Genomic DNA, 57,671 nt, shown 5'->3' on the forward strand with positions numbered 1-57,671 from the left:
ACAACATTCAACAGAGTACCCTGCTGACCCCTGTCAGCCAGGCACCGTCGGAATTACAGCAACCCGGGCAGAGTTCTCCGGAGCTGAAGGAAGCGTTCCAGAAGTTCGTTGCGGGTACGTTCTATCAGCAGATGTTCAAAGCGCTGCGTTCTGCCCAGGGAAAGCCGGCTTATTTTCATGGTGGCCAGGCGGAAGAGATGTTTCAGTCTCAACTGGACCAGCAGATTTCTGAAGACCTGGCTTCACAGGAAGGAAATGCGTTTTCCGACACGTTGTTCTCGTCATTTTCACGCCAGTTGAATGCGCAGTCGATGAAATCGATCAATGCGGCATCGAGCGTAACACTATAAAAGAACTGTCTTTATACCTGACGAGGGGATTCTGAATAAAACAGACGCGAGAGATAGAGCGATTGTGCCGATTATAACGATAGGCGATTTTCACCGTCCGAGGGGCGGATTATGTAAACCGGGAGAAAGGGGGCTCCCATGCATGCAGCACCAACTGCGCCGGTACCGGCGCAACATCAACAGTTATTGGGTAAACTGACCGGGATCCTGAATGATCTCGAACCCATTCAAAAGAAACTGCTCGAACTCTATGAGCAGAAGTCACAGGCGCTGAAACAGGTCGATCCGGAACGGATTGAACAGCTGGCCGTGATCGAGGAGCAGCTCACTAATACGCTGCAGTTCATTCTGCTCAGACGACAGCAACTACTGCAGACCGCGGAGCAACTCGGTCTGCCCGCCGGTTCCCTGCAGGAACTGCTGCCTGGTCTGGGACTGGGCATTGAGGTCTCTGAACCGATCGCGGAACGAATTGAAGTCGTGCAGCAGCGATCGCAGAAGCTCAGGCATGAAAGCTGGGTCCAGTGGATTGTGGCCCAACGTTCGTTTCAGCATTACTCACAGATCCTGGAGCTGATTGCGCACGCAGGGAAAAAGACGCCGACGTACTCAGGCGGCCAGAATGAAAATGGTTCAGGGGGGGCGATCTTCGACGCATCGGCCTGATTGCGGTTGCCCGTCACGGGCGGAGCAGGGCGATGGTTTAAGAACGCATATATCATTACGGACACACTGCCATGGGACTTAATGCAGCATTATCAATGGCCAAGCAATCGATGGAGGTATTCAGTACCGGCATCCAGGTTGCGGGTCAGAATATCGCCAATGCGGGCACTCCAGGCTACATCCGTGAGAATCTGGTTCTCAATCCGTCCGATCCCTATCGACAGGGGGCGTTGATCACCGGGACGGGAGTGGAGATCTCCGGGATTCAGCAGCAGATCGATCTGTTTCTGGAAACCCGCATCCATTCAGCAAACACCGAATACTCTTCCATCAACGAGCGCGATACGATTTTCAAACAGCTGGAGAGCGAGCTGCGCGAGCTCTCAGGCGGAGACCTGTCGACCGGTCTGAATGATTTTCTGGCCAAGTTGAACAACGCGGTGAATCAGCCTGGCTCAATTCCGGACCGGGAGTTTGTGCTCAGTGAAGCTCAGAAGTTTGCCTCCGAGATCAGTTCACTGAGACTGCGAATCAACGATCTGCGCGAGACCCAGTCGGTCAACGTGGAAAACCTCGTGAAAGAGGCCAACGAGCTGATCGACAAGATCGTGGACCTGAACCCGAAGATTTCGAAGCTCGAAGCATCCGGACTGTTGCAGAGTGATGCGGGCGCTCTGCGAACCGAGCGGTATAACGCGCTCAATCGACTTTCCGAACTGATCCCTGTGCGGTTTCGTGAACGCGCGGATGGTGCCATCGATGTGTTTACCGGTTCCGATTATCTGGTTCTGGCCGGCTCCTCCCAGAAGCTGACTGTCGAGACCGACACCGATAAAGGGGTTGTTGTCCAGGAAGTGTTTTTATCCCGGACCCATAGTAACATTTCCCGAACCGGGGGTGAGCTTAAAGGAATTATCGAAGGCCGCGATGACATCCTGGGGGGCTTTGTGGATCAGCTGGATACATATGCGTCCAACCTGATCTTTGAGTTCAACAAGATCCATTCTTCCGGAGAAGGGACAGCAGGCTTTGAGCAGTTGACCTCTGCGTCCGCGGCGCTGGATCCTTCGGCTAATCTGAGTTCGGCGCTTTCGGGGCTGCCGTTCCAGGCGAGTCATGGCAGTTTCCAGATTAAAGTCACGAATAAGACGACGGGAATTACTAATACCACAACGATCAATGTCGATCTGGACGGCATCGGGGCAGACACCACGTTAAACAGTCTGGCCAGTGCGCTGAATGGCGTGGCGAATCTGAATTCGAGTGTGTCGACCGATGGTCGGCTGAATCTCAGTGCCGACTCCGATTATGAGTTCCGTTTCTCGAATGATACCAGTGGCGCCCTGGCGGCCATCGGCATCAATACGCTGTTCACGGGATCCGATTCCAGTGATATCGGAATCAACTCCGTCGTGCGAGATAACCAGCAGTTCCTGGCTCTGGGGCAGGGGGGCGGCCCTTCAGATGGCAGCAACGCTGTGGCGCTGGCTGCCTTTTCGCAGCAGCCGATTGAGTCACTTGGGGGCATCACCCTCGACGAGTATTACGATAAAGTGGTATCGAGCATCGCCCAGTCATCCGCTTCTGAGGGCGCGCTGGCGGAAGGCGCTCAGACATTCCGGGATTCACTCAAGAATCAGCGCGAACAGTTCTCCGGAGTGAGTATCGATGAAGAGACGATCAACGTCATGAAGTTCCAGCGTGCGTTTCAGTCTGCCGCCCGACTGGTCAGCACCATCGACGAGCTCTTTACCATTTTATTACAGATTTAAACAGACACTATACCCGTGGCGGATTGTCAGAATTGCGTCTCGGAAATGAATGACGGATGCCGTGAATTATGAATATCGGTCCTTTATTACCAGGTCGACTGCCTTCGACGATGCTCTCTGAGCGGTTGAAGTCATCGTTAAACAGCAACGCCCGGGAACTGTCGAATCTCCAGCAGCAGGTGGCCACGGGACAGAAGTTTTCCCTGCTCAGTGAATCTCCTGCAGCGGCGCTGCGAACGATCATTCTCCAGTCCACACTCGAACGTCAGCTGCAGTACCAGACCAACATCAGTACTAACCAGAGTCTGCTCGCCATGAGTGAGACGGCGATGAACAGTGTGGGCGATGCACTCAATACCGCCAAGACACTGGCACTCTCGGGAGTAGGTTCAACGGTCTCCGACGCCGAACGCGTGGCACTTGCCGATCAGGTGGCAGCGCTGCGGACACAGGCCATCAACGCGGGCAATACTACGTTTCGCGGCCAATACCTTTTTTCCGGCAGCCTGACCAATGTCCCTCCCTTTCAGGAACTGGCTGACGGGCAGGTGGTCTATAATGGGGACGGTCATCAGGTTCAGTCCTATATCGATACACAGACCCTGCTCGCCAACAACTTCGATGGCATTTCGGCTTTTGCCGCCAGTAGTCCGGAAATCGGGAGTGATATCGATCCCGCTTTAACGTTACAGACCCGCATTGCAGACCTGCACAGTGGGCGGGGGGCCAAACTGGGGTCGATCTCAGTGACGCTGGATAACGGGACGCCCGAAACTCAGACCATTGATCTTTCCAGGGTAGAGACCATCCAGGATCTCAAAACCGTGCTGGAGAATGCGTTTTCCGGTAGTCCGGTCACGCTGACGGTCGACATCGATCCATCCAGTCAGAACGGACTGCGGTTAACTCCCTCTGCGGGAACCGTGGCGGTTTCCAACGTCTCTGGTTCGAATCTGGCGACGCAACTGGGGATTGCCAGTACCGCGGTAGCACAAATCAACGGAGGCGACCTCGATCCGGGGATCACCCTGCAGACCACGCTGGCTTCTCTGAACGGCGGTACCGGAATCGGTTCGACTGTCGGAACCGGACTTGTCATCAATAATGGAGGCGAGACTCACACTGTCGACCTGTCGACGGCGACCACGATTGAAGATGTCTTCAATCTGATTCGTACGGCTGATCCTAATCTCAATCTGGGAATCAATGAGGCCCGGAATGGACTGGCGATCTCGAGTCGTATCAGTGGTGCGGACTTCTCGATTGGTGAGAACAACGGCGGATCCAATGCTGCGGGACTGGGGATTGCTACCTTTTCTGCCAGTACGCCTCTCTCGGAACTGAATTACGGGCGGGGCGTCGATGTTAATTCTTCGAACAAGCTGCAGATCAACCGGCGTGATGGAAGTACCATCAACATCGATCTGAGCGGTGCGACGACCGTGCAGGACGTGCTGGATAAGATCAACGATTTTGAGACTTTCGACGGTACCACGCCGCTGGCGGATTTGAATCTGGGACAGGGCGTTCCAGTCGGGGCGACCACTCTGGATATTACCCGGCGAGACGGTTCCGTGGTGAATGTGAGTCTGGCCGGCGATGCGACCGTGCAGGATGTGCTGGATTCGATCAACGCCGTGGATCCGGGCAATCTGGTCGCGAGCATCGACCCGGATACGAATGCGATTCGCATTACCGATAATTCGGGGACCGGGCCGTTGAGTGTCGCCAGTAATGCGGTTTCCGATGCCCTGGGACTGGCGGTCAGTGAGACCGGGACCGATAACAGTGTGCCGCTACAGGGGAATTTCATTCCCATCAAGCTGCAGGCTACTCTGAATACGACGGGGAACGGCATTACCATTTACGATGCTTCAGGCACCGGACCGTTGGAGATTCCGCCGATTGAGCTCGCGTATGCATTGGGGATCGATGGTACCGAATCAGGCAGTGACCCGCTGGTGGGACTGCAGGGGAAAGAACCCAATCCGAAAGAAGCGACGGGAGTGCTAAATCTTCTGTCCCGCCTGGAAACGGCATTGCGGAACAATGACAATCAGGGAATTGAGCGGATCGGGGTGAAACTGGATGCCGAAATCAATCGCGTGAATGGCGTGCGATCGGAAATCGGGAACCGGTTGAGTATTCTCGAGGACGCCAGTGGTCGACTGCAGGATCAGGAATTGCAGATCAGGGAAGCCATTTCCCGGGATTTTGATACCGACCTGACGGAAGTGATTGTTGAGATCACCCAGCGTCAGACGGCCTTTCAGGCAAATCTCCAGGTAACCTCTCAGGCATTGCAGCTGACGCTGCTCTCCTTCCTTTGATCAGGACTGACAGGACGCATTTTCGCCACCTGATGCCAGCCGGTAGCGGTTTTCTCTCCTTTTTTGCCTTCTGGCTCGGATTTTCCTCCTCGCTGAAGTTGAAGATCGCCTGCAAAAAGGTTACTGTTACCCGCTCCCTTGAGGTTGGTATGCGCTCTCTTTACCGGCGTAAACCGGCCTGCTACAGACTTTTTGAAGTCAATCTGAAGACGCCCTGATGTTGGGCGTTTTGATATAAGTCTATAATATTGTATCGTTTACGTTTGAGGAATAACCGGTGTCTACTACAAAATCTTTTATGGCGAATGCAAAGACTGTCGACCCTCAGTGGCTCGTTGTTGATGCAGATAACATGATTGTGGGACGGCTGGCTACCAAAATTGCTACCGTACTGATGGGCAAACACAAGCCAACTTATACTGCCCACGTTGATACCGGTGACTATGTCGTCGTCGTAAACTGTGATAAGATCAAGTTTACCGGCAAAGAGCTGGCCCACGATTCGCATCCCTACTTCTCCCGCAAAATGCAGGAAAAGAGCTACGCGAAGTACAGTGGTTATCCCAGCGGTCTGAAAAACGTGACTGCGGAGCAGAAACTGGAACGCGGACAGGCTACACAGGTTCTGTCAGAAGCCGTTCGTCGCATGCTGCCTAAAAACAAGCTGGGGCGTCAGATGCTGAAAAAGCTGAAGCTGTATTCCGGCCCGACTCACGATCATCAGGCCCAGCAGCCCCAGGAATGGCCTGAGTACCTGCTCCCGTAAGACACTGAGAGTAAAGACTCGATCTTCCCTTTATCCCTTTTCAGTAAAACAAGATAAGAGTAGTTGACCGTTATGGAAAATGAGACTCCAGAATCAGAAGTAACAGAAGAAACCACAGAACAGCAGACCCCGGTTGAAGCAGAAACAGCGACATCAGAGGATGCGACTGCCGAATCGATGACAGTCTCGTCTGGTGTTCCTGAGTTGACTCTGGGATCAGGTCTGGCCACTGAAACGGAAGAGGAAGATGTCGTCAAACCAGAGCCCGTCATCCGTGGCAAACTGGACAAACATGGCGTCGCCATGGGAACCGGCCGTCGTAAGACCGCTGTCGCCCGCGTCCGCATCAAAGCTGGTTCCGGTAACCTGACCATCAACGGCGTTGGTCTGAATGATCACCTCAAGGTCGAACGTGACCGCCAGATGGTGGAAGCCCCCCTCAAAGCGACCGACACCTACGGTAAGGTTGATGTCTGGGTTCGCGTCAGCGGTGGTGGAACAACTGGTCAGACCGGTGCGATCGTTCTGGGTATCGCCCGTGCTCTGGAAGCTTACAACAACCAGCTGCACGAAGCTCTGAGTGCAGGACGCTTCCTGACTCGTGACAGCCGTATGGTTGAACGTAAGAAATTCGGATTCAAGAAAGCCCGCAAAAGCTTCCAGTTCTCAAAACGCTAAGCGACCTGCGAGCAACCAGGCAACGTTCCACTTACTTGCCTGTTAGAAGTCATCAACACCCTGACTGGCGTTCTCCGGTTAGGGTGTTTTTTTACAGAAAATGGACCGGCCGGCAGACAGGCAGGCGCTCTCATCCTGTCGCGGATCATCTTCGTAACCGGTGCGGGCGTCTGATCAACATCACAATCAAAAGGAGCGTTCAGCATGTATGGGCGGTTATTGCTACCTGAGCTCCAGGTGATGCTGGATGAAAATGATAACGCAGGCATCAGGGAATTCTGTGAAGCCCTCTATCCGGCTGTGACTGCCGAAATTCTGGCCGAACTGGACAGCCGGGAAGTCTGGCGGGTCATCTCCTGTTGTGATTCTCAGAAGCAGGCTGAGATCTTTCAGTTCCTGTCTCTGCCTCAGCAGATTGAAATCGTGGCGGTCATTGATCGGGGACCGCTGTCCAAGTTGATTGAGGAGATGGCGCCCGACGACCGTGTCGACCTGCTCTCGAGGATGGACGAAGAACACGTCGAAGAGCTGCTGCCACTGATTGCCCAGGCCGAACGCAGCGATATTCGCAAGCTGCTTTCCTATCCGGAAGACAGTGCCGGCGCGATCATGACGACCGAGTATGCGTATTTGCCTGCGAATATCACTGTGGCACAGGCTCTGGAGAAACTGAGGCAGCAGGCACCGGACAGTGAAATCATCTCCTACATTTACGTGGTCGATGAAGGACGCAGACTGCAGGGGATTGTCTCGCTGCGGGAGCTGATCTTTGCCCGTCCAACCCGGCCCCTCTCGGAATTAATCAACCGGGATGTGATTTCGGTCCGCGTTGATGATGACCAGGAATTTGTCGCACAACAGATGGCGAAGTTCGACTTCGTGGCGATCCCCGTGGTCGATAACCAGAACCAACTGGTCGGGATCGTAACACACGACGACGCGATCGATATTATGCAGGAAGAGGCGACCGAGGATGCCTACCGTCTGGCTGCGGTCGAGCCACTCGAAGACAGTTACCTGTCAACGTCTCTGCTCACAGTGATTCGTAAGCGGATCGGCTGGCTGATCTTCCTGCTGGTCCCCTCGTTCCTGGCTGCCAAGGTACTGGAACATTACGAGGCGGTGTCCGACAAGTTCGAATGGCTGGTGTTGTTTATTCCCCTGATCCTGGCCAGTGGTGGAAATGCGGGATCGCAGTCTGCCACTCTGATCATCCGGGCGATGGCACTGGAAACGAATATCCAGCGCGAGGAGTTAAATGCGCTGTTAATGAAAGAGTTTAAGCTGGGCCTGCTACTGGGAAGCATGCTGTCGCTGATCAGCTTCGGTATCTCGTGGGCTTTTACTGGCGCGCTGATGCAGGCAACGGTCGTCGGCCTGGCGGTCTTCCTGGTGGTGCTGATGGGAATCTCAGCTGGGGGAATGCTGCCCATGGGCTTTCGCAAACTGGGTATGGATCCGGCGCTGATGTCGAATCCGTTTATTACCGCCCTGGTGGATATTCTGGGGCTGATTATCTATTTCCAGGTGGCGATGTACATCGTCAGTTGAGTGGCTGCGGTCTGCGGTTTGCAGCTCAGGATTCGGGGTCGATTTCGACTTCTTTCAGCTGAATGCCCATCATCTTCATCAATTCCAGGGCATTGCTGTGCTCGACGACACCGGGGCGCATGCGGTAGTCGAACGTCATTTTGCCGTCCACCAGCTGGTCCTCAAAGTGCACGTTGCGGGCCTTGTCACCGAACAGGTCCGTGATTTCGGTTAAGGCCAGGTCGTGAGTTGTTACGATTCCGATTCCGCCCCGTTCGATGAGCGTTTCAATCACGCTCTGGGCGCCGATCCGGCGGTCATGGGAGTTGGTTCCCTGCAGGATTTCGTCGAGCAGAAACAGCACGGGTTCGGGAGCGTCCGCCAGGTGCACCACGGCTGACAGACGGGCGACCGACTGGTAAAACAGCGAGGCTCCCTGCTGCAGTGAGTCCTGTACCCGCATCGCGGTTCCCGCCTGCATGGGTGAGACGCGAAGTGAGACGGCCCGCACCGGCGCTCCCGCCAGGGCGAGCACGAAGTTCGTGCCCACGGTTCGCATCAGTGTGCTTTTGCCGGACATGTTCGAACCGCTGATCATCAGCAGGCGGTCCTGTGAATTCAGTGTGACATCGTTGCGAACGACCTGATGTTCGGGAATCAGGGGGTGCCCCAGGCTGGTGCCTTCGAAACAGGGGCCAGTTGTCGGTTCCACGATTTCGGGGAAGGGATCTGTAGGGTGTTCATAGGCGTGGCCGGCCAGGGAGCAGAGGGCCTCAAATTCGCCGACCGCTGCCAGCCATTCGGGGCAGTGTGGTCCCACACGTTTGAGCCAGCGTTCGATGGCGCTCAGGTAGTGAAACGGGATTCCCAGCAGAATCGTCAATGGGGCAGAAAACTGATTGCGGAAGCAGTTGTTCAAGCCCTGAATGTATCGTCTGAGCTGGGCGATGCTCTTTGAAGGAGGGACGCCGTCAGTCTGCAGGGCCGCGATAATTGCCTGGAGGTGCGGCGAGTTAAATTCGCGCTGTTCAATCAAAGACAGAACATCGGAGAGCACCGGCAGTCCGTCGCGGACTTCATCGGTCTGGCTCAGCAGTTCGCGGATCTGCGGACCCACAAAGAAGAGCAGGCAGACCTGAATGATGATGGCGACCACGATCGGGGCGATTCCGGTCCAGGAGAACAGCCAGCTGATGACTGACAGGGCGGCGAAGATCCCCGTGATCATCGAGGCCCACTGCAGGGGAGCGGGAATGGAGATCAGGGGTTGCCCGACCCAGTCGGCCAGGTGAGTCTGTTCGATTTCACTATGGGTTTCCGCTTCGAGCAGTTCTAACGTCTCGCGAAAATCGAGTTCGTTGCGGAGCTCTTCGACGGATTGCTGACGCGCGCGGATGACACTGGTCTCAGCCGGGCCAAGCAGCCAGCGGGCCAGCGTCTCTTCTCCCAGCTTCGTACGGGCGGCACAGATCAGCTGGAACAGAGAGCCTCTCCCTAACAGGTCCAGGTCGCCGGCGTACATGTGTTGCGGGTCGTAATATTCTTCACCGGTGGGCCGGACGTCAATCCACTTGTCGTCCAGGCGATCCAGGGCGGTTCGATAGTAGGCTTCCGCGAGCCGGGCCCGTTTAAGGCGGCGGATACAGCGGGCGTGCAGAATCACCAGTACAATGAAGGCGATCGCAGGCACAAAGAGCCACTGGGCGCTCAGGATTTCGGCCAGCGTGGAGGCCAGCAGGATTCCGACTGCTGCCAGAAAGACAAAGCCCCGCCATGTCGAAAAGCGGTCGCTTTCCTTCACAAATGCCTGTACGTCCGACGCACGACTGGCGAGCCGCTGTTCGTATTCGGTCCGGGGGTTCTGCTGATTCTGGGGGGCTTGCATCGAGTTCGTAATCTTCTGAGAACGCTCTTCTGGTAAAGCTCACTTCTAACGGATTGACGGGTTCATTGCCAGCGTAAACAACGGTGAATTCTGATTTGCAATGAGTCTTCGTACAGGGTAAAACAACCATGCATCTCAGTTATTTTCAGGAGAAACCGGGCATGGATCAAGTACCTGTTATCGACACGCATCAGCACCTCTGGGACCTGGATCTATTCGAGTTGCCCTGGCTGCAACTGCCTGGAATGGATGTCCTGCGCCGCAGCTTTAGGATGTCCGACTACCTGGAGGCGACACGAAATTGCCCGGTCGCCAAAACGGTTTACATGGAAGTAAATGTTCACCCGGATCTGCATGCGAAAGAAGCCCGCTACGTACTTGAGTTGTGCGCTCAGTCTGATAATCCAATGTCAGGAGCCGTCATTGGAGGGCAGCCGGGCGAAGCCGGTTTTGAATCGTACCTGGCAGAGTTCCTTGGGAATCCGTTCCTGAAGGGCGTGCGGAGTATTTTGCACGATCCGGATCGGCCTCGGGGCATGTGCCTGACGCCTCAATTCAAACAGAATATCCAGCTGCTCGGTCAGCATGATCTGAGTTTCGATTTGTGCATGCGACCGGTGGAGTATCTGGATGCGGTGGAGCTGGTTGATGCCTGTCCGGAGACGCGGTTCATTGTTGATCATTGCGGCAATATGAGTGTGCAGCCCGATCAGCAGGAGGCCCGTGCGGAATGGGAATCGGGTCTGCGACAACTGGCTGAGCGGGAGCAGGTGATGTGTAAGATTTCGGGAATCGTGGCGACTGCGACTCCCGCAACATGGAAACCGGCAGACCTCAAACAGAACATCGACTTCTGCCTGGACACGTTTGGCGAGGACCGCGTCTTCTTCGGAGGGGACTGGCCCGTCTGTACGCTGACGGCGACGTTTGAAACATGGTACGAGGCACTGCAGTGGATTGTGCAGGATCGCTCCGAGGCTTTTCAGCGAAAGCTGTTCCACGACAATGCGGAAGCGTTCTATCGACTTTAAGCTTGAAGTCGTTTTAATCTAACAGCTGATTCTCAAACAGGGAGGCAGGAATATGAGGCACCTGGTTTTTACGGTTCTGATCTTGATGGTGCTGCCGCAGGTGGCTTACTCGGAAGGACCGGATGCCGCTGCAGGAGACGCACTGCTGAAGCTGAATGGGGACTTCATCGAAGCGCATGCGGCTGCGAGAAAACTGGACCTCGCCTCTGGCGGACCGATCATTCTGCTGAAAGATGGTCAGCTCGTATTGATCCGTGGCGGGAAGGAAACGACTTCGGAAATTCTGTTTCCCCGGTACGACACGGTGAAAGTCTTTGCCCACATGCCGGTCGCGATCTACCTCATGCTGGGGCCAGCTGGTGCAGGAGAACTGGATACGGAACGCCTGCAGCAACTGGCCGAGTATCATGGTCAGATTGACCGGGTCGAGAAGCAACTGGATCACATTGGCCTGGAGGGAGAACAGTTGAAGCGGCAGAAACAGTTACTGGCCGGTTCGAAACAGTTCCTGGAACACGTGATTCAACAGCAACGCTTTAGTACTGAAGAGCTTTATACGTTCACGCGCAGTATGCTGCCGATGATTCAGGCGAATATTGCGGAGGCGGCTGCCAGTCAGCTGGATGCCATGCATCAGCAGGTCATGGCGTGGAAAAAAGAGATGACGCCTGAAGAATGGCAGAAACTCCGGGTGTCGGTGAAGGGGGCTGTACTGGCCCGCGAGGGGAATCTGGCGATGCAGTATTTTGAGCGCCTGCTGAATCTTGAGGGGCCCGGCATGCGGCTGATTTACATGGAACGCTATGTGCCACCCACGCCGATGCAGACCCTGCTGGCGACCCGTTCCGTGGATCGCGGAATCAGCATCGCCTTTTTCGACAATCCGGACCGCATGTTCCGCGACGTCCTGGCAGACGCGGCGGCGGCACACATTAAGCAGATGAACTTTGACTAGAGTGTCGAGGGTGAATCAGTGTCTGCAGGTGAATCAGGTAAAAATACAACATGAAATCACAGTTTCAGGAAATAAAAACATGAATGATCAGGCCCCCGACGCTCCCAATACTGATGATCCTTTTGCTGAGAGAAGGCGTATACGAGAGGAGATGTACGCTGCTGCTCCAGTTGTCGATGTCTTGGGGGTATATGTCAGCGGTAAAGGGGGATGGAACGAGAGTGATGGGCAGGCAACACTCTCTTTTGAATTTCCTGTTTGGAAAGCTGCATCCAACAGCCCAGTTCATGAAGAATTGTCAGTGTTTTATACTACGACTCGAGAGGAGTACGAATCACTTATATCATTATTAATCCCTTATCAAGTTTATCAGATTCGTGCACGAGTTCTGTTGCCCACTGATGAATTTGATTTGAGTGAAGCCCGACTTGTTGAATTTATCGGTGCAGATACTTCCGATGCGGAATTAAACGAGTATCTGAGTGAATTACAGAAACCGGTTACTTATCAGGATCGTGAGTTAGGGGTATTTACACTCAATCGCGATTATGAGCTGTTCCAGTCGAAGACGCAGTGGAACGGACGGGAGATAGAATTAACGCTGAATGTGAAAGAGCTGGATGAAAACAATGCTGCTTTGAAAACGGCACATCAACTCTGGGACCAGCAAGCCGAATGGGACCAGCGTGTTCGTCAATATCTGGAGCAGGAAATGTTGCCCGTCAAAAATGACAGCTGGCGGGATGATGGCGAAGCAGAGGTGGGCGCAGCGGAATTCCGCGCGAAAACCGAGCTGGAATCGATCCTGGTCAACGATGATGATTCGTTCGAGTTCTGGTTCGATGACGGCGAAATGTTTGGTTATCACATGCTGTACTGCAGGGGCGAGCTGACCACAGGCTTTTTCCAGGCGAGCCTGGGTTAATCCTGCTCGAATTCTTCTTCGAGTTCGTCGCGCATATCCAGGCTGGGGCCGATGTCTTCCTTGAGGTCCTTGGAGCGGTAGTAGATCTTGATGGGGATCTCGTTGAAGGGAAGTTCTTCCCGCAGCACGCCGCTGAGGTAACGTTTCCAGGACTCGCTGAACAGTTTCGAATCGTTGCACTTCAGAACGATGGTCGGCGGTTCGGTGGCGACCTGGGTGGCGTAGAAGATTTTCGGACGCCGGTTCTTGGAGTAGGGGGGCTGATTATTTTGAATCGCCGCCCGCACGACCTTGTTGAGCCGTCCGGTGGAAACCCGCTTGCGGGACTGCTTGTAGATTGTCTGTGCCAGGTTGACGACCTGCTTGATGTTCTTCGAATCGCGGGCGGTCACCAGGGCGACCGGGGCGTGCCGCATGGTGCGGAACTGGCTGGTCAGGTATTCGTCCCACTTCTCCGATGTCATTTTGCTTTCGCGGGCCAGGTCCCATTTATTCACGACGAAAATACAGGGCTTGTGGTTCTCTTCAATTTCCGCGACCAGCTGTTTGTCGACCTTGGAGATGGTCTGCTGGGAATCGAAGAACATCAGTACCACATTGGCGCGGCGGATACTGCGTTTCGCACGGGTCAGGCCGTAGAATTCGATGTCATTCGCCAGACTCTTGCGTTTCCGCACCCCCGGTGTGTCGATGGCCAGGAATGATTTGTCGTCGAATTCAAACCGGATGTCGACGCTGTCCCGCGTGGTGCCGGCGACTTCGCTGACGATCATGCGTTCTGACTCGGCCAGGGCGTTGATGAAGGTACTTTTCCCCACGTTCCGCCGACCGACGATGGCGATTTTGAGTTCGGGTGGATTGGAGAGATGTTCGCCTTCCGATTCTTCAAACTCTTCAGCCGGGGGGAGGTTATCCAGAATTGTGTTGATCAGTTCATTCCGGTTGCGGTTCCCTTTGACACTGGTGAGCACGACGGGGGCTTTGGTCAGACCAAAAAACTGGGCTGCTTCGTCATCGGTGCGGGTGGAATCGCATTTGTTGACGCAGAGGATCTTGGGCTTTTCGATGGAACGGAGCCGCTGGGCGACTTCTTCGTCCAGGTGGGCCAGGCCCATGGAACCATCTACCACAAACAGGATCAGGTCTGCTTCGTCGATGCCGACCTGGATCTGGCGTTCAATGTCTTCCGACAGATCGTCGCTGTCGGTAATGCCGATGCCCCCCGTATCGACGAGTTCGAAGTAGCGTTCTTTTTCATGTACGAGATACGTGACGCGATCGCGGGTCACGCCGGCGGTCGGATCGACAATCGCGATCCGGTGTCCGGCGATCCAGTTAAAGATCGAACTTTTGCCTACATTCGGGCGGCCGACGATGGCAATTTTGGGTATGGCCATGATGAATCTATATTATCCAAAGGAATCGTTTTCAGTTTGAATTCGACGGGAGCCGGTTCACTCGCTTGATTTCCCGCTGTCGGGGCTGTATCCCTGAAAGCTGGCAGGGGGAAACGGTGAAGCGCCTGTCAAATCGGAGCTGATTGCTGCTGACATTCAAGCCGGTGAGGGGACCGGGCGGTCACAAACAGTGCTCGGCGAACCACAGCCTGCGGTTCGCATATTATAGCGGCTGAGTCATATTTCTACAGGTTATCCAGTTGACCGGCGATTGTTAATCAACTGGAGCCCTGCGTTTGGGAACTTCCGGCTAAATGACGGTATTTGAGCACGAATTAGCAGCCTGGGGACCGGATTCGGCCTATTTCGAGGGGACGGATGCTCCTGTTTCCCTGTCGGAGGCACAGGCCTACTGTCGGCGGGTCGCGCTGGGGCATTACGAGAATTTCCCCGTCGTCTCCTGGGTGCTGCCGCGTGAGTTACGCACGCACTTCTTCAACGTGTATGCCTTCTGCCGCTGGGCCGATGACCTGGGGGATGAAATCGAAGGTGCAGAGCAATCGCTGGCGCTGCTCAGCTGGTGGCGGTCGCAGCTTGAAGCCTGTTACGCCGGACTGCCTCAGGCAGGACAACAGCATGGCTCAGAGACGGTCAAACTGCACCCGGTCTTCATTGCGTTGACGCCGACGATTGTTGAGTTCGGTCTGCCGCAGCAGGCCTTTGATGATCTGATTCAGGCGTTCGAACAGGATCAGCGGGTACAGGAATACGAGACCTTCGCACAACTGCTGGAGTACTGCCAGCGAAGTGCCAATCCGGTGGGACGACTGGTCCTGCATCTGTGCCGATCGGTGACCGAGGAGAACCTGGCGTGGTCCGATTCGATCTGCACTGGCCTGCAACTCGCAAATTTCTGGCAGGATGTGGCCCGGGATTATGAGATCGGCCGCATCTATCTGCCCGCGGAGGATCGACGTCAGTTCGGTTATAGCCAGGAGCAGTTAGAGAACCGTGAATTTAACCCAGCATTTCAGTGTCTGCTGGCGTTTGAGGTCGAACGGGCGCGTAAATATCTGCGGGATGGATTACCTTTGGTGCCCCGCCTGCCGGGCCGTCTGCAGGTGGATATCGATCTGTTTGCGCGGGGAGGCTTGAGGATCCTGGATCATGTGGAAGGCGTGCAGTTCAACGTCTGGAAAACGCGGCCGGTGGTCTCCAAGGGAGAGTTCTTTGGCCTGTTGATGCAGAGTCTCGCCCGGCGGTGGGGGCTGTTGGGACGTTAGGTCCCTGATTCGGCCGTCCCGTTCCTGCAAATTCAGTGGGGATTAATTTCTGATGAAGAATGGTGAGTTCGCCCCGTTTGCCCTCTTTTAAGCTGGTCTCATTTTGCAAGATGCAAGGGGATCGGTGAGTTTGACGATGGGCTGATTCGGAAAAGATTCTTTTGATTTTTTTCGTGTGTTCGGGGTTGGATTTGAATGAAATTTGTGTGTAATTTCTACAAATACAGGCTTTTGATGAGTCTGGTTAATGATTCTTGACATCTTTGGACGATGTCCAACATTTAGTATTGACTACTGAAATATACACACTATATTGGGTGTTATGAGTGAGTGACACAGACGAAACAGTACACGGCTGTTCCGTTCTGGGTCAAAAAGAAGTTGGTTTTCACAAGCCTTGGGATGGTAAATCTCCGGATCGTTGCGGGCCGCGTTTTTGTCGCTTTTCAGAGTGCTCAACGTGTCTGCTGATGACTCGAAAAACCTGTCTGACAGAGACTTGCTGGAGCCTCGACTCTCACATGCGGTTATTGTTCAGAAATTGAATTTCAGATCAGTGAGGGTTCTGTAAGAGCAAACGGAGTTGCCAGTTCATGCAATGCGTAAATGCTGCCTGCCTGCTCCATTCTCTTTACGTTTCCTGTCTTGTCTGTTGTGCCTTTTCTGGCATTCGGAAGCGAGAGCACTTCATGTAGTGTCACTGGGGGTGTCACTACAGATCATCTCACCACACATCTTTTGGATACACCTAAGCTGCTGTCGGCATGGACACAGCCGGATTTTTAGCATTCCATTTTAAGGAGGCAATCGAATGATTCGAGCGCAAACAGAATGGATCGTCAGGAAGCGCGGGGGGCGCAAAGCTCCGTTTGATGCTTCGTTGATCGGTCGAGCAATCTCCAACGCTTTTCGTGCAGAACTGAATCTCGCGGAAAATCAGCCACTCGATGATGAAATCCGGATGGAAATTCCGGAGATGGTCGAGACAGTGGCCAACGAAATTTCTTCAGCAGCCAGCAGTGATGAAGGCATTGAAGTCGAAAAGATTCAGGACGTCGTCGAGATGATGCTGATGCGTCGCGGGCACTACCGGATCGCCCGTCGCTACATCGTCTATCGTGCTGAACGCGCCAAACTGCGGGCCCTGCGTGGTTCCTCAGAGCTGCAAGACGATGCAGATACCGTCAAGTCTTCCGCCCCTCGTTTCCACGTGGTCCTCAAAGACGGCACGAAAGTTCCCTTTGACGAATCACGAATTCTGGCCCGCCTGTCGGAAGCCTGTCGCGGCCTGGAAGGGGACTGCTCAGCAGAAGACCTGCTGGAAGAAGTCATGCGTTCCATCTTCGATGGTATCTCCGTAGAAGAACTGTATCGCGCCATGATTCTGGCAGCCCGGACCCGTATCGAACGGGATCCCGCTTACGATACCGTTGCTTCACGCCTGATGCTGAAGATCATCTACAACGACGCTCTGGGTAATGCTCCCGCAGACGTAAATGAGCTGAATCAGCTGTACGTCGATCGGTTCCAGCAGTTCCTGAATGATGGTATCGAAGCCAAACGTCTGAGCCCCGATCTGCTCAGCTTTGACCTGAATCGTATCGCTCTGGCCCTCGAACCCAAGCGGGATCACCTGTTCCAGTACCTGGGTCTGCAGGCGATCTTCGACCGTTATCTGCTGCACATTGGCGGCCGTCGTATTGAAACACCTCAGTATTTCTGGATGCGTGTTTCCATGGGGCTGGCAATCCAGGAGCAGGACGATCCGACCGGACGGGCGATTGAGTTCTACAATATTCTTTCCACCTTCCGCTTCACCTCTGCGACGCCGACCCTGTTCAACTCAGCCACACTGCATCCGCAGTTGAGCTCCTGTTACCTGTCGACCGTCGATGACGACCTGGATCATATCTTCAAGTGTGTTTCCGACAACGCCAAGCTCTCCAAGTGGGCCGGCGGACTGGGGAACGACTGGACTCAGATCCGGGCGACCAACTCGCACATCAGTGGTACCAATGGCCAGAGCCAGGGCGTCATTCCGTTCCTGAAAGTGGTCAACGATACGGCTGTGGCTGTAAACCAGGGTGGCAAGCGGAAAGGGGCTGTCTGCTCCTACCTCGAAACCTGGCACCTGGATGTCGAAGAGTTCCTTGATCTGCGGAAGAACACCGGCGATGATCGTCGTCGTACTCACGACATGCACACCGCCAACTGGATTCCCGACCTGTTTATGCGTCGCGTTCGCGAAGACGCCGAATGGACCCTGTTCAGCCCGGACAGTGTACCCGATCTGCATGACCTCTACGGTCACGATTTCGAAAAGCGGTACGTCGAATACGAACAGATGACCGAAACCGGCGAGATCAAACTGTTCCGGAAGGTTTCTGCCGTCGAACTGTGGCGGAAGATGCTGACCCGTCTGTTCGAAACCGGTCACCCCTGGATTACCTGGAAAGATCCGTCCAACATCCGTTCTCCGCAGGATCATACCGGCGTGGTTCACAGCAGTAACCTCTGTACCGAGATTCTGCTCAACACCTCCCGTGATGAGACCGCGGTCTGCAACCTGGGTTCCGTCAACCTCAAGCTGCACATCGTCGATGGTCAGCTCGACCTGGGCATGCTGGAAGAAACGGTTCGCACTGCGATGCGGATGCTCGACAACGTGATCGACATCAACTACTACCCGACTGCCGAAGCACGCAACTCCAACACCCGTCATCGTCCCGTCGGTCTGGGCGTGATGGGCTTCCAGGACGCATTGCTTGCCCAGGGAATCAGCTATGCCAGCATGCAGGCGGTTGAATTCGCCGATGCCAGCATGGAAGCCATTTCCTACTTCGCGATTCTGGCTTCGTCCGAACTCGCCGGAGAACGGGGTCGCTACGGTTCCTATCACGGTTCCAAGTGGGAACGGGGACTGTTGCCGATCGATACCCTCGACCTCTATGAGAAAGAGCGGGGCGTGCCGATTGACGTGGATCGTCAGACCCGTCTGGACTGGCAGCGTGTTCGCGATTCGATCGCGGCGAACGGCATGCGTAACAGTAACGTGATGGCAATCGCACCTACGGCAACCATCTCCACAATTATCGGTGTGTCTCAGTCAATTGAGCCTTCCTACAAGCACCTGTATGTGAAGAGCAACCTGTCGGGTGAGTTCACCCAGGTCAACCGTCAGCTGGTGGACGACCTGAAAGCCCTCGACCTGTGGGATGCGGACATGCTGGAAGCTCTCAAGTACTACGATGGTTCGGTCGTCGAAATTGAGCGGATTCCCGATGATGTGAAGGCCCGTTATCTGACGTCATTCGAAGTGGAACCCAAGTGGATTATCGAATGTGCGGCCCATCGCCAGAAATGGATCGACATGGGGCAGTCACTGAACCTGTACCTCTCAGAACCGTCCGGGAAGAAGCTGCATGAAATGTACATGCTGGCCTGGGAACGCGGTCTGAAAACAACGTACTACCTGCGAACCCTGGCAGCCACCCAGGTTGAGAAATCAACCGTGGACGTCAACAAGTTCGGCATTCAGCCTCGCTGGATGAAGAACGCCAGTGCTTCTGGCGACATCCAGGTGGAACGGTCGGTTCAGCCCGCTACCGTGGTGGCTCCCGGTCAATCCTGTAATCTGGATGGTGATTGCGAAGCCTGCCAGTAATCTGGCGGGCTGCGTCCCACGATCCGTATTTGTGCTTACGTTACTTTTCCAAATGGATTTTAATGAGGTGTTATGATGACAATTCTCAATTCCAATACATCCGGTTCTCCTTCACTGACTCCCGTAGGAGATACCCCCACGGGCCGCTTCAAGGCGGATAAAAAACGACTGATTAACTGCTCGCAGGTTGATGTCAACCAGTTGATGCCGCTGAAGTATCACTGGGCCTGGGAACATTATCTGAATGGCTGTGCGAACCACTGGATGCCCACCGAAGTCGGAATGACCAAGGACATCGAAATGTGGCGTTCCAGCAAGCTCAGCGAAGGCGAGCGGTTTGTGATCATGCGGAACCTGGGTTTCTTTGCGACTGCAGAGAGCCTGGTGGCCAACAACATCGTGCTGGCGATCTTCAAGCATGTGACCAACGCCGAGTGCCGTCAGTACCTGCTGCGTCAGGCGTTTGAAGAAGCCGTCCATTCCCATACCTTCCTGTACATCGTGGAAAGCCTGGGACTCAATGAGTCTGAGGTCTTCAACATGTACCACGAAGTGCCTGCGATCGCCAAAAAAGATCAGCTGGAGATGGAACTGACTTCCGAAATTCTGGATCCTGATTTCTCCACCGATTCCTTCGAAGGAACTCAGGCATTTCTGAAGAACCTGATCGGCTACTACCTGATCATGGAAGGCCTGTTCTTCTACACCGGTTTCGTGATGGTGCTCTCGTTCCATCGCCGCAACATGATGACCGGAATCGGGGAACAGTTCCAGTACATCCTGCGGGACGAAACCATTCACCTGAACTTCGGGATCGACCTGATCAACGGCATCAAGCAGGAAAACCCCGAAGTCTGGACTTCCGAGTTCCAGCAGACCATCATCGATCGCGTCAAGTACGCAGCTGAACTCGAAATCGAGTACGCTAAAGACTGTCTGCCCACCGGGATTCTGGGACTGAACGGCGATCTGTTCCGCGAATACGTGCAGCACATTGCTGACCGTCGTCTGGAACGTATCGGTCTGCCCGCCCAGTACGGTTCTTCGAATCCGTTCCCCTGGATGAGCGAAACCATGGACCTTTCGAAGGAAAAGAACTTCTTCGAAACCCGCGTGACCGAATACCAGAGCTCAGGTTCACTGAGCTGGGACTGATTCGTCCGCGACAAAATGGAATGCACCCTCGAAGGGACCACCAGCCGGTGGTCCCTTTTTTGATGCGCGTGCAGTGTTGGGGGAAACGGAAGGCGGGGCTTTCAACTAAGCGTTTTATCTGTGGCTGTTGGAAAGAGATAAACCAACGCAGCTGGCGATAAGGGCCTGTATTAGAGAGTTCAACGTCCTATGATTCTGTTGATCTCTGGTGCGAAATTAATTGGCAATCATCAAAAAGTTATGGCACTCACGAAGTTCTCCTCCGATGTCTCCATGTCTGCCCATTCTGAGGCGACGAAATACAAGTTCCCCTAAGTAAAGCATGGATAACAGTTTGTGACTCGATGTCTGGTGTCCGGTAATCTGAGGATTTTAACTGCCCCTTTTGATACCCGCGACGGCACATGCTTTGCATTACTGTGTGCTGGAACACGGTGCTCTGTCCCTCCTGCTGAAGACCTCTCTTCGAGCCTCACGTTGAATGTCCTCTTGCTATATCTCATCCACTACAACATCAGGACACGAACAAGAGTTACTTATTGGAAAACAATTCCTTGTGCCATTCTACAAATCCCCTTTTCATTCCTGGAAACGGTGATTCAGAAGGCGGGGCAGGACTCAGCAGAGTTTTGTTGGCGACTCCCTTTTAATTCGGGGAACTTATGTTCATTTTAGGATTTAGTATTGAATCAATGGCTTAACCATAGTTTAATAAATAATTAAAATAAACGATCTGTTTTCCCTCCAATAAGTGACCCTCCAATACGCTATAGACCTCCGTTTGTGAGAATCCTTCTCATTATCATCATCACTAAACTAATCCAGCACACATATTAAGCTTCTGTACTTTCTAATCCTGTGGATTTATTTCTAAACCTATGAATTTTAAGAGGGAGTTATTTGATGTTGAGGACCATACACAACAAGAAGGGTTTTACTCTGATTGAACTGCTGGTGGTAATTGCAATTATCGCTATTTTGATTGCATTGCTGCTTCCTGCCGTACAGCAGGCGCGCGAAGCCGCCCGCCGTTCCACCTGCAAGAACAATATGAAGCAGCTTGGACTGGCGTTGCACAACTATCACGATGCTCACAGCAAGTTTCCCTACTCAAGTGCCAACAATGCCATGGTCTGGACGCAGGCCGGAGATGCGATCCTGAATCAAACAGGCTGGACGCTGCTGCTACCCTACATCGAACAGACTGCACTCTATAATCAGTTCAACTTCAGTGCCGCTCAGCGCAACAGTACGTTTAGCGGGTGGTCTTCAAATAGTGCGGGAACCGTGATGGGCGCGTCTGCAGACATCACCGCGAATATGGAGCTGACGAAAAAGGTCATCGCTGTTTTCAATTGTCCGAGTGATGACAACAACCAGACCTACAATGCCGTGTCTCCCAACTACGGCTGTGGTGTCTCGGGAAGTGCCATGACCAACTACGGGTTCAGTGTCACCTCCGGTACGGGGCCCTGGGCGTTGTGGCGAAATGAAGGAGCTACCACAAGAGCTCTCTTCGGGGAGAATTCCGATTCTGATATCTCGAAGATCAAAGATGGTACCAGTAATACCGTCATGGTCTGCGAAACGACTCGTCAGGTGCGGGATGGAACCGGCAACTACTGGGGCTGTAGCGTCTATGCAGGAAATGGCGTCAACCTGGGTCACAGCCGCGGAATCAACTACTGGCTCTGTTGCTCCTGGACTCCTCCGATGACGGAACGGCCCGGCGTACTGGGATCTTACAGTATGCCCGGAAGCGCCCATGTCGGCGGTTGCATGATTCTGCTTGCCGATGGTGCAGTGCGTTTTCTCAGCGAGAACGTCGATGCCTCTATCCGCACGAATCTCTCCAGAATCAAAGACGGCCAGGTGCTTGGTGAATTCTGATCAGGGAATTTACTTTCCGATATGTCTGATGCTTACGAATGAGGAAATCCGTGAGCGTCGGACTCTTTTCTCTTAATCAATCCTGCTTCTTCTTACTCTGGTGGAACAACATGAGCGCGTGCTTAGATACGATGCGTCAATTGACTCGAGGAACCGCGATCCTTTTCGCGGTAATGTTTACTACTCTTTCCGGTTGCGGCGGTTCGGCTTCCGGTCCCGACATTGATATGATTCCTGTTACGGGATCCGTGACGATGGATGGAGAACCGCTTGTCGGTGCGATGGTTGAATTTCATCCCACGGGCGGAACCAAAGGGAATGGCGCTTTTGGCCTGACCGATGAGGCGGGCAAGTTTACTTTGACGGACTACCATTCGAATCCGGGATGCCCTCCCGGGGAGTACGGGGTGACCTTCTCGAAGATCACACTCCCGGACGGATCTCCGATTCCTCCTGATTCTCAACAAGGTGGAGTCGGGATGAAAGAACAGATTCCCCCGGGCTATAACCTGTTCAAGCCACATGCGATTATCCAGGCAGCCTCAGTCAAAGCGCCGGAATCGACATTCGAATTTCAACTCGACTCAAAATTCAAACCCCCGCAGTCGTTTTATCATGAATAGTCAGCGGGTCTCAAGTGTGACCCGGGACTGATTCGTCTGCAACAAAATGGAATTTACCCTCAAAGGGGCCACCAGCCGGTGGTCCCTTTTTTTGATGCGCGACAGGGTTTAAGAAAATAACGGACTTGAGTTAATTGTTGCTGCGGTTGTTGAGGATGGGTGGTATACTAATGGGCGGTTGTTTTGGGAAGTAGTGTTGGCAGGTGAGGTGAGAGAGTGAATTGAATTACGCGCCACCTCGCTCAATTGAAAAAAGGTTGCTCAATCACCATGCGATATCTTCTGCTTAACCTGCTGCTGATCATCTTTATTACTAACGTGCAAACTTCGTTCGCACAGAATGTTTTGCCTGAACAGGATGATGATGCAGCAGAGATTGAATTTTGTTTGAGTGGAATTCGAGAGCATTGTCAAAGTCTGAAATCAGGACTGGCGACTTATCAGGGTTCTCTCAACATGGAGGTCAGGGGGGAGCCTGAAAATAATCTGTCCGGAGCGGTCTCTGGGACACTCGCCTTCGATGGCACTAGAGTGCGATTTGATGTGACTCGTCCCGGGTGGACTGTGAACTCGAAAACGATCGAGCATCCCACGGACGATCATACGGTGGGGAACGCGACCGCAAAGATGAAACAGGGAACGCTGACCAAGATGTTCAGTGACAATGGTTCAAAAATCGCCATTTGGCAGTCCTTCCAACCGTTGATCGTAATTGGTAAAGCCAGCAGCTTTCCGGACCGCCGCGTAACTGAGTATATCGACTACAGATGTCCCACGCTGATTGATATCTATTCGGTGAATATGGGCTACTCACTGGACCAGATACTGGATAAGCTTGACCCCGATCATGCACTGTCAGTCGTTTCTGTGGAGAAAAAATCAGAGTCGATCTGGGATCTGATCTGGACCTACACGGACACAGAACACGACGAAGTCACGCGATGGATTCTAACGGTTGATGTTCAAAAAGATTTCAGTCCCACGAAATTTCTTTGCGAATCAACCAGGCTGAAGAATGTGAAAGATGATTCCAGTTGGATTCCAGAGTGGGAAAATACCACAACCTGGAAAAAAGAGTCGGAGGTGTGGGTTCCCGTCCATGTGGAGCGGAAACTTTTCATGGGACCCTATTCAGGTACGAACGAAGTCTTCACTGTTGATCTGGAATGGCAGTCCGTCAACGAGCCCCTTTCCGATGACGTGTTTACCTACGCAGACTTCGATGTCCCTGACAACATCGCCATCCAGGACACTTCATCAGGAGAGGCTGTCTGGATCAAGCCCCTTCCTGCAAATCTACCGCAGCCTGAGCGTGGACTCAGCAGTAACTCAACAACAATGGCAATTCTGATTGGATTGAATCTATTGGTCTTACTGCTGATTGGGATATGGTATCTTCGTAAAAGAATGTTGCACGCTTGATTTTTGGGGTTGGGATAAAAGCGGAACCGCCTTATATGTCTGCAGGGTGACCCCGAATGTAATTCGGAGTTGCCGGAGATAACGGGAAACTGTCAGTACACTCTGAAAAATGGGAAAGCAGAAACCGATTCGACTTTGGTCCGCAGAGGAATTGTGCTCTGAAAACGTGAGTCCTCACTGTCGGTTTCCTGCTCGCTGTGCTCGGCCCGAATTATATTCGGACCTACCCCCTCTTCGGTGTTGAAATCAAATCGGTTTGCTAGTAAAGAGGGCGAGACTCTTAAAATATAAGACCTGACACCTCCAGGGCCTATTAATCACCGGAGAAAACTGTTGAGAAATGCCATTCAGGATTTAATGAAATTAGTTCCCCCTTCAACAGGAAAAACCAGGTTTAGCTATGAGGATCAACTAAATGTTGAATATGGTGATCCTGTTCTTTTGCCGCGGGATTATATCGATTTTCTAAATCAATATTCCGTGGGGGCATTTACCGAAGATGGTTATCCAAGCTGGGATATTCTGGATTTGATTTCTGACGGGGGGACATCATTCTCAATGGAATACATCGCATTAGCCAGGGAAAAATGCGCAGAGGAACCTGAAATAAATCCTGCTGTCTACCCAACTCTTCCGGGCTTATTGCCATGGGGTGCGTACAACCAGGGTTGCACATTTTACTGGTGGGTCGCAGGAGATCCCGATACCTGGGAGGTTGTTGCCGATCGAGGTGATCAAGCATTTCATGTTCAATTATCAATGACCGAATTTTTATTGAAATTGTTTTCAGATCAGTTACATGAGTTGTATCCGCAGGGCTTTATGAGCGACCTTGATATTGGTTACATGCCCCGGTATGAGGGGTAATCAAACACGAAACAGCCGGAAAGTAGTGAAGGGGGGCCTGAATTTTTTATCTGCCGTTCAAAATTTCCGTGATCTAAAGGTGGTCCGCTTGCGTTCAACTTCAGTCGGCCTGTTTACCAACATGACTTTCTGGAGATTCTAATGAGTACCATACCACGCTGCCCTGACTGCGAAACGGAGATGGAAAAAGGATTTGTCCCGGATAATACCTTTCTGGGAGCCCTGCAAACGGTGTGGCATCCAGGTGATCCTGAAAGTGCTGACCGCTCTGTTTTCGGAATGAAGTTAAAGAACAGAACTCAGACGGTGCATGTCGACGAATCCGGAACGAGAAAGATTACAACCTATCGCTGCCCGACGTGTGGTCTGCTGCGGTCGTATGCGGAGTGAGTGGATTTCTAAACGGTTGAATAAAGAGGCGATACAGATTTGTTCTGTCCCCTTTATTGGCGATTATATATTACGTTGTGTTGAAGCGTATGAAGACATAAAAGGGTGAAGAGAAAAGGGGGCTTTGAAAATTATTCTATAAGTTATGAGGTCGGTAATGCGGACATATGGTCTGGGTCGAATGAGAAGTTTGCAAGTGGACGTCTTGGATTTGGGAGGTGCGCTTTGTGGAGTACCAAGTGACATAGCTAAGGAAGAAGATCGAATTGATGCAATGAGACAAGCATTACAGAGCCTTAAAGAAGTAACGGGGGAGGACTTTGGGTACAATATAGAAAAATGGCATAACTATCTTCAGTCATCAGATGAATTTAAAAAAGCTTATACTTTTAGGAGCGGTTGGGATGAAGTATGCGCTGGAGTAAAAGAATTAGTTGCTGACAAAGACCACTCACGGCGAGTTGAATTGGCCCAGCAAACAATGGATGAAGAGATGTAAAAGTAATACAAAGACATAGAAGAGTTTTTCGTGTCGTTCGTGGTTCATCAAATGATCAATCAAAATACAGAAAACGCCGGGTGCCCCCGAATGGAACTCGGGGTTGTCGGCGACAACAGGAAACTTTCAGAGCACTCTGGCAATGAAGGAAGCAGAAACCGATTTGACTTTGGTCAGCAGCGGAGTGGTGCTCTGAAAACATGAGACATCACTGTCAGTTTCCTGCTCGCTGCGCTCGGCCCGAAGTGCATTCGGGCCTACCCATTTGGGGTGGCTGAAAAAACCTTGTTCACTCGCATTCCAACTGGTACAGAGTTGGGGGCAAGGTCATGGGAATGACGACAAATGTATGATGATGGAACAGAAAAGGGGGCCGGTCTTTTGTGTTTTCCTGCACAAAATCAATGCAGCTTATGTTCCATCCTCTAACAGGCTTGCCTGTAGCGTTTGGCATAATCCAGGGGCCAGGATATCAAAACGAATATCGTGATAGCTGTAGTCGTCAATAAACTGATCAAGTTTGACAGTATCCATATACTCGACTTCTCTCCCTTGTGTCATTATTTCCAGCAGATATTTTGATAATGGAGCTCTGATGATTGTCACTTGGCTTTTGGGGAAACAATCTACATCAAAATCATATAAATCATCTGAAATGATATAAAACCATTCATTTTCCTGGGTTCTTATCAGATAGCCTTTTACGGGCTCTCCTTCTTCTTCAATTGGCCAATATTGGATAATATTGGTGATCGTAAATATTTCTGCATAAGCTCCTGCTACTTCCTTTTCATGCAATTCTTTCTCTTCCAACCAACTTTCGTACTGATCGCTACGGTTTTTAAGTATTTTTTTGAATCCAAAGATCATCGTGACAAGAATAGTAATAAGTCCCAGTACTCTGATAATAAAAATACTATTATTAACTACCACCAGACGTATCAGTAGTTGAACAGGCATGATCAGCACCAGGCCAACAATCGGAAACCCTATGAGCCAGACAAAGATATCTAAAACTAAGAAGTGATATTCAGGCTTTTCGAACGGCCATTCCTGATATTCATATCTAATGTTTGATGTTTGAATCATGACATGGAGTTCCCCGGAAATCGAATGACGATTAATATGACTTGCTCACTTTATACTCCCGATCTGATTCAAGTGATACTCTGAATGCCGTACCATGCGTCAATGTAATCCACGACCAAAGGATCAACGTAAAGTTCCGATTCCAGACGAACTCCGCGAATCGATGCGCGAGGTACGAGAAGTCATCGACGAAGCCGAGCGCGATCCCGATGACATGCCGATCGACTTCGAGGATGCAATTCAAGTGGGTGCAATTTGCGGCGGGCGGGTTGGCGGGGATAACCGACCGTTTGAATTCACATACTTCCCCGCAGGAGACAGGAAATACGGCCGCTGGTTCTTGGCGCTCCATGAGACCGAGATCGAGGATATTGCAGATGGGGTGATATCGGAGCTCACTATGTATTGTTGCACATCACCCGACTGTCACTGCAAATTCCGTGATGAGTCCGAGACGTGCGTCTTCTGCGACTATGAAGATGACGCTGAGACTGTCTCACTGAACCAGCAACTCGCTGCGCTTGCCCAAACCGTGAACTCAAAAAAAGAATGGGTGGCGGGCTACCTGCGCATCAAGCCCGACGCAAGTGGTGTATCACTCATCGGCGACTATAACCCAATTGATGGTCTTGGTGACCGGCTGGGATGGTTTTCAACTCCCGAAGCCCAGGAACTGATTGATCAGCTTCGATCGGAATCCGGATCATAAAAATGTGTCAAGAACCAGTTTCTGATTCGCGTGTCATGATGTCAGAATTCCCTCATCACACCGACTGATCGTTTTGGCTGATTTTCAAGTTGACGAATCTTGTGTCGACTGTTAAGCTCGCTGTCCGTTGGAATTGATGAAACGATGAACGCTTCGTTTCACTTCCTGCCTTTGTTTCGTTTTCACAGGAAAACAGCTATGACTCTTTACATGCAGCGTGTCCACTGGTGTGACCGACTGTATGTCTCGCCCGAATACAGACGGGTTGGAGACGCAGATGATGCAGAGTCTGACATGCGCCTGGTCTAAGACTGGCACTGCTGTTGCGCGCACCGCGAGTTGAGTGCGCGGCCCTCGTTCTCGATTGTGTGTTCGATCCTGCGCGAGTGTTAATGCCTGTAAACCCCGTCAGATCCCTGTTCGGTTTCTGCCTGCGCGCCTTGAGGTTGCGCCGGTAATCGTGCCGGCGCGGTTCCTGTCTGCAGTGCTCCGTCAAAGATCAGCGCGCTGTGTCTGATCTCGATCGCTTTTTGTTTTTTCACGGTCTGTGAACTCAGGGAAGGTCTGCGCACAACGTGCGCGCTGCTTTCCAAACTTTCACAGACACGTCGCCGCTGCCGGTACGCACCGATGTCACGTGCGCTCGCGGTACGCGCGGTGGCGGAATGCCTACCAACACAATAATTATCAATACACTTTGAAAGGAGCCAGCAGATGGCTATTGCTACCAATCTTGGATTTCCCCGTATCGGCGCACAACGAGAACTGAAACGGGCCGTTGAAAAATTCTGGTCCGGAAAAATTTCGGAAGCGGAATTACACAATGTCTGTCGTGAACTGCGTGAAACCAACTGGAAACGACAACAGCAGGCGGGGATCGCGCACATTCCCTCCAACGATTTTTCCCTTTACGACCAGGTACTGGATACCGCGGCGCTGGTCGGGGCGATTCCCCGGCGGTTTGACTGGTCAGGGGATGAAGTTGACCTGGCGACTTACTTCGCGATGGCGCGGGGTGGCAAAGGGGGACAGTCGGTGACCGCCTCAACCGAAGGTGTCGCGGCACTGGAGATGACCAAATGGTTTGATACGAACTACCATTACCTGGTCCCTGAGTTTGAGGGGGATCTGCAGTTCCAGCTCGCTTCGCGGAAGCCGATCACGGAGTACCTGGAAGCGAAAGCCCTGGGAATCGAGACGCGTCCCGTACTGCTGGGGCCGGTTTCGTTTCTGCTGTTGGGGAAGACCTGGGAGGCGGATATCGATCCCTTAAGCCTGCTCGATGCACTGTTGCCCGTGTATGCGGAAGTGCTTGCGGAACTGGCGGCAGCCGGGGCGGAGTGGGTGCAGATTGACGAACCCTGCCTGGTGCTCGATCTGACGGAGGCCCAGCAGGCGGCCTTTCAACGGGCCTACGATCGCCTGTCGATCAACGGGAGTCAGCTCAAAGTTGTGCTGGCCACATATTTTGGTGATCTGAAAGAGAACCTGTCGACGGCGGTGTCGCTGCCGGTGGAAGCGCTGCACATCGATCTGGTGCGGGCACCGGAACAGCTGGAAGACGTGCTGGCCCAGCTGCCGGAAGAGCTTTCGCTTTCATTGGGAGTCGTCGACGGGCGGAATATCTGGAAGAACGATGTCAGCCGCTCGATTTCACTGGTGGAAACCGTCGTGGAACGGCTGGGGACAGATCGCGTTTTGATCGGGCCTTCCTGTTCGCTGCTGCATACGCCCGTCGATCTGTCGCTGGAGTCGGGGCTGGATCCCGAGGTTCGCCAGTGGCTGGCTTACGCGCAGCAGAAGCTGGAGGAGATCAACCTGATCACGCGAGCTATCAATGGCGGACGGAAATCAGTGGCTGCGGAACTGGCCTGGTACGATGAAAAGATGGAATCCCGACGGAAGTCGGAGCGCGTGCATCGTGCGGAGGTGAAGGAACGCTGTGCCGGGGTGACGGAAGAGATGCTGCGACGGCAGTCTCCTTATCCGGCGCGGCAGACGATCCAGACGCACGAACTGCAGCTGCCTTTGTTTCCGACGACGACCATCGGTTCGTTTCCGCAGACGGATGACATCCGCAAAGCGCGGGCCGCGTTCAAGAAAGGGGAACTGCAGGAAGCGGCGTATGAGGAGTTTCTCAAGAACTGCATTGCCAGTGATATTCGCTGCCAGGAAGAGATTGGCCTGGATGTGCTCGTGCATGGCGAAGCGGAGCGGAACGACATGGTCGAATACTTCGGCGAACAGCTGGAAGGCTTCATCGCGACGAAGCATGGCTGGGTGCAGAGTTATGGCTCACGCTGTGTGAAGCCGCCCGTGATCTTTGGTGATGTGCTGCGCAAGGAGCCGATGACCGTGAAGTGGACTGCTTATGCGCAGTCCTGTACCGAGAAGCTGATGAAGGGAATGCTCACCGGTCCGGTGACGATTCTGCAATGGTCGTTTGTCAGAGACGATCAGCCACGGAGCGTGACCTGCCAGCAGATCGGGCTGGCGATCCGGGATGAAGTACTCGATCTCGAAGCGAGCGGCATCCGGGTGATTCAGATCGATGAACCGGCGATCCGCGAAGGTCTGCCGCTCAGGCAGGCCGACTGGGACGCATATCTGCAGTGGGCAGTGGACTGTTTCCGGCTGGCTTCGGCGGGAGTGGAAGACGAAACGCAGATCCACACGCACATGTGCTATTCGGAATTCAACGATATCATCGAAGCGATCGGGGCTCTGGACGCGGATGTGATTTCGATTGAGACTTCACGGAGTAACATGGAGCTGCTGGACGCGTTCGTCCAGTATCAGTATCCGAATGAAATCGGACCCGGGGTATATGACATTCATTCGCCCCGGGTGCCAACGGTGAAGTCGATCGAGTATCTGCTGGAGAAAGCTCTCGAAGTCTTGCAGCCCCGCCAGTTGTGGGTGAATCCGGATTGCGGCCTGAAAACCCGCAAATGGGAGGAAGTCAAACCTTCGCTGGAGAATATGGTCGCGGCGGCGCAACAGCTGCGGGCCCGGTGGCTGTCACGCGTCTGAACGTGTGATTCATAGGAAAAGATGACTGAAAACGTAGTCAGCTGCGGAATGTTCGTTGTCGGACATTCCGGGCTGATCTACGATAGGGATTAATGGGGCTGTTCCCCGCGAAAAGAAATAGAAACAGACACTGATATGAAACATCAATTCGAATTGAAACTGATCCTGTTATTACTGACGCTGACCTGGTTGGCGGGCTGTGGCACGCAGGAAGCGGGTTCGGTTGCATCACAGACAGAGCAGGGGACGCAGGCACCTGTGTCTGAGCTGCCGGCTGCTCCGGAAGAGGCTGCGGTCGACGTCGTTGCGGACGCGCAGTCGTTCCCGGTGACGGTGAAAGATTACCAGGGGCGGGATGTCACGCTGGCGAAACAGCCGCGGCGGATTATTTCGCTGCTTCCCTCGCATACGGAGACGCTGTTTGCGCTGGGGGCGGGAGAGCAGATGGTGGGCTGTACGTCGCTGTGCAATTATCCGCCGGAGACAGAGGAACTGAGACAGATAGCGCTGGCAAACCCGGGCAGCATCAGCCTGGAAGCGCTGGTGGAGTTACAACCTGATCTGATTGTGACCGGCGGGGATTATCATCGGCAACTGGCGGCGCAACTGGAGACACTCAAGATTCCGGTGCTGGCCCTGGAGTCACAGTCGGTAGCTGATATCGAAAAAGCGATGCTGGGAATCGGGCAGGCGACCGGCCATCAGCAACAGGGACAAAAGTTGATCGCCCGGTTGAAGCAGGAGATCGCTGGAGTACAGAAACAGATCAAAGCGTTTCAGAAAGAGGAGCGGCCTAAAGTTTTTTACCGGGTCTGGGATCAGCCGTTGATGACTGCCGGCCCGCATTCGTTTATCGGCGAGTTAATCACGCTGGCCGGGGGAGAGAATGTCTTCGCAGATGTGGAGCCTGCGTATCCCCAGGTGAGTGAAGAGACTCTGATTCTGCGCGACCCGGACGTGATTGTACTACCACGCATGAAAGCGGGGCCCAGCGACGCGCGTGAGGTGCTTGAGAAGCTGCGTCAACGTCCGGGGTGGTCGGACATGGCTGCAGTGAAAGAGGGACGCGTGTATCTGATTGAAGACGATGTGATTTCCCGGCCCGGCCCGCGGGTGGTGCAGGGACTTCAAAAACTGGCACAGGCGTTGTACCCTGAGGCATTTCCCGATCCTTAAGCTTGAGAGTGGATTCTGCAGGTGAGACCCACGCAACCCCGTTTTGCTGTCTGGCGGATACTCCCGTTCCTGGGAGGGCTGCTGCTGGCGCTGCTGGTGGGAATTCATTTTGGTGCGGTGCAGTTGTCGCTGTCCGAGATCTGGCAGGGTCTGACAGGGGCCGCAGCCGGCGCGCAGATCGAGACGATTCTATGGCAGATCCGACTGCCGCGGGTGGTGCTGGCGGCTTGTGTCGGTGCCGGGCTGGCGATTGCGGGCGCTGCGTTTCAGGGAGTGTTTCGAAATCCGCTGGCCGATCCGTTTGTGATTGGTGCTTCGAGCGGTGCCGCTTTGGGGGCGACACTGGCTCTGCTTTGTCTGGCAGGAAGTGTGACGGTCATCACGAGTACCGGCCAGGTGCCCTGGCTGATCCTGGCGGCGTTTGGCGGGGCTATGCTGATTGTCGGGGCTGTGTTTGTGATTGCCTCGCTCAGTAACCTGGGACGAAGTGCGCCGCTGTTGACGTTAATTCTGGCGGGGATGGCACTCAGCAGTTTTACCGGAGCGCTGGTTTCGCTGATCATGTTTCTGAATCATGAGATGCTGAATACGATTTTCAACTGGCTGCTGGGGAGTTTTTCCGGCAGGCACTGGAATGAAATTGCGATTGCCGGTCCGGTGATCCTGGTGAGCGGCGGTCTGATCTGGATGTTGTCACGACCACTGGACCTGTTGTCGTTCGGGGATGAGACGGCGATGTCACTGGGGCTGCCGAGCGGTAAAGTGCGGTTGTTGATTTTAGCGGCGGCCACGTTGTGTACGGCGGCCTGTGTGTCGGTGTCGGGGGTGATCGGATTTCTGGGACTGATGGCACCGCACATGACGCGGATTCTTTTGGGCCCGCGACATGGACTGTTGATTCCGGGCAGTGCGTTACTGGGGGCGACACTACTGGTGATTGCCGACACGCTGGCGCGGACTGTGATTGCGCCGACGGAGATCCCGGTGGGTGTGGTGACTGCCTTGATGGGCTGTCCGTTTTTTCTGTTCCTGCTGATCAGCCGCGGCCGACAGACGATGTGAAAGGTTTCCCATGTCTGAAATTCAACTGGAGAATGTGACCTGCGGCTATCCCAACCAGGAAGTTTTGCACCAGGTTTCACTGGCAGTGGAGCCGGGTAAGGTGCTGGTGCTGCTGGGACCCAATGGATCGGGGAAGACGACGCTGCTGCGCGCACTGTTTCAGTTGATCGCGGTGCAGCAGGGGACGATCCTGGTGGAAGGTCAGGATGTGCAGCGACTGTCTCGACGGGAGATGGCCCAGAAACTGGCACTGGCACCACAGCTGGAGATGCCTCAATGGCCGATGACAATTGAAGAGACCGTGCAACTGGGACGCTCGGCGCATCGGGGCTGGGTGCAGCCGTTTAGCGGAGAAGATGCGGAGCATGTGGAGACGGCGCTGGTGCAGACCGGATTGACAGAACTGCGGGCGAAGAAGATTACGGAGATCTCCGGCGGGGAATGGCGGCGGACCCTGATTGCCCGGGCGCTGGTGCAGCAGACCAAGGTGCTTTGTCTGGATGAGCCGACAACGGGCCTCGATCTGAAATACCAGGTGGAGGTGCTGTCATTGATTCGCGATCTGGCTCATGAGCGGGAGCTGACGGTGCTGCTGACAATTCACGATCTGAACCTGGCCAGCTGTTTCGCCGATCAGATTGTGTTACTGGCCGGGGGCGAGATCGCGGCGTTGGGAACTGCGGCGGAGGTATTAACGGAAGCGCGTTTGAGCGAGGTCTATCAGACCCGGGTCAAAGTGGTGCCCCATCCGGAATACCAGACGCCGCTGGTGGTTCCCCTGCTGTGAGCGAGATGCGCGTCACAGATCAACTGGTGACGTAGCTGTCACAGACCTGGACTTTGGCCCAGGAGGCTTTGTTCTCTTCGATGAATTTCAGGTGATCGGGAGCGGTCTGGTAGATATCGTGTGATTCCTTGCTGTCGAAAACCACGTTCAGAGCGACGTGAAATTCCTGATTATTCACTTCCCGCTGGAACTCGGGGCCCCGCTGGCCGGCGGAAAAATAGACGACGCCGGGATGGTCTTTGAGATATATGTGACAGGCGTTCACCATGGTCTGGATTGCTTCCGGAGAGCCGTCATTGAGGGTGAAATAGACCATATGAGCCAGTTGTGTGTCTGCCATGGGGGTTCCTTCGGGGGTGTTCTAGTGTGTTAAGTGTATAAATAGAATGATGTTAGGTGCGGGCAAGGCGGTGCTGCCCGGATTCAATCTCCCTATCTTCTCAAAAACGGGGGTAAATGTCACCGGTACCGGGAGTGAATGAATTTTGGAATTCCGGAAATTTAAAATAAAGCGACTTTAACGATTATGCCGATAAAGAAGAACGGTGGGTTATTCGTTCGGGAACCTCATTCGGGGAACCCAGGTTTCAGTGAGTCTGAAACAGGAACGAAATCAAGGAGTGCCTTTCAGCACACTTAGTCAAAAAAGGAGTTTTTCGATGTCCCCCTGGATTCGAAATGTCATTGTAGTCGCATCACTGTTTCTGATTTTTGCTGATAGTAACGAAGCCGACGCGCATCTGTTTCGCAGATTGTTCAACCGTGGTGGCATGGGTTGTTATTATCCGCAGCACAGCCGTTGTGGACATCGTTGTCGCAAACTGGCCCGGCGTTATTTCCGTCGTTGTGCTCCTGTCACTTCCTGCTGCCCGGGCGTGTGTACTCCGCCTCCGCCGCAGATCTGTTACCAGGATATAATCTGTACCGAATACCGTATGATTCCTCAGACACGGAACGTGCCTGTAACGACTTATCGTCAGGTGACCGTGGATGAAGGTGGCTGGCAGCGAGTCTGGGTTCCCAAAATGGTGACCAAGCAGATTCCTCAGACCTGCTATCGTCAGGAAACCACTTACGTGCGTCAGCCTTACCAGGTTCGCAAACGGGTTCAGGTGATGGCTCCTCAGTCAACCTGCACGGATTGCGTGAATGGTATGAACGGACTGCCTTCGATGATCAGTCCTTCGCCAACCGTGATTCCTTCCACACCGACACCTGCACCTTCGACCGTGCCGACACCGACTCCGATGTCTTCTACATCGCTGGATCTGGGAGCCTATCCGACTCTGGCACCTACTGTGACTGCACAGCCGGCTGCTTCCTGGGGAACGGGTGCCACAACTTCATACGCGAGTACTGCCAGTGTGGGAACTTATCCGATCTCTGGTCCGGCTCTGCCTCCCAATCCTGCCATGCTGCAGGTACCACAGCTGACATCTAATACCGGTTCCGACTGGCAGACGATTCCTTCGCTGAATGCGACTCCGGCGACATCCGCCTATGATGATTCTGCTTCACGGAGTGCTGCCGCGAAAGGGGCTTTCCGTCCTGCACCATCGGCCGCGACCGTCTGGAATACTCCGCGTCGCCAGCCTTTGAACTAATCGCGCGAGCGATCTGAATCCATTATCGAATTCGAACCGGGATCTGCGGCAGACTACTGCGGGTCCCGGTTGTTTTCGTAATTGTGGAGTGCATCCTGTTCGCGGCGGTTCATCTTGTAGAAGGCAACGCCGAATCCGCTGAAGATCATGGCGGGCATGGCAAGCATGAAAGCGATGCTGTACATGTAGGCCCGGGGTTTGCGATCATCGGTTTCGTTCAACTCTTTGCACATCGGGCAGGCTTGAGCCGGACGAATCAGCGCAGGACTGGAGAACAGGCCGAGCAGGGCTGTGGCCAGTAAACAGGATCGCAGGAATCGAAATCGTTTGCACATGATGATGAAACTCGGTTAACGGGTACGTCTTCAATACTATCAGGATAACAGACCGGCGGGGCTGTGCCAAATGATTACTGGTTCGATCAGGCAGCTCCGGGCAGATGGTAAAGCATGAAATAGATCACCACGCCGGTGATGGAGACATACAGCCAGATCGGAAAGGTGATTTTGGCGATGCGGCGGTGTGCTTCCCACTGTTGTTTGAGTCCGCGACGGATGGTCATCCAGGCGAGGACAGGCACCGCGGCGGCCAGGACCACGTGGGTGATCAGGATGAAATAGTACACGGGACGGATCAGGCCTTCTCCCTGAAATTTACGGGAGGCATCGCCGGTGTAACTCTGCAGGGCAAAGTGGTAGATCAGATAGAAGACCAGGAACAGGACCGATGTACCAAATGCGGTGAGCATGGTCTTCTTGTGTTTCTCCCGTTCCCCTTTGCGGATGAATCCGTAGCCGACCATCAGCAGAATCGTGGCCAGTCCGTTCAGGGCCGCGTTGACGGTGGGGAGTTGCATGACCCAGTCGGGAGCCTGACCTGCTGGGGCTTCTGCGATGACGGTCTCGACGGTTTCCGTTTCGACTTCAACCGGTTCCGTAGGGGCAGCGGGGGCGGATTCGGTTTCAGACTGTGCCAGCAGCAGGGGGAGCAGTAAGGTGCTCAAAGAGATCATACCCGCTTTGGCCGGAGGCTTTGCGACTGGCTTGGGCTCTTCTTTGGCGGGTGCTTCTGCTTTCTTCTTTGAGTCTGTTTTGTCTTTCGATTCTGCTTTGACGAGCTTGCGGACTTCGCGGCGGAGCTCGGCCATTTCGGCGTCGTTGACGGCGTTGAACTTCTGGAGTACGCGGCCATCGGGGCCGACGAGCATCACGTTGGTGGTATGAATGACTTCAAAGCCAGGCTTGCGGGCAGGGCCGACATTTTCCTCCACAGGCATCAGAAAACTTTTTTCGATGAGGTGGAAGATCTCTTTCTGGTCGCCGGTGAGGAAGAGCCATTTCTCGGGATCGGCGCCCATCAGCTCGGCGTACTGAGAGAGGACTTCGGGAGTGTCATGCTTGGGGTCGACCGTAATCGTGACCAGACGGAAGTCGAGGTCTTTGAGATCTTTCTGCAGCTGGTAGAACTGGCCGGAGACGCGGGGGCAGGGACCGGCGCAGCGGGTGAAGACGAAGCAGGCGACCCAGGGTTTCCCCAGCAGGTCTTTCTTCGTGATGGTTTTGCCACTGCGTTCGGTGAGCGTGAAATCTTCGATACCTTCCTTGGGCCAGATGGGACCTTTGACGCTGATTTCTTCGGTCTCTTCTGTATTTTCTTCCGCCTCAGCCTGGGCTGCCTGTTCGGCTTTGCGCTGTTCGAGGGCCAGGTCGCTCTGCTTCTTTAACTGCCAGGTGGCGAAGGCACTGACGGCGACGAGAACCCAGAGTGAAATCGTCAGGATCAGGGGAATGCGGCGGGGAGGTTTGTTTGGTGTTTCAGTCATTTTGAATACTTCAAATCTCGTTTGATGGTCGGTGTTATTCAACGGGCGTTACGGGTGGCTCGTTTCCCGGTCATCCAGATGGCAAGAACTACATAGATTATACACACGACGGCGGTGACGGTCAGGCAGACAATCATTGACGGATTGCCGGGCGCTGTCGGGAGCGTTTCTGCAGACGACAGAATCCGGCGGAGACCGGTGACGCCGTAGGTTAAGGGGTTGGCGCGAATGATCCACGAAAGCCAGCCCGAATCGCCCGCGGGGAAAAAGGAGCCCGAGAGCAGCCACATGGGCATCAGGAAGACCGACATGATGGCGTGAAAGCCCTGAGTCGATTCCATGGGCCAGGCGATGAGGTAGCCTAAAGCGGTCAGGCTGAAGCCGAGCAGGAACAGAAACAGAATCAACGGAATCAGCCCGGCGAGGGTGACACCTGTTTCAAAGTCGGGAGCCAGTCCGACGAGATTCAGCAGTGGTCCCAGGAAAAGGAACAGGACAGCTTGTAAAACGGCCAGAATCGTGCCGCCCAGCAGCTTGCCCAACACGATCGAGGCGCGGGGAACCGGTGCGACGAGGACGCCCTGCAGGAAGCCTTCCTTACGGTCTTCGATAATCGAGATCGTGGAGAAGATGGCGGTGAACATCAAAATCATCACGGCGACGCCGGGGAAGAAGTATTCCTGGTAGGTCATGCCGGCGGGCGCCCAGGCGGGGGCTTGAAACGATCCGCGGAGTCCGGCTCCGAAGAGGATCCAGAACAGGACCGGTTGGATCAGGGCTCCGATGACGCGGGTACGCTGTCTGACAAAGCGGACGACCTCGCGGTGGGCGAGTGTCAGGATCGGCAGGACGAACGCGGGCTTGTGGACGGCGGGCATGTTCTGATTCATTCCGATTCCTCCGCCTGCCAGAACTGATGACCGGTTTCGTGGATGAAGACATCTTCCAGTGTCGGCTTGCCCAGGGAAACGGAAGTGACCTGGTCGGGAAAGGCGTCGATCAGGTCTTTGAGGAATTCGTGTCCGCGGGTGTGTTCCAGACGGAGGCTGGCGTTGATGCGCTGCGGAGTAACGCCGAACTTCTCAGTGATAAGTCGGGCGAGTTCATCGGGATGCTCGGCCTGGATGGTCAGACAGTCGCCGCCGACCGAGGCCCGCAGTTCATCGGGAGTACCACAGGTGACGAGTTCGCCCCGGTTTAAAATTCCCAGGCGGTCACAGTGTTCTGCTTCTTCCATGAGGTGTGTTGTGATCAGGATGGTGACGCCGTTCTCCTGCTGGAGTTGTTTGAGGTATTTCCAGAGGTCGTGCCGGGCACCGGGGTCGAGGCCGGTACTCGGTTCGTCGAGCAGGAGCACGCGGGGCGAGTGCAGCAGGCCCTTGGCGATTTCCACGCGCCGCTTGAGGCCGCCCGATAGGGATTCCGCCAGGTCCCCTTTGCGGTCGGTCAGACCCAGGTGGGACAAGGCATTGGCGATGCGGTCCCGCATGAGGGCTCCGGAGATGCCATACAGGTGGGCCTGGTGTTTGAGGTTTTCCTGGACCGTGAGTTTGCCGTCCAGACTGGGTGACTGAAAAGTGACGCCGATCAGGTTACGGATTTCCTGCGACCGGGTGGCCAGGTCGAATCCCGCGATTTCCGCGGATCCGGCCTGCAGGGGGAGCAGAGTCGAGAGCAGGCGAAAGAGTGTGGTTTTTCCGCCGCCGTTCGGACCGAGCAGACCGAAGATTTCACCGGAGTGGACTTCGAAACTGAGCTGGTTCAGGGCGAGGCGTTGCCCGTAATGGTGCGAGATGTCCTGCACGACGATCCGCGACGCGCGGGCGGTTTGCTGCGGTAGCGTATTACTCAACATGACTCGTTTCGGGCTGGTCGGGCGTAGTGTCGGCTGAGGCCTGCTGTGCCTGTTCCAGGTAATCAATCTGGGGAGCTTCACTGGTGTAGTAATGAATGCCGATATCGGGGGTCATGGCAATGGTCAGTCCCATGGCGAGGATGATCGTCGGGCTGAGCAGAACGTATTTCCATTTGCCTTCAAACTTGAGGTGCATGAAGTAGATCAGCACGAACAGCGCTTTGGCACAGGCGACGGCGAGCACGAGGAACGCCAGCAGGATGACACCCTTGATGCCGACCACGTCTTTCTCACGCAGGTCGATGATGTCGAAAACGATCGAGAGCACGGTGCAGAAGCAGAGGGCGTAGAAGATCTTCGTGTAAACGTTGTAGGCGGGATGAGCTGGTTCTTGGGACATCTTACTTCGGTCTTTCCGAACTTGAAGGAGATCGCGGGATGATCAAAGGATGTAAATCAACGGGAACAGGAAGATCCAGACCAGGTCGACGAAGTGCCAGTAGAGGCCGATGTTTTCGACATAGTCATTCCATTTTTCGCAGAGTCGTTTTCCCTGGACGAGGACAATCGCGAACAGGAGCATGCCGATGATGACGTGCAGTGCGTGAAAGCCGGTGAGCAGGAAATAGACGGAGGCGAAAAGGTTGCCATAAATAATGGGTTGCAGATGATGCACGGGGGCCAGGAGAGAACCGTATTCGGGGTTTTCTCTCAGGGTATCCAGGGCTTTGTTCATTTCAGGAACGGTGATCGATTCTTCGAGTGCCTGGTTATTCAGTTTGCGGTATTCACTCTCGAGATCGAAGTAGGCCTGGAGTTCTTTTTTACGGGCTGCCGGAGTGTCTTCGGCTGAGAGTTCCGTCTGCAGTTGTTGGCGGAGCTCTTCGACCGGGGGCACGATGGCTTCGGTTTTTTCATCGGTGACGCCGGCTTCTTCGACCGATTCGGCGTCTTCGGTGGGTTCGGTTTTTTCCGGGTCCATCACGCCGGACAGGGCGATGGCGCGGTTGTCGACGACCTGCTTCATTTCCCGCATCGATTTGTCGATGGCCATCTGGGGCGTTTCGGGAATGTGTCCGGGGAGAATATCGTATTTGAATTTGCCTGAGTACTCATAGGATTTGATGCCCAGGAAGAGACAACCCAGGACGAAGGTCAGCAGCAGGTATTTACGCGCCTTGGAGAAGTTTTGGGCCTTCATCCCTTCGAGGGCCATGACGACGAAGTAACTGGAGAGAATCAGGACGAAGGTATTCAGACCGCCGGCCCAGATCCGCAGGTGGGTCACGTCGGGATCGGTGGGCCAGCCGGGAGAACCGGCACGCAGGACGATGTAGGCTCCGATGAAGGCGGAAAAGAACATGATCTCGGTCGCCAGAAAGAGCCACATTCCCAGTTTGGAATGTGGAATGGGGAGTCCCATGCGATATTGTGGCGAATTACTTTCGTGACTCATTGTCGTCTTTCACTTTGCTTCGCAGGCAGTTAAACGGTCGTGGTCTTCAAGACAGGGATGCTGGACGTTCTCAGTTAAACAGCTGCAGGCGATCCCAGGTGAGGGTGATCAGCAGCACGGGGAGATAGATCAGCGAACACCAGATCAACTCCCGGGCGGTCTTACGGGTTTCATTGCCCAGGAAGCGGATCGAGAAGATCAGGTAAGCGATTCCCAGCACCAGGGCGACGCCGGAATAGACGCTGCCGGCCAGAGAGACGTACTGTGGCAGGAGGCTGACGGGAATCAGGAGGGTGGCATAAATCACGCACATCCAGCCGATCATGCGTGGTCGGGGATCAGCGGCGGGCAGCATTTTGAGCCCGGCCTGGTGATACTGATGGCGGTACAGCCAGGCGATCGCCAGGAAGTGCGGGAACTGCCAGAGGAACATGATGGCGAAAATGGAGAAGGATGCGGTATTCAGATTTCCGCCGGCAGCGGTCCAGCCCAGAATGGGGGGCATGGCGCCGGGGATGGCTCCGATGGTGGTGCAGAACGAGGTGCAGCGTTTGAGCGGTGTGTAAACCACGACGTAAAGTACCAGCGTCAGCATGGACAGAAACGCGGTCAGCAGATTGACCATCAAAGCGAGATAGAAGATACCGGTCAGGGCACAGAGGATGCCGAACACCAGAACTTCGGAGACGGAGAGTCGTCCAGAAGGAAGCGGGCGGCCTGTGGTGCGGGGCATCAGTTGATCGCTTTTGATTTCCAGCAGCTGATTCAGTGAGTTACAGCCTACGGCGACCAGTCCGATGCCGAACAGGGCGTGGATCAGCGGGAGCAGCGACCAGGAATGGGCGCTCCCCAGGGTGTAACCCAGGGCAACGGAAATCAACGCCATTGTCGAAATGCGGGGCTTCGTCAGTTCGAGGTAATCGGCGAGCCGTGCCAGGCTGATGGGCCGGGCTGCGGCTTTCGGTTCTTCAACGGCGATATAAGATTGTTGAGTCGTAGACATTTTCAGGCATTACCTTCAGTCTCAGGTAAGGAATCAGTAGCAGAGAGAGTTTGCTCTGACGAACGATTTTTATTTAACTGGTGCAGCCGGAAGACCCGGACTGAATACAGGGTGGTGGTCATCAGGAACAGAATCCCCGTGATCAGGTGCGCGGTGCGGAACAGCGACTGTTGCAGGGAGCCGGGTTCACCAATAATTCCGGCAGCGGGGAGTCCGAACCGGGTCAGCCAGGCGCCGATGCCGAGCATGATCTGGAAGATTCCCAGATGCAGCATACCCATTGCAGGGCGTTTCAGCCATTTAATTCCTGTCTTGCGGGCCGTGCGGAATTCGATAATCACAAAAACCAGGACCACAAAAGCAAAGCTGATGTGGGGATGCAGGCCGACTTTGAAGTGGCTCAGGAAGCCTCCCAGGAAATACTGAAAGAGGACGACCAGCGGAACGGTGATCGCCAGACGGCGTCCGTAGCCTGGAGCAAGCTCGGGAGGATCGTTGCTGTTTTCGATCCAGCGTTTGCCGGTTGCCATGGTGAGGAATGCCATCAGGGTGAAGACGCAGGCAGCGAACAGTCCGTGTGTCATCGCCAGCCCGACGCTGTTTTCTGTCACGCGTGTACCGCCCAGAATGCCTTGAATGATCACGCAGATCAGGACGGCGATCGCAACCTTGCGAATCCATTTTTGCGGCTGCACTTTGAAGGCGACGATCACCAGGACGATGGACAGGAAGCCCACCAGTGTTCCCAGGAGTCGGTGCACGTGCTCAAAAAACTTATCCGTGGGGAGCCCGAAGACGGGGTACGTAAACATGTTCTGTCCGTCGGATCCGGGCCAGCCATCGACTGCCATGCCATATCCTTCGGTAGTAACGTGTCCGCCCATAATCATCAGTGGCAGCGTAGCGACGGTGGTCGCCAGTGCGATGCGAAAGAGCCACGGATGGTATTGTTGCTGGTTCATAAAACTGTTTAACACTTCGTTAACGGGTTAACTGGAAGTTTCCTGATCGTTGTCGGTGTTGTTCTCTGTTTCTGAGTCAGACGGTTTGGGTGGTTCACACTCTTTTTCGGTCTGCATCAGGAAATCTTTGTCGCCGTTATGCACGGCGTATTCATTGGGCCCATGGAAGACGATGGGCGGTTCGTCGAAGTTGCCGTGCGGCGGTGGTGACGGCGCGGTCCATTCGAGGGTGGTTGCATTCCAGGGGTTCCGACCGGCTTTAGGACCGAAGAACATGCTGTAGAAAATATTGATGAACAGCAGGATCTGGGCCGATCCCATGAGGATGGCCGAGATGGTCATGAACTGGTTCATGGGGAGCAGGTGTTCGAGGTAGCCGTGCAGATAGGGATCGGCATAGCGGCGGGGCATGCCCTGCATTCCCAGGAAGTGCATCGGGAAGAAGGTTCCGTTGGCACCGATGAAGGTCAGCAGGAAGTGCGTTTTGCCCAGTTTTTCGTTCATCATGCGTCCGAACATTTTGGGGAACCAGAATTGGATTCCCGCAAAGACGCCGAACAGCGTGGCACCAAAGAGCACATAGTGGAAGTGGGCCACGATGAAGTAGGTATCGTGGAAGTAGACGTCCACGGGGATTGCCGCCATGAAGATTCCGCTGAGTCCGCCGACCACGAACATCGACAGGAAGCCGATGCAGTTGAGGGTGACGGTATTGAATTCGACTTTGCCGCCCCAGACGGTGGCGGTCCAGTTGAAGGTTTTCACGGCAGAGGGGAGGGCGATCATCATGGTGGCGACCATGAAGGCCATCCCGACGGCGGGGTTCATACCACTGGTAAACATGTGGTGTCCCCAGACGATGAAGCCCAGACTGGCGATCGCGGACATGGAGAAAATCATCGGTCGGTAACCGAAGATCGGCTTACGGACCATACAGCTGAGCATGTCCGAAATCATGCCCATCACGGGGAGCAGCATGATGTAAACGGCGGGGTGCGAGTAGAACCAGAACAGATGCTGCCAGAGCAGGGGCTGTCCCCCGCCGATGGTCGGATCAGCGTTGTTGATGATCAGCCCCGAGGGGTAGAAGAAACAGGTGCCCAGCAGACGGTCGGTGACCTGCATGAAACCGCCCGCGGTCAATACGGGCAGAGCGAAGGCCTGCAGAATCGCGGTGATGAACAGACCCCAGATGGTCAGAGGCAGACGGAAGAACGTCATGCCGGGGGCCCGCATGTTGATGATGGTGGTCATGTAGTTGATCGACCCCATCATGGATGAGAAGCCGACAAAGGTGACACCCAGCAGCCAGAGGGTCTGAGCGGTTCCCGATCCGGGAGCTGCCTGAGCCAGGTCGGCCAGAACCGGGTAAGCAGTCCAGCCTGCTGCCGGGCCGCCTGCGTAGGCGAAGCTCATACCGAAACAGATAATGGCTGGCCAGATGAACCAGTAGCTGAGCATATTGAGTTTGGGGAACGCCATATCGTCGGCACCGATCATCAGCGGGATGAGCAGGTTGCCGAAGGTTCCAGCGAGGATCGGGATAATGACGAGGAAGATCATCACGGTGGCATGCATCGTGAAGAGCATGGTATAGAACTCAGGCGAGATCTGTCCTGCTTCGGCGGAGAAGAGCCAGGGGCCGACGATGGGCATCGATTCCCAGGGGAAGGCGAGCTGCCAGCGGACGGCCAGCGCGAGGGCACCCCCGACGATCAGCATCAGCAGTGTTGTGAACAGGAACTGGATGGCGATGATCTTGTGATCGGTGGAGAAGATATACTTCGTGAAGAAATTACCGGGCGCATGATGTGCCTGAGGCTTCAGGATCGGTTGCAGGCCGGTGGGGGATGGATGCACAACGCTCATTTCTCGGTTGCCTCACTCTCAGAATCATTCTCGTTGGCGGCAATCTTGCCCAGCCCGTCGTAAAACTGCTGTTGGGTGAGATTTTTCAGATAGTTCTGGTAGTCTGCTTCTGATTCCACGATCACGTGGGCTTTCATCTTGTAGTGCCCCCAGCCACAGAGTTCGGCACAGACCAGGTCGTAGACGCCTTCTTTGTTGGCTTCAAACCAGACCGGGATCTGCAGGCCGGGCAGGGCGTCCTGTTTGATTCGCAGGGCGGGCAGAAAGAACGAGTGCTGAACGTCTTCGCTGCGGAGCTGAATCATGACCGGCTTGCCGAAGGGGACGTGCAGTTCGTTGACGGAATAGAGATCGTCGGACTGCGGTTTTGGTTGCAGTTTCTTGCCGATAGCGGGGTAACGGAAACGCCATTCGAACTGACGTGCGGTGACTTCCGCGATCGGTGCTTTGACGGCTGCTTCGGGGAAGTATTTCTTGATACGGAAATCGGCCCAGAGGTTCATCTGATACAGGGCGAGGAACAACAGGATCACGCCGGGAATGATGGACCAGATCAGTTCCAGTTTGTGGTTGCCGTGGGTGTAAGTGGCCCGTTCGTCGCGATTATTGGAACCACGCCAGAGAGCATAAACGAGTACCGCCTGTGTACCGACGAAAACGACCGCGGTTACGAACAGGATCAGGTAGAACAGCCCGTCGATGCGGATTCCGAGGTTACTGGCTGCCTGGGCGTTATCGTAGGGAAACGACCAGCCCACCATGGGAGCCATCGCACAAGATACGACAGCCGCCACTGGCCAGAACAGAAAAAATAAACACCATCCTTTACCCACTACAGGTCTCCCCTCTGGTTTTCTGGTTGAGGATATGATTCGTTTTCATTATCAGTCGCTGAAACAGTTGATCCGGTCAGGTTGGGACCTGAACTTATTTGCTGGAATAAGGCAGGCTCATCACGTAGTTGACCAGGTCCCACAATTCTTCATCCGAAAGCGGACCACCGAAGGCCGGCATCGGTGTTCCCTTAATACCGGAGTACATCCGGCGGTAGACGTCGATCGGGCGACGTCCGCCCCGGTAGATACCCCGGTGCAGATCGCGGGGCGGTAACTGGTTGCCCCAGATGTCGTGCAGTCCGCGGTTGGGATATTTTTCATTCGTGGCCGGATTGGTCCAGAAGTCTTGAGTCGCCGTTCCGTTGCCGCGTCCCTGGGGACCGTGACAGGTGGCACACTTGGTTTTATCGCCGAGGTAGAGTTTGCGGCCCCGTTCGCGTGATTCGGGGGTATCGGGAACCCGTGGGGTTTCAGGCACGACCACGGCGTCTTCCATGTTGGCTTCTTCCCAGGCTTCCGCAACGCTGGATGTCGCGAATTCGAGAGTGTCCGGGAAGTCGAGTTCCATGTATTCTTTGAGCTCTTCCATGACGTCTTCGCGAGATTCGCCGCCGTCCTCACTGGTTCGTTCGGCGACCACTTCCTTGGAATAGTCGAAGAAAAGTTCATCGACGATTTTCTTTTCGGTCTCTCCGCGGATGGAAAGCCAGACGACGTAGTTTACGATGGCGGAGACTTCATCTTCGGTGAGCAGTTTGAAGGAGGGCATATAGGTGCCCGCGATGCCTTCTTTGACGGTGCGTTCCAGGTCGGCATTCTGTGCTTTGGCCGTTGGTTTGGTCGACGTGTATTTGTAGATGCCCTGGCGGAAATCGCGGGGCGGAGGATTCAGGTAGCGCGAAGTCGGCCCGGTGCCTTCACCGCTCATACCGTGACAGTGCATGCAGTGGCGGTTGTAGAGATCGCGACCGAACTGCAGCCGCGTGCATTCCACCAGGAAGGTGTCGCCGGGCTGGGGATCGATGTCTGCGGTCTTGTCCACGGCAATGGTGCCGGTTTCGTAGTTGTATTCTTTGATGCGGGAGATCTGTCCCTGTCCCTTGCCCGAGGTCCATTCGAGGGGGAGTCCGAGCAGCTTGGGGTAGGCGTCCTGCAGGCCTTCGACCTGAAAGCGGATTAACTTCTCTTCGCCGGAGCTGGCCTGGACGGTTTTGACGGAGCCTTCAACGTCGCCGAAGTCAGTGGGGAGCCCTTCAAACTGAGTGAGTTCAAAGGGATTGCCAAACTGTCTGACCAATGCTTCTTTCACCGGTTTGGCGGCTTCCGGAACGAGTTCGTTGGTCTTTTCGGAAAAGACGAAGTTGACCTGAGGCTGTTCGCACCCGGTCAGACTGAACAACGGAAAGAGGAGCAACAAGCTTAGACGACTTAACCCAAATCTCACAGAAGTGAATCCTCACTTTATATTATAAGACTGATTTCTGATCGGGTAACACTCGGGGGTAATCCCGTCTGCTCACGGATCCCGATAATCCGCTTGCGAAGCAGCCACACTGATGGTCTTCAAGTTCTATGAAAATACCCGGTTGAGCGGCTAAAACCGCCATCATATCTCAGACAGGTTTGCTTGCGCGGGGTGGGAGGTCTTACGACCCTGGTTACTTAAGTAATTCTGGCGATGCCCAGACGTTCTGACAACCAGCGAATCCCTGTAGAGGGTCTTTTCTCACAAGCAGGAAGGTCATTTCGTCGCTGGTCCCAATCGCGGGAATCACAGCTGTAATATGGTATTTTCTTTGCCTGGCTTTTTCAATCGGCACGGCCTGTCGTTTCCTGAGGAACCAGTGTAAACTGTCGGATCGGCGGTCTCGGGCGAGACTTCCGCTGATTCCTGCATGCATAGAGTTTGACTGAGTTTAAGTGATGCGTTCTCTCTCCCTGTTGTCCACATATCAGTGGAAGTAGATGGGCCGGAATGGGCAACCCGCAAACGGAACTGATTCGAGAATTTGATCGCCTGATCCGCCGGGATCCGGGCAAACGGGGGCTCATTGATTCGGAAGCCCGGTTTGGGCCTTTGTGCACTGATCATTTACTCCATGCCGCCGAGGACCTGGTGCAGGCAGGCACCCATGTGGCGATTACCACTGGTTTTTATATTCCCGCTGCGGAAATCCCGTCTGCAGAGACGGATGGCCCGCCGGGATCGATTCTGCTGGCGATGGTACTGCAGGAGTGTGGCACCCAGACATCGATTGTGACCGATGCGTTGTGTGCACCCGTGGTGGCAGCGACGGCGCGGGCATTTTCTTATCCGGAGAGCCAGATCGATGTGATTGAGGGGGATGACCCCGACTGGGTGACCCGGTTTTATGCGACCCGGAAGGTCAGCCATCTGGTAGCAGTGGAACGGGTCGGCCCCAGCCATACCCCGGACTCCTGGGGCCGACAGGAGCGGGTGGCTGGTTTGGAGCCGACCGCATTTCACGAAAAAGTCCCCTGCGACCACCATGATCGCTGTCACAACATGCGGGGAGAGATCATTGATTCTCATACGGCGCCTCTGCACCAGTTGTTTGAACGTCTGCCCGACTTTTTTCCGGAAGCGAAGTCGATTGGGGTCGGGGATGGCGGAAATGAGATCGGCATGGGGGCGATTGCCTGGGAAGAGCTGGCACGGCGAATCGCTTCGGCGCATGCGGGACTGATTCCGTGCCGGGTGGCTACGGACTGGAACATCGTAGCGGGAACAAGTAACTGGGGGGCGTTGGCCCTGGCGGCGTCGGTCGCGCTGTTGAAAGATCAGAGTGAGACCCTGTTCCGCTGGCAGCGGGAGGAACAGTTGCGGATTCTGGAAGTGATGGTCCGTGAAGCGAACGCCGTCGATGGTGTGACCCGCCAGCGGGAAGCGACGGTGGACGGGCTTCCCTTTCTGACTTACATGCAGCCTTGGGAGGGGATTCTCTCATTTCTGGCCCGCTGATTTCTGCTTTTCTGCGTAAGACAACCAGCGAAAGTCGGCCCGGAAACGGGAAATGGCTTGCATTTCGACAGTGAAACCGGGTTAAAATGGGTTGATTCTCAATCTGATTTTGCTCGCATTCCCTACGCTTAGACTTCAAGACGAACAGTGATTATCTCCATGAACGCTCTCCGCAATCTGTCCGCCCGGCTCCTGGTGACTTCCCGTTTCTTACTGCTGACCCTGTTGCTCCTCTCAGGATCGACGCTCTATGGGCAGGCCGTCAGTAACGATAAATTCAAGCAGGAAGACAAATTCCGACAGCTGGATGAAGTACTGCCTACGCCGAACGGGTTTCGGAATGCATCCGGCGCACCGGGAGAAAAGTACTGGCAGCAGCAGGCGGATTATGAGATCGATGTGGAGCTGGACGACAAGCTGCAGAAGATCATCGGTTCGGAAAAGATCACTTACACGAACAACTCGCCCGATACGCTGAGCTATCTCTGGCTGCAGCTCGATACGAACATTCTCTCTTTCGACTCAGATGCACACCTTACCGGAACGGATTCTCCCTTGGGGAAAGTAGGCTACAAGTCGATGCAGCAGCTGATGGCCAAGGAGACATTTGACGGCAGCATGAAGGTGACTGCGGTTCTGGATGCCGAGGGGAACAAGCTGCCGTATCAGATCATCAAAACCATGATGCGGATCGATCTGCCTCGGCCGTTGAAGACCGGGGAGAGCACACAGTTTTCCGTGGACTGGAGTTACCTGATCAACGATTCCGAGAGCCGCCCCGCGCGTACCGGTTACGAATATTTCAAAGACGATAAGAACTTTCTGTATGAGATCGCCCACTGGTATCCACGCATGGCGGCTTACACCGACAACACGGGCTGGCAGCATAAGCAGTTCCTGGGACGCGGAGAATTCACGTTGGAGTTTGGTGACTTTCTGACGCGGATCACGGTGCCCGACGATCATGTGGTCGCGTCGTCCGGGGTGTTGCAGAATCCGGAAGAGGTGCTGACCGAGACGCAGCGCAAGCGTCTGGATGAGGCCAAAACTGCGAAAAAACCGATGTTTATCATCACTCCTGAAGAAGCGAAAGCGAACGAGAAATCAAAGCCGAAAGGCAAGAAGACCTGGGTTTTCAAGGCGGACAATGTCCGCGATTTCGCGTTTGCCAGCTCGCGAAAATTCATCTGGGATGCCCAGGGACATCAGCTGGAAGGCAAGGCTGAGCCGATTATGGCGATGTCTTATTACCCCAACGAAGGGGAGCCGCTCTGGAGCAGGTATTCGACGCACGCGATCATTCATACGTTGAATGTGTTTTCGAAGTATACCTTTCCCTATCCTTACCCGGTGGCGATTTCCGTGAACGGCCCGGTGGGGGGCATGGAATACCCGATGATCTGCTTTAACGGTCCCCGTCCCGAAAAGGATGGCACTTATTCCAAGCGGACCAAGTACGGGTTGATCTCGGTCATCATTCACGAAGTCGGGCACAACTATTTCCCGATGATCGTCAACAGTGACGAGCGTCAGTGGACGTGGATGGATGAAGGGATCACGACGTTCCTGCAGTTCCTGACCGAGCAGGAGTGGGAAGACGAATATCCGTCCCGCCGCGGGGAACCCCGCGACATGGTGGATTATATGAAGAGCGGTTACCAGGTGCCGATCATGACGAACTCGGAGTCGATCCTGCAGTTTGGTAACAATGCCTATGGCAAGCCGGCGACGGCGCTGAATGTGTTGCGGGAAACCGTGCTCGGTCGTGAGCTGTTCGATTACGCGTTCAAGGAGTATTCCCGTCGCTGGATGTTCAAACGGCCGACGCCTGCGGACTTCTTCCGCACCATGGAAGACGCGTCCGGCGTCGATCTGGACTGGTTCTGGCGGGGCTGGTTTTACACAACCGACCATACCGACATGGCAATCGAGAATGTGCGGCAGTATCAGCTGGAGACCGGTGATCCCTACGTGGATAAGGTTCGGCGGAAGAAGCGTCGCGATGAGGAGCCCGAGTCGCTGTCGGAGATGCGGAACAAAAAGCTGCCTAAACGGACCGAAAAGTTTCCGGAGCTGAAGGATTTCTACAACGAATACGACGAGCTCGACGTGACCGATGCGGACCGCAAGAAATTCGAATCTCATCTTAAGGAACTGGACGCCGATGAGAAGAAGCTGCTGGAGACACAGAATTACTTTTACCTCGTCGACTTGAAGAATCATGGCGGACTGGTGATGCCCGTGATTCTCAAGCTGACCTTCGACGACGACTCCAGCCGGATGTTGCGGATTCCGGCGGAGATCTGGCGGTACAACAACCAGAGCGTTTCCAAGCTGATTCTGACAGAGAAACCCCTCAAAAGCCTGACCCTTGATCCGCACCGGGAGACTGCAGATACACAGCTGTCCAATAACGAGTTCCCCCGGACGATTGGCAAATCGTTCTTCCAACTGGAAAAATCGAAGAAGTCGAAGAACGAAATGCAGAAACAGCGTCAGGCTGAGGAAGCGGAAAAGAAAAAGGACGACAAGAAACCGGCTGAGAAAAAAGAGGAGTAGCCGGGATTACCGGCCGGGATCAGCCGGGCTGGGAAAGTGGTACCCCGACTCGATTTTCGCAATTTCGACCGTATAGTGGGCGTACCATTTGTCTTTCCCAAGTTGTTGTGCTGTAATATGTTCCGGATGCTGCTTCCAGGCCCGAATGGCCTCCAGGCTGTCCCAATAGGAGATTGTGACTCCCGTTCCGTCGGGGGCACGAAACGACGTCAGTTCCAGAAAGCCGGGCTGCTGGCGTGCCTGTTCTTCCATACGGGTCGCCATCTCAGCATAGCCAGCTTTGTCGGGGGTTCGCCGGGAGCGAAAAATGACGGCGTAGCGGGGCGATTTCTGGTTGTCAGTCATGGGAAGAGCCAATTCTGCTGAAAAACAGGAGTCTGGGATCGGGGAGGCCGGATTTCAGGCTTGCCACAAATTCTGGTTTCATAAATAATTTAGACAGTACAACCGCTGTTTTCGATTCATTTTTTCAATGGGAGGACGTTCAAGTGACGGGTTATACGGTCCACACAGGGTCAAGCGAGGATTTTACGAAGGGCTGGGACCGCATTTTTGGTGACAAGACCGTCGAAAAAACGAAGAAAAAGAAGAAATCAAAAAAGAAGACGAGCGCAAAGAAAAAGGACTCGAAAAAGAAAAAGAAATCGTGATTCGTTTCACTTCTTTTCCGACAAAATCAGTGGCGCTGTGACGTTTCGGGCGAAGTCGAGGATCGGCTCAACTGACGTTTCAGCTGGTAAAAAATGCACAGGGCCGTGCTAATGCTTTAGGTGGGGAAGACCGATAATAAACTTCGTGCTTTTCCTGCTTAACGTAGTCAAACACACGACATGGAGGTAATGATGTCAGAAGAAAATGAAGAGTTCGAAGAAATCACCAGTGAAGAAGTCGACCGTGTTGTCGCTGCACTGGAATCACTGATTGAATCTACAGACAGCGAAAATATTCGTTCCTACCTGGAAGAAGCCATGAACGAGATCTACTTCCTCGTTTATGAAGAGGAAGAAGACGAGCTGGATTCTACCGTAGAAGCCTGCGACGACAGCGACGAAGATTTTTCTGAAGCTGCGTAAGTCTCCTCAGAGATACAACGATTGCTGCGCAAACCAGCAAAACTTAAGGCCACTTCCTATGTTCACAGGAAGTGGCCTTTTTTATTGCCTCGATCGGAATGGGGAGTTTAGTGGTTACTCCAGTTCCACGGTGATCGAGCGGGAATCTGTGTCGACCCTGGAAGGCTTACCGAACTTGATCTTCTTCGAAAACGCTTCGATGTCTTCGACCGGGTAAACCTTGAAGGTGGTGATCTCTCCATCGACAGTCGGGATCACCTGCAGGGATTCGGTGTCGTTGGCTGACTGCAGGATCTCATCAATGATCGGATCCTGTTCGCCTGGAGAGAGCTTTTTGTTGACGACGATGCTGATCATCGTGTTGGGATTGATCGGTTTGGCCTCGCCAGGGCTGCCTGCCATAACTCCACCTCGGGCGGCAGCTGCATCTGAGAATCCCTGTTCCATAACGGCTGCAGCCCCCAGCATCAGGAGCATTGGCGCCATTTGAGCCAATGGTCTGACCTGATTGGTGAACTGTTCATTGAATTCTTTTTCCGTTTTCGCATTTTCCAACTGGGCCAGGGTGGCGTTCAGCTGCTTGAAACCTGCCATTGCCTGGTCTTTTTTCGAGGTAATATCCTCGGGCTTTAACTTGTCCAGGCTTTGTTGTGCGCTCTCGATTTTGGATTTCCAGTTTTTGGCCAGGGTCTGGGGAATCCATTTGTCTTCCACTTTGACCATGACTTCTTCCTTGGTTTGTTCACCCGGGACTTCAATTTTGATCGTGGCCTGATCTCCTTCTGAGGAGACGAGGGTGACTTTGGCCTGCTTCAGCTTTTCGGTAAAACCAGGGTCGCCTTCTTTCTGAGGCATCAGTCCCGAAATGGTGGCGAAGTCTTTGGCAATCTGAGAGCCGCTGGTCGACAGGAATTTGCCGCCATCAAAGGTTTTGAGTTTCTCGATGGTCGACAGGTCACTGTTGGCCAGGGAAGCCAGAATATCGACACTGGGATCATAGTATTTCGCGACTTCTTCCGGTGAGGTCTTCGGGCTCTCAAGCATTTCGTTTTTGAGAATGTATTCTTTTTTATCCTGCAGCAGTTTGGCCACTCGTTGAGCGATGGCGAACATTTCATTGTAAATTTCCGGATCCATTTTATCCGCAAACTGGTGAGCCAGGCCATTCACATCGCTCTGGTAGCTGGCGGGCAGAAATTCCCAGACCACTTCCATTTTCTGATCCGCGACGCCCTGCATCAGGTACTGCATCGATTCTGCAGGACCCTCAGGTGGACCGGCCTGCTGGGTTGAGGAACCACACCCGGAGAGCAGAGGCAGAGTTCCGATGAGGAAGAGTGTGAATAGCGGGATAAGTTTTCTCATCAAAGTTCCTTGTTTTGGATGAAGAGAGGTGGCGGACGTGGAACAGGGATTACTGCATCCCTTTACAGTAGTCATTATCGATATTAACCACGCGCGTCTGTTTTGAACAGGTTCGCAGCTGGGTCTGTTATTTCAGATTTGGTGATTCGAGGAACGCAGAATTGCGTGAGGGGGTTTAATAATAATGAGGGATTCCCGCGGCGCTGCGGAAGGGTTCTCTGCTGAAACATAGGTTATTTTCAGCGGATTTCAGGCGGTTTCGATCAGTATAAGTAATTTTAATAGAACCGACGTCTGGCATAAGTGTCTGGCAGATGTGGGAGGCCATTCTGTATCGGAATCTCCTGATGTCTGAGCCGAAGCTGGCAGAACTGAGATCAGCCTGCAGTCGTCCCCATTCTGGGACGGTTCAGAGGCTGTAAGCGTAAGTGTAACATAGTTATATGATTACAGTTTTCGGACATTCCGTAAGTCCGTGGTCCCCGTTTTTCATATGAGCAGACGCTTGACTTATTGCCTTCAGCAACTCTACACTGTGCCGTATTCGAAATTTAAATAGTTCGAAGCAGCTATTATTAGTTTTCCTTATAAAAGGCTCTCGATTCTCTCCCATGCACCTGCGTAATGCCGAACTGTTCTGTGATGTCGTCGTGCACGGCAGCTTTTCCAAAGCTGCTGAGGTTCGTCGTGTGTCCCAGTCGGCAGCCAGTCAGGCCGTGCATGCTTTAGAGAAGCGGCTGGGAGCGCAGCTGATCGATCGTTCGAAGCGTCCGTTTGAATTGACGCCCGCTGGTTCGATTTATTTTGATGGCTGCCAGCAGTTGCTGAGATCCTTCGAGCAGGTCGAGGAACAGGTTCGTCGCGCGATTGGTCAGACAAAGAACCGGGTGCGGATTGCCGCCATTTACTCGGTGGGCCTGGCCCAGATGCACGACTATGTTGAGCAGTTCCAGCACCTGTATCCGGAAGTAATGATCACCCTCGATTATCTGCATCCGGACGAAGTCTATCAGCGGGTCAGCGAGAACCAGGCCGATCTGGGGCTGGTATCTTTCCCTAAGGAAGACAAAGATCTCACCAGCATCCTCTGGCAGGAACAGCCAATGGTCCTGGTGGTCTACCCCGGTCACCGGCTGGCAGATCAGGTCAGTTGTGAGGTAGGGGACATTGAAAATGAGCCCTTCGTGGCATTCACATCAGAATTAGTCGTTCGACAGAAAATGGATCGCTGGCTGAAAAAAGCCGGTGTGCACGTACAGCTGATCCATGAATTTGACAATATTGAGAACATCAAGCGTGCGGTAGAAGCGGAAGCGGGAATTGCGATCCTGCCTCAGCCGACCGTCAGCCGTGAAGTTCAGGATCAGTCATTAAAAATCGTACGCCTGGAACAGGTGGAATGGTTCCGTCCGATCGGAATCATTCAGAGAAAACAGAAGTCGGTACCCGATGACGTGGTATCGAAATTCATAGAAGTCCTGCATGAAAACCCCGCGAATTTCTCAAGCGCTCATCGAGAAACGACCGAGGGATCTGCATCAACGGGAGAGAATTCTTCCAGTATGGATGCATTTTCATTCGGTCCGTTAATAGCGCGAGAGTAAACTGGCAGTTTTCTCTGCAGGTTGTTTCTGGTTGGGATGGATCCAGCTTTTCTGAGTCGGGAGCAGACTCTCCCTTTAAGAAGATTCAGAATTACCGATGGTAGATCTTTGACAGAAAACGTTCCGGTTTCGGCCGGGTCAGGCAGACATGGTTTCCTCAGGGGAGCGTCGTCTGCTGAAGCAGATTACTGAGTGCGAAGCTTGTTCGCGATAAACTGAAGGTGCCCGGGTGGCATCGATTTTGAAAACATTAGTTTGAATGGTGAAGTAAGATGACGAGTCGAACCGTTCGACGTGGAACTGATTCCGAAAACAAAGCACAAAACTCCCTGTTTCAAGTGGGGCGTTTCCCGGAAGCTCATGGGCTCTACGATCCGGAATTCGAGCATGACAGCTGTGGTGTGGGTTTCGTCGCCCATATCAAAGGCAAACGGTCACACCAGATTGTGGTCGACGCCGATGAAATGCTGCGTCATATGACTCACCGTGGCGCCTGTGGTTGCGAAGAAAATACGGGCGACGGTGCCGGTATTCTGGTTTCCATGCCTCACGACTTCCTGCAACGCGTGGTGAAGGAAGATCTGAACCTCGATCTGCCTCCCTCGGGTCATTACGGCATGGGAAATGTCTTCCTGCCGACCGATGAATCACAGCGGGAACACTGCAAAAAGGTCGTGGAAGAGACCGTCAACGCCCAGGGACTGGTTGTCCTGGGCTGGCGTGAACTGCCCGTGGAACCGACCAAGGCCGACATCGGTCCCTCCGCGCTGCGTGCTCTGCCGCACATGGAGCAGGTCTTTATCTCCACTTCAAATCACAAGGTCGCCGATCACGATCACCTCGAACGTCAGCTGTATATCATCCTGAAGGCTTCCAGCCGTCAGTTGCGTGAAGGCAGCAGCCTGCCCCAGGGACTGATGTTCTACTTCTGTTCGCTGTCCAGCAACATCCTGGTTTACAAAGGGATGCTGACTCCCGACCAGGTGATGCCGTTCTACCCCGACCTGCAGGCGGAAGACTTCACCAGCCACCTGGCAATGGTACACTCCCGCTTCTCAACAAACACCTTCCCCAGCTGGGACCGGGCACAGCCGTGCCGCTTCATGGCTCATAACGGGGAAATCAATACCCTGCGTGGGAACGCCAACTGGATGTTTGCCCGCCAGGGAATGATGTCCAGCGAGCTGTTCGGCGACGATCTGAACAAGCTGTTCCCGATCATCGAGCCGCACTGCTCAGACTCGGGTAACTTCGACAACGCACTGGAACTGCTGCTGATGTCCGGTCGTCCGCTGCCGGAAGTGATGATGATGATGATTCCAGAAGCCTGGCAGAACCATCATTCCATTTCCGTCGCTAAGCGTGCGTTCTATGAATATTACTCCGCCTTGCAGGAACCATGGGACGGGCCGGCATCAGTTTCCTTCACCGATGGTAAATGTATCGGCGCCGTGCTGGACCGGAACGGTCTGCGTCCGAGCCGTTACTACGTGACTCACGACGATCGTGTCATCATGGCCAGCGAAGTGGGAACCCTGGAAGTCGATCCGAAACTGGTAAAGGAAAAAGGCCGTCTGCAGCCCGGGAAGATGTTCCTGGTTGACTTCGAAGAAGGCCGCCTGATCCCCGATGAAGAGATCAAAGAAAAGTACGCCACCAAGCGTCCTTACCAGGAATGGCTCCAGAATCAGCGTCTGCGTCTGCAGGACCTGCCACCTGCTGAGAAGATCGATTCGGTTCCGACCGAAGAGCTTTTGTCCCGTCTGCAGGCCTTTGGTTTCACATTCGAAACGCTGAAGTTCATGTTGATTCCGCTGATCAAGGCCAAGAAGGATCCCATCGGTTCCATGGGGAACGATGCGGCCCTGGCCTGCCTCAGCGATCAGCCCCGCCTGATTTACGATTACTTCCACCAGCTGTTCGCCCAGGTGACGAACCCCGCGATCGACTCGATCCGCGAGGAAGTCATCATGTCGCTGGAATGTTACATCGGTCCGGAAGGCAACCTGCTGGAATCGACCGAAGACCAGTGTCATCGACTGCTCATTCCCGAGCCGATCATCACCAACGAGCAACTGGCCGCCATCAAGAAGATGGATTACCGGGGCTGGAAAACCAAAACGATCGACGTGACTTATCCCAAGTCGGAAGGGGAAGCCGGTTTCCGGGCTGCCCTGGATCGGATTCGGGAAGAAGCCTCTCAGGCGATCGCCGATGGCTTCAGCCTGATCGTGGTTTCGGACCGGGCCGTCTGTAAAGATCGTGTCGCTCTGCCGACCCTGGTTTCCTGTGGTGCGATTCACCATCACCTGGTTCGCAACGAACAGCGTACGCAGATCGGGATCGTGCTGGAAACCGGCGAAGCCCGCGAAGTGCATCACCACTGTCTGCTGTTCGGCTACGGTGCCGATGCAATCAACCCCTACATGGCCTTCGAAGCCCTCTGGCACTCGCTGGAAGTCGGCGAGCTGGATGCGAAGAAATGGGACCGCGCTTCCATCGTGGCCGCTTATCGCAAAGGTGTCTGCAAAGGGATGCTGAAAGTGATGGCCAAGATGGGTATCTCGACCCTGCAGAGCTACAAGGGCGCCCAGATCTTCGAAGCCGTCGGTCTGAACCAGGAAATCATCGAAGCCTGTTTCTCGGGAACCGCCAGCCGGATCAAGGGAATTGGTTTTGACGTGGTCGCCAAAGAATGCGAAATGCGTCACAACATCGGCTACCCGCAGCGGGATCAAAAGCGTCT

General features: G+C 54.1%; 47 protein-coding genes (2 of these 47 cut by a window edge). 30 read left to right on the plus strand and 17 right to left on the minus strand.

The genetic code is table 11. The features are described from left to right. From HG66A1_RS04190 to mgtE, 7 genes are all read left to right on the plus strand, one after another. Positions 1–350, plus strand: partial view of a rod-binding protein gene (locus HG66A1_RS04190; protein ID WP_145180997.1) — the 3' portion only. It extends 25 nt beyond the left edge of the window; 350 of the gene's 375 nt are visible here — the last part of the coding sequence; its start codon lies off the left edge, out of view; the stop codon is at positions 348–350. A gap of 138 nt (positions 351–488) precedes the next feature. Next, complete coding sequence (gene flgN, locus HG66A1_RS04195; protein ID WP_145036904.1) at positions 489–1,016, plus strand: flagellar export chaperone FlgN; 528 nt, start codon at positions 489–491, stop codon at positions 1,014–1,016. A gap of 95 nt (positions 1,017–1,111) precedes the next feature. Further along, positions 1,112–2,788: a flagellar hook-associated protein FlgK gene (flgK, locus tag HG66A1_RS04200; protein ID WP_145180998.1), complete on the plus strand. Its 1,677-nt coding sequence runs from the start codon at positions 1,112–1,114 to the stop codon at positions 2,786–2,788. Between the two features lie 68 nt (positions 2,789–2,856). After that, complete coding sequence (gene flgL, locus HG66A1_RS04205; protein ID WP_145180999.1) at positions 2,857–5,118, plus strand: flagellar hook-associated protein FlgL; 2,262 nt, start codon at positions 2,857–2,859, stop codon at positions 5,116–5,118. A gap of 298 nt (positions 5,119–5,416) precedes the next feature. Further along, positions 5,417–5,884: a 50S ribosomal protein L13 gene (rplM, locus tag HG66A1_RS04210; protein ID WP_145193687.1), complete on the plus strand. Its 468-nt coding sequence runs from the start codon at positions 5,417–5,419 to the stop codon at positions 5,882–5,884. Positions 5,885–5,956: 72 nt separating this feature from the next. Beyond that, positions 5,957–6,562, plus strand: a complete 606-nt coding sequence (gene rpsI / locus HG66A1_RS32760; protein WP_350193566.1) for a 30S ribosomal protein S9 — start codon at positions 5,957–5,959, stop codon at positions 6,560–6,562. A gap of 204 nt (positions 6,563–6,766) precedes the next feature. After that, positions 6,767–8,113 (plus strand): magnesium transporter, encoded by a 1,347-nt coding sequence (gene mgtE / locus HG66A1_RS04220; protein ID WP_145181000.1) that lies wholly within the window; start codon positions 6,767–6,769, stop codon positions 8,111–8,113. A 25-nt stretch (positions 8,114–8,138) separates the two neighbouring features. Here the strand turns inward: mgtE and HG66A1_RS04225 are convergent, their stop codons facing one another. Next, positions 8,139–9,977, minus strand: a complete 1,839-nt coding sequence (locus tag HG66A1_RS04225; RefSeq protein ID WP_145181001.1) for a MutS-related protein — start codon at positions 9,975–9,977, stop codon at positions 8,139–8,141. A 161-nt stretch (positions 9,978–10,138) separates the two neighbouring features. Here HG66A1_RS04225 and HG66A1_RS04230 point away from each other — a divergent pair, with 161 nt between their 5' ends. Genes HG66A1_RS04230 through HG66A1_RS04240 form a run of 3 tightly spaced genes read left to right on the plus strand, consistent with a single transcriptional unit; the run spans position 10,139 to position 12,888 of the window. Next, positions 10,139–11,008: an amidohydrolase family protein gene (locus HG66A1_RS04230; protein WP_145181002.1), complete on the plus strand. Its 870-nt coding sequence runs from the start codon at positions 10,139–10,141 to the stop codon at positions 11,006–11,008. Between the two features lie 52 nt (positions 11,009–11,060). Beyond that, positions 11,061–11,963: a hypothetical protein gene (locus HG66A1_RS04235; RefSeq protein ID WP_145181003.1), complete on the plus strand. Its 903-nt coding sequence runs from the start codon at positions 11,061–11,063 to the stop codon at positions 11,961–11,963. A 28-nt stretch (positions 11,964–11,991) separates the two neighbouring features. Then, positions 11,992–12,888 (plus strand): DUF2262 domain-containing protein, encoded by an 897-nt coding sequence (locus HG66A1_RS04240; RefSeq protein ID WP_145181004.1) that lies wholly within the window; start codon positions 11,992–11,994, stop codon positions 12,886–12,888. Here the strand turns inward: HG66A1_RS04240 and der are convergent. After that, complete coding sequence (der, locus tag HG66A1_RS04245; protein ID WP_145036921.1) at positions 12,885–14,285, minus strand: ribosome biogenesis GTPase Der; 1,401 nt, start codon at positions 14,283–14,285, stop codon at positions 12,885–12,887. The genes HG66A1_RS04240 and der overlap by 4 nt on opposite strands. Before the next feature lie 314 nt (positions 14,286–14,599). Here der and hpnC point away from each other — a divergent pair, with 314 nt between their 5' ends. The 9 genes from hpnC to HG66A1_RS04285 all read left to right on the plus strand — a co-directional run bounded on the left by hpnC (position 14,600) and on the right by HG66A1_RS04285 (position 26,078). Then, positions 14,600–15,568 (plus strand): squalene synthase HpnC, encoded by a 969-nt coding sequence (gene hpnC, locus HG66A1_RS04250; protein ID WP_145181005.1) that lies wholly within the window; start codon positions 14,600–14,602, stop codon positions 15,566–15,568. An 811-nt stretch (positions 15,569–16,379) separates the two neighbouring features. Next, complete coding sequence (locus HG66A1_RS04255; RefSeq protein WP_145181006.1) at positions 16,380–19,232, plus strand: ribonucleoside-diphosphate reductase subunit alpha; 2,853 nt, start codon at positions 16,380–16,382, stop codon at positions 19,230–19,232. A gap of 75 nt (positions 19,233–19,307) precedes the next feature. Beyond that, on the plus strand, positions 19,308–20,387 hold the full coding sequence (locus tag HG66A1_RS04260) for a ribonucleotide-diphosphate reductase subunit beta (protein ID WP_197994011.1): 1,080 nt from the start codon (positions 19,308–19,310) through the stop codon (positions 20,385–20,387). 903 nt (positions 20,388–21,290) lie between these two features. After that, a complete protein-coding gene (locus tag HG66A1_RS04265) occupies positions 21,291–22,277 on the plus strand; it encodes a DUF1559 domain-containing protein (RefSeq protein ID WP_145181007.1) in 987 nt (328 codons plus the stop codon). A gap of 110 nt (positions 22,278–22,387) precedes the next feature. Next, on the plus strand, positions 22,388–22,900 hold the full coding sequence (locus HG66A1_RS04270) for a carboxypeptidase-like regulatory domain-containing protein (RefSeq protein ID WP_145181008.1): 513 nt from the start codon (positions 22,388–22,390) through the stop codon (positions 22,898–22,900). Positions 22,901–23,170: 270 nt separating this feature from the next. Continuing rightward, positions 23,171–24,322 carry a hypothetical protein gene (locus tag HG66A1_RS04275; protein WP_145181009.1) on the plus strand — a complete coding sequence of 384 codons (1,152 nt, stop codon included), beginning with the start codon at positions 23,171–23,173 and terminating at the stop codon, positions 24,320–24,322. Positions 24,323–24,655: 333 nt separating this feature from the next. Continuing rightward, positions 24,656–25,189 (plus strand): SMI1/KNR4 family protein, encoded by a 534-nt coding sequence (locus tag HG66A1_RS04280; RefSeq protein WP_145181010.1) that lies wholly within the window; start codon positions 24,656–24,658, stop codon positions 25,187–25,189. A gap of 141 nt (positions 25,190–25,330) precedes the next feature. After that, positions 25,331–25,579: a PF20097 family protein gene (locus HG66A1_RS32765; RefSeq protein ID WP_409999462.1), complete on the plus strand. Its 249-nt coding sequence runs from the start codon at positions 25,331–25,333 to the stop codon at positions 25,577–25,579. Positions 25,580–25,775: 196 nt separating this feature from the next. Further along, on the plus strand, positions 25,776–26,078 hold the full coding sequence (locus HG66A1_RS04285; protein ID WP_145181011.1) for a hypothetical protein: 303 nt from the start codon (positions 25,776–25,778) through the stop codon (positions 26,076–26,078). A gap of 411 nt (positions 26,079–26,489) precedes the next feature. On the opposite strand, the gene HG66A1_RS04290 is transcribed toward HG66A1_RS04285, so the two are convergent. Then, positions 26,490–27,167: a hypothetical protein gene (locus HG66A1_RS04290; RefSeq protein WP_145181012.1), complete on the minus strand. Its 678-nt coding sequence runs from the start codon at positions 27,165–27,167 to the stop codon at positions 26,490–26,492. A 94-nt stretch (positions 27,168–27,261) separates the two neighbouring features. Here HG66A1_RS04290 and HG66A1_RS04295 point away from each other — a divergent pair, with 94 nt between their 5' ends. The 5 genes from HG66A1_RS04295 to HG66A1_RS04315 all read left to right on the plus strand — a co-directional run bounded on the left by HG66A1_RS04295 (position 27,262) and on the right by HG66A1_RS04315 (position 33,934). Next, positions 27,262–27,876 carry a hypothetical protein gene (locus HG66A1_RS04295; protein ID WP_145181013.1) on the plus strand — a complete coding sequence of 205 codons (615 nt, stop codon included), beginning with the start codon at positions 27,262–27,264 and terminating at the stop codon, positions 27,874–27,876. Positions 27,877–28,590: 714 nt separating this feature from the next. Continuing rightward, the gene (metE, locus tag HG66A1_RS04300) at positions 28,591–30,909 is read left to right on the plus strand and encodes a 5-methyltetrahydropteroyltriglutamate--homocysteine S-methyltransferase (RefSeq protein WP_145181014.1); all 2,319 of its coding nucleotides are present in this window, start codon (positions 28,591–28,593) and stop codon (positions 30,907–30,909) included. Between the two features lie 135 nt (positions 30,910–31,044). Beyond that, on the plus strand, positions 31,045–32,085 hold the full coding sequence (locus HG66A1_RS04305) for an ABC transporter substrate-binding protein (protein ID WP_145181015.1): 1,041 nt from the start codon (positions 31,045–31,047) through the stop codon (positions 32,083–32,085). Positions 32,086–32,106: 21 nt separating this feature from the next. Continuing rightward, complete coding sequence (locus HG66A1_RS04310; protein ID WP_197996978.1) at positions 32,107–33,147, plus strand: FecCD family ABC transporter permease; 1,041 nt, start codon at positions 32,107–32,109, stop codon at positions 33,145–33,147. Positions 33,148–33,157: 10 nt separating this feature from the next. Continuing rightward, positions 33,158–33,934 carry an ABC transporter ATP-binding protein gene (locus HG66A1_RS04315; RefSeq protein ID WP_145181016.1) on the plus strand — a complete coding sequence of 259 codons (777 nt, stop codon included), beginning with the start codon at positions 33,158–33,160 and terminating at the stop codon, positions 33,932–33,934. Between the two features lie 19 nt (positions 33,935–33,953). On the opposite strand, the gene HG66A1_RS04320 is transcribed toward HG66A1_RS04315, so the two are convergent. Beyond that, positions 33,954–34,274 carry a Dabb family protein gene (locus HG66A1_RS04320; protein ID WP_145181017.1) on the minus strand — a complete coding sequence of 107 codons (321 nt, stop codon included), beginning with the start codon at positions 34,272–34,274 and terminating at the stop codon, positions 33,954–33,956. A 319-nt stretch (positions 34,275–34,593) separates the two neighbouring features. Between HG66A1_RS04320 and HG66A1_RS04325 the strand changes: the two genes are divergently transcribed. Further along, entirely contained in the window at positions 34,594–35,538 is a 945-nt protein-coding gene (locus tag HG66A1_RS04325) for a hypothetical protein (RefSeq protein ID WP_145181018.1), read from the plus strand. A 53-nt stretch (positions 35,539–35,591) separates the two neighbouring features. Here the strand turns inward: HG66A1_RS04325 and HG66A1_RS04330 are convergent, their stop codons facing one another. The 11 genes from HG66A1_RS04330 to HG66A1_RS04380 form a co-directional block, all read right to left on the minus strand. Beyond that, positions 35,592–35,873 (minus strand): hypothetical protein, encoded by a 282-nt coding sequence (locus HG66A1_RS04330; RefSeq protein WP_145181019.1) that lies wholly within the window; start codon positions 35,871–35,873, stop codon positions 35,592–35,594. 86 nt (positions 35,874–35,959) lie between these two features. Further along, positions 35,960–37,360 carry a DUF420 domain-containing protein gene (locus HG66A1_RS04335; RefSeq protein ID WP_145181020.1) on the minus strand — a complete coding sequence of 467 codons (1,401 nt, stop codon included), beginning with the start codon at positions 37,358–37,360 and terminating at the stop codon, positions 35,960–35,962. A gap of 38 nt (positions 37,361–37,398) precedes the next feature. Continuing rightward, on the minus strand, positions 37,399–38,250 hold the full coding sequence (locus HG66A1_RS04340; protein WP_232102129.1) for an ABC transporter permease: 852 nt from the start codon (positions 38,248–38,250) through the stop codon (positions 37,399–37,401). Then, entirely contained in the window at positions 38,247–39,215 is a 969-nt protein-coding gene (locus HG66A1_RS04345; protein ID WP_145181021.1) for an ATP-binding cassette domain-containing protein, read from the minus strand. The genes HG66A1_RS04340 and HG66A1_RS04345 overlap by 4 nt, the downstream gene beginning before the upstream one ends. Beyond that, positions 39,205–39,615 (minus strand): cytochrome C oxidase subunit IV family protein, encoded by a 411-nt coding sequence (locus HG66A1_RS04350; protein ID WP_145181022.1) that lies wholly within the window; start codon positions 39,613–39,615, stop codon positions 39,205–39,207. The genes HG66A1_RS04345 and HG66A1_RS04350 overlap by 11 nt, the downstream gene beginning before the upstream one ends. Positions 39,616–39,657: 42 nt before the next feature. Then, the gene (locus tag HG66A1_RS04355; RefSeq protein ID WP_232106750.1) at positions 39,658–40,671 is read right to left on the minus strand and encodes a heme-copper oxidase subunit III; all 1,014 of its coding nucleotides are present in this window, start codon (positions 40,669–40,671) and stop codon (positions 39,658–39,660) included. Between the two features lie 70 nt (positions 40,672–40,741). Next, the gene (gene cyoE, locus HG66A1_RS04360; protein WP_145181023.1) at positions 40,742–41,674 is read right to left on the minus strand and encodes a heme o synthase; all 933 of its coding nucleotides are present in this window, start codon (positions 41,672–41,674) and stop codon (positions 40,742–40,744) included. Positions 41,675–41,676: 2 nt separating this feature from the next. Beyond that, positions 41,677–42,636, minus strand: a complete 960-nt coding sequence (locus tag HG66A1_RS04365; protein WP_145181024.1) for a COX15/CtaA family protein — start codon at positions 42,634–42,636, stop codon at positions 41,677–41,679. Positions 42,637–42,663: 27 nt separating this feature from the next. Beyond that, positions 42,664–44,505, minus strand: a complete 1,842-nt coding sequence (locus tag HG66A1_RS04370; protein WP_145181025.1) for a cbb3-type cytochrome c oxidase subunit I — start codon at positions 44,503–44,505, stop codon at positions 42,664–42,666. Further along, on the minus strand, positions 44,502–45,338 hold the full coding sequence (coxB, locus tag HG66A1_RS04375) for a cytochrome c oxidase subunit II (protein ID WP_145181026.1): 837 nt from the start codon (positions 45,336–45,338) through the stop codon (positions 44,502–44,504). The genes HG66A1_RS04370 and coxB overlap by 4 nt, the downstream gene beginning before the upstream one ends. 94 nt (positions 45,339–45,432) lie before the next feature. Then, the gene (locus tag HG66A1_RS04380; RefSeq protein ID WP_145181027.1) at positions 45,433–46,785 is read right to left on the minus strand and encodes a cytochrome c; all 1,353 of its coding nucleotides are present in this window, start codon (positions 46,783–46,785) and stop codon (positions 45,433–45,435) included. A 531-nt stretch (positions 46,786–47,316) separates the two neighbouring features. On the opposite strand from HG66A1_RS04380, the gene HG66A1_RS04385 reads away from it, so the two are divergent. Together HG66A1_RS04385 and HG66A1_RS04390 are read left to right on the plus strand one after the other, a co-directional pair. Next, positions 47,317–48,324, plus strand: coding sequence for a glutamate cyclase domain-containing protein (locus HG66A1_RS04385; protein ID WP_145181028.1), 1,008 nt, complete (start codon positions 47,317–47,319; stop codon positions 48,322–48,324). Between the two features lie 159 nt (positions 48,325–48,483). Next, entirely contained in the window at positions 48,484–50,883 is a 2,400-nt protein-coding gene (locus tag HG66A1_RS04390; protein WP_145181029.1) for a M1 family metallopeptidase, read from the plus strand. 6 nt (positions 50,884–50,889) lie between these two features. Here the strand turns inward: HG66A1_RS04390 and HG66A1_RS04395 are convergent, their stop codons facing one another. Continuing rightward, on the minus strand, positions 50,890–51,228 hold the full coding sequence (locus HG66A1_RS04395) for an antibiotic biosynthesis monooxygenase family protein (protein ID WP_145181030.1): 339 nt from the start codon (positions 51,226–51,228) through the stop codon (positions 50,890–50,892). 494 nt (positions 51,229–51,722) lie between these two features. Here HG66A1_RS04395 and HG66A1_RS04400 point away from each other — a divergent pair, with 494 nt between their 5' ends. Next, positions 51,723–51,956 carry a hypothetical protein gene (locus HG66A1_RS04400; RefSeq protein ID WP_145036969.1) on the plus strand — a complete coding sequence of 78 codons (234 nt, stop codon included), beginning with the start codon at positions 51,723–51,725 and terminating at the stop codon, positions 51,954–51,956. Positions 51,957–52,070: 114 nt separating this feature from the next. On the opposite strand, the gene HG66A1_RS04405 is transcribed toward HG66A1_RS04400, so the two are convergent. Further along, entirely contained in the window at positions 52,071–53,321 is a 1,251-nt protein-coding gene (locus HG66A1_RS04405; protein WP_145181031.1) for a hypothetical protein, read from the minus strand. A 611-nt stretch (positions 53,322–53,932) separates the two neighbouring features. On the opposite strand from HG66A1_RS04405, the gene HG66A1_RS04410 reads away from it, so the two are divergent. Together HG66A1_RS04410 and gltB are read left to right on the plus strand one after the other, a co-directional pair. Further along, positions 53,933–54,925: a LysR family transcriptional regulator gene (locus HG66A1_RS04410; protein WP_145181032.1), complete on the plus strand. Its 993-nt coding sequence runs from the start codon at positions 53,933–53,935 to the stop codon at positions 54,923–54,925. 272 nt (positions 54,926–55,197) lie between these two features. Further along, positions 55,198–57,671, plus strand: partial view of a glutamate synthase large subunit gene (gene gltB, locus HG66A1_RS04415; protein ID WP_197996979.1) — the 5' portion only. Its footprint extends 2,146 nt past the window's final position; the window shows 2,474 of its 4,620 coding nt (coding positions 1–2,474); its start codon is at positions 55,198–55,200; the stop codon falls past the right edge of the window.

The sequence above is a fragment of the Gimesia chilikensis genome, from assembly GCF_007744075.1.
GTDB lineage: Bacteria > Planctomycetota > Planctomycetia > Planctomycetales > Planctomycetaceae > Gimesia > Gimesia chilikensis_A.

Coding starts and splice junctions, on each gene's coding strand:
- flgN (WP_145036904.1), top strand. CDS start 489: ATGCATGCAGCACCAACTGCGCCGGTACCGGCGCAACATCAACAGTTA.
- flgK (WP_145180998.1), top strand. CDS start 1,112: ATGGCCAAGCAATCGATGGAGGTATTCAGTACCGGCATCCAGGTTGCG.
- flgL (WP_145180999.1), top strand. CDS start 2,857: ATGAATATCGGTCCTTTATTACCAGGTCGACTGCCTTCGACGATGCTC.
- rplM (WP_145193687.1), top strand. CDS start 5,417: ATGGCGAATGCAAAGACTGTCGACCCTCAGTGGCTCGTTGTTGATGCA.
- rpsI (WP_350193566.1), top strand. CDS start 5,957: ATGGAAAATGAGACTCCAGAATCAGAAGTAACAGAAGAAACCACAGAA.
- mgtE (WP_145181000.1), top strand. CDS start 6,767: ATGTATGGGCGGTTATTGCTACCTGAGCTCCAGGTGATGCTGGATGAA.
- HG66A1_RS04225 (WP_145181001.1), bottom strand. CDS start 9,977: ATGCAAGCCCCCCAGAATCAGCAGAACCCCCGGACCGAATACGAACAG.
- HG66A1_RS04230 (WP_145181002.1), top strand. CDS start 10,139: ATGGATCAAGTACCTGTTATCGACACGCATCAGCACCTCTGGGACCTG.
- HG66A1_RS04235 (WP_145181003.1), top strand. CDS start 11,061: ATGAGGCACCTGGTTTTTACGGTTCTGATCTTGATGGTGCTGCCGCAG.
- der (WP_145036921.1), bottom strand. CDS start 14,285: ATGGCCATACCCAAAATTGCCATCGTCGGCCGCCCGAATGTAGGCAAA.
- hpnC (WP_145181005.1), top strand. CDS start 14,600: ATGACGGTATTTGAGCACGAATTAGCAGCCTGGGGACCGGATTCGGCC.
- HG66A1_RS04255 (WP_145181006.1), top strand. CDS start 16,380: ATGATTCGAGCGCAAACAGAATGGATCGTCAGGAAGCGCGGGGGGCGC.
- HG66A1_RS04260 (WP_197994011.1), top strand. CDS start 19,308: ATGACAATTCTCAATTCCAATACATCCGGTTCTCCTTCACTGACTCCC.
- HG66A1_RS04265 (WP_145181007.1), top strand. CDS start 21,291: ATGTTGAGGACCATACACAACAAGAAGGGTTTTACTCTGATTGAACTG.
- HG66A1_RS04270 (WP_145181008.1), top strand. CDS start 22,388: ATGAGCGCGTGCTTAGATACGATGCGTCAATTGACTCGAGGAACCGCG.
- HG66A1_RS04275 (WP_145181009.1), top strand. CDS start 23,171: ATGCGATATCTTCTGCTTAACCTGCTGCTGATCATCTTTATTACTAAC.
- HG66A1_RS32765 (WP_409999462.1), top strand. CDS start 25,331: ATGAGTACCATACCACGCTGCCCTGACTGCGAAACGGAGATGGAAAAA.
- HG66A1_RS04290 (WP_145181012.1), bottom strand. CDS start 27,167: ATGATTCAAACATCAAACATTAGATATGAATATCAGGAATGGCCGTTC.
- HG66A1_RS04295 (WP_145181013.1), top strand. CDS start 27,262: ATGCGTCAATGTAATCCACGACCAAAGGATCAACGTAAAGTTCCGATT.
- metE (WP_145181014.1), top strand. CDS start 28,591: ATGGCTATTGCTACCAATCTTGGATTTCCCCGTATCGGCGCACAACGA.
- HG66A1_RS04305 (WP_145181015.1), top strand. CDS start 31,045: ATGAAACATCAATTCGAATTGAAACTGATCCTGTTATTACTGACGCTG.
- HG66A1_RS04315 (WP_145181016.1), top strand. CDS start 33,158: ATGTCTGAAATTCAACTGGAGAATGTGACCTGCGGCTATCCCAACCAG.
- HG66A1_RS04320 (WP_145181017.1), bottom strand. CDS start 34,274: ATGGCAGACACACAACTGGCTCATATGGTCTATTTCACCCTCAATGAC.
- HG66A1_RS04325 (WP_145181018.1), top strand. CDS start 34,594: ATGTCCCCCTGGATTCGAAATGTCATTGTAGTCGCATCACTGTTTCTG.
- HG66A1_RS04330 (WP_145181019.1), bottom strand. CDS start 35,873: ATGTGCAAACGATTTCGATTCCTGCGATCCTGTTTACTGGCCACAGCC.
- HG66A1_RS04335 (WP_145181020.1), bottom strand. CDS start 37,360: ATGACTGAAACACCAAACAAACCTCCCCGCCGCATTCCCCTGATCCTG.
- HG66A1_RS04340 (WP_232102129.1), bottom strand. CDS start 38,250: ATGAATCAGAACATGCCCGCCGTCCACAAGCCCGCGTTCGTCCTGCCG.
- HG66A1_RS04345 (WP_145181021.1), bottom strand. CDS start 39,215: ATGTTGAGTAATACGCTACCGCAGCAAACCGCCCGCGCGTCGCGGATC.
- HG66A1_RS04350 (WP_145181022.1), bottom strand. CDS start 39,615: ATGTCCCAAGAACCAGCTCATCCCGCCTACAACGTTTACACGAAGATC.
- HG66A1_RS04355 (WP_232106750.1), bottom strand. CDS start 40,671: ATGAGTCACGAAAGTAATTCGCCACAATATCGCATGGGACTCCCCATT.
- cyoE (WP_145181023.1), bottom strand. CDS start 41,674: ATGTCTACGACTCAACAATCTTATATCGCCGTTGAAGAACCGAAAGCC.
- HG66A1_RS04365 (WP_145181024.1), bottom strand. CDS start 42,636: ATGAACCAGCAACAATACCATCCGTGGCTCTTTCGCATCGCACTGGCG.
- HG66A1_RS04370 (WP_145181025.1), bottom strand. CDS start 44,505: ATGAGCGTTGTGCATCCATCCCCCACCGGCCTGCAACCGATCCTGAAG.
- HG66A1_RS04385 (WP_145181028.1), top strand. CDS start 47,317: ATGGGCAACCCGCAAACGGAACTGATTCGAGAATTTGATCGCCTGATC.
- HG66A1_RS04390 (WP_145181029.1), top strand. CDS start 48,484: ATGAACGCTCTCCGCAATCTGTCCGCCCGGCTCCTGGTGACTTCCCGT.
- HG66A1_RS04395 (WP_145181030.1), bottom strand. CDS start 51,228: ATGACTGACAACCAGAAATCGCCCCGCTACGCCGTCATTTTTCGCTCC.
- HG66A1_RS04400 (WP_145036969.1), top strand. CDS start 51,723: ATGATGTCAGAAGAAAATGAAGAGTTCGAAGAAATCACCAGTGAAGAA.
- HG66A1_RS04405 (WP_145181031.1), bottom strand. CDS start 53,321: ATGAGAAAACTTATCCCGCTATTCACACTCTTCCTCATCGGAACTCTG.
- HG66A1_RS04410 (WP_145181032.1), top strand. CDS start 53,933: ATGCACCTGCGTAATGCCGAACTGTTCTGTGATGTCGTCGTGCACGGC.